General features: G+C 65.0%; 47 protein-coding genes and 1 pseudogene (1 of these 48 cut by a window edge). 21 read left to right on the top strand and 27 right to left on the bottom strand.

The annotated features are described in order from the left end of the window. Positions 1 to 202: 202 nt before the first annotated feature. From AKL29_RS30145 to AKL29_RS30135, 3 genes are read right to left on the bottom strand one after another with little or no spacing between them, the layout of a single operon-like run. Entirely contained in the window at positions 203 to 973 is a 771-nt protein-coding gene (locus AKL29_RS30145) for an exodeoxyribonuclease III (protein ID WP_050386651.1), read from the bottom strand. A 30-nt stretch (positions 974 to 1,003) separates the two neighbouring features. Beyond that, entirely contained in the window at positions 1,004 to 2,308 is a 1,305-nt protein-coding gene (gene alr / locus AKL29_RS30140; protein WP_050386650.1) for an alanine racemase, read from the bottom strand. 48 nt (positions 2,309 to 2,356) lie between these two features. Beyond that, positions 2,357 to 3,859 carry a replicative DNA helicase gene (locus tag AKL29_RS30135; protein WP_028335153.1) on the bottom strand — a complete coding sequence of 501 codons (1,503 nt, stop codon included), beginning with the start codon at positions 3,857 to 3,859 and terminating at the stop codon, positions 2,357 to 2,359. 598 nt (positions 3,860 to 4,457) lie between these two features. Here AKL29_RS30135 and AKL29_RS43480 point away from each other — a divergent pair. Then, positions 4,458 to 4,628 carry a hypothetical protein gene (locus AKL29_RS43480; RefSeq protein WP_167350434.1) on the top strand — a complete coding sequence of 57 codons (171 nt, stop codon included), beginning with the start codon at positions 4,458 to 4,460 and terminating at the stop codon, positions 4,626 to 4,628. Positions 4,629 to 4,648: 20 nt separating this feature from the next. Here AKL29_RS43480 and AKL29_RS30130 read toward each other — a convergent pair whose 3' ends face one another. Then, positions 4,649 to 5,902, bottom strand: a complete 1,254-nt coding sequence (locus AKL29_RS30130) for a cyclopropane fatty acid synthase (RefSeq protein WP_028335154.1) — start codon at positions 5,900 to 5,902, stop codon at positions 4,649 to 4,651. A 258-nt stretch (positions 5,903 to 6,160) separates the two neighbouring features. Here AKL29_RS30130 and AKL29_RS30125 point away from each other — a divergent pair, with 258 nt between their 5' ends. The 3 genes from AKL29_RS30125 (at position 6,161) to AKL29_RS30115 (ending at position 8,272) form a co-directional block, all read left to right on the top strand. Then, on the top strand, positions 6,161 to 7,117 hold the full coding sequence (locus AKL29_RS30125) for a hypothetical protein (protein ID WP_050386649.1): 957 nt from the start codon (positions 6,161 to 6,163) through the stop codon (positions 7,115 to 7,117). A 91-nt stretch (positions 7,118 to 7,208) separates the two neighbouring features. Then, a complete protein-coding gene (locus AKL29_RS30120) occupies positions 7,209 to 7,814 on the top strand; it encodes a TetR/AcrR family transcriptional regulator (RefSeq protein ID WP_050386648.1) in 606 nt (201 codons plus the stop codon). Then, complete coding sequence (locus tag AKL29_RS30115; RefSeq protein ID WP_050386647.1) at positions 7,811 to 8,272, top strand: PaaI family thioesterase; 462 nt, start codon at positions 7,811 to 7,813, stop codon at positions 8,270 to 8,272. Before AKL29_RS30120 ends, AKL29_RS30115 begins: the two co-directional genes overlap by 4 nt. A 49-nt stretch (positions 8,273 to 8,321) precedes the next feature. On the opposite strand, the gene rplI is transcribed toward AKL29_RS30115, so the two are convergent. From rplI to rpsF, 4 genes are all read right to left on the bottom strand, one after another. Next, complete coding sequence (gene rplI, locus AKL29_RS30110; RefSeq protein ID WP_016844289.1) at positions 8,322 to 8,924, bottom strand: 50S ribosomal protein L9; 603 nt, start codon at positions 8,922 to 8,924, stop codon at positions 8,322 to 8,324. 51 nt (positions 8,925 to 8,975) lie between these two features. After that, the gene (locus AKL29_RS30105) at positions 8,976 to 9,944 is read right to left on the bottom strand and encodes a hypothetical protein (protein ID WP_050386646.1); all 969 of its coding nucleotides are present in this window, start codon (positions 9,942 to 9,944) and stop codon (positions 8,976 to 8,978) included. A 126-nt stretch (positions 9,945 to 10,070) separates the two neighbouring features. Next, the gene (rpsR, locus tag AKL29_RS30100; RefSeq protein WP_016844287.1) at positions 10,071 to 10,310 is read right to left on the bottom strand and encodes a 30S ribosomal protein S18; all 240 of its coding nucleotides are present in this window, start codon (positions 10,308 to 10,310) and stop codon (positions 10,071 to 10,073) included. A 6-nt stretch (positions 10,311 to 10,316) separates the two neighbouring features. Next, the gene (rpsF, locus tag AKL29_RS30095) at positions 10,317 to 10,781 is read right to left on the bottom strand and encodes a 30S ribosomal protein S6 (protein ID WP_028335160.1); all 465 of its coding nucleotides are present in this window, start codon (positions 10,779 to 10,781) and stop codon (positions 10,317 to 10,319) included. Between the two features lie 338 nt (positions 10,782 to 11,119). Here rpsF and AKL29_RS30090 point away from each other — a divergent pair, with 338 nt between their 5' ends. The 9 genes and pseudogenes from AKL29_RS30090 (at position 11,120) to gmk (ending at position 19,861) form a co-directional block, all read left to right on the top strand. Further along, positions 11,120 to 11,836 (top strand): TetR/AcrR family transcriptional regulator C-terminal domain-containing protein, encoded by a 717-nt coding sequence (locus AKL29_RS30090; protein ID WP_050386645.1) that lies wholly within the window; start codon positions 11,120 to 11,122, stop codon positions 11,834 to 11,836. Then, a pseudogene (locus tag AKL29_RS30085) lies at positions 11,833 to 12,857 on the top strand (fatty acid desaturase family protein). Before AKL29_RS30090 ends, AKL29_RS30085 begins: the two are co-directional and overlap by 4 nt. A 265-nt stretch (positions 12,858 to 13,122) precedes the next feature. Beyond that, entirely contained in the window at positions 13,123 to 14,076 is a 954-nt protein-coding gene (gene fabD, locus AKL29_RS30080; protein WP_050386644.1) for an ACP S-malonyltransferase, read from the top strand. Positions 14,077 to 14,097: 21 nt separating this feature from the next. Next, positions 14,098 to 14,835: a 3-oxoacyl-[acyl-carrier-protein] reductase gene (gene fabG, locus AKL29_RS30075; RefSeq protein ID WP_028335164.1), complete on the top strand. Its 738-nt coding sequence runs from the start codon at positions 14,098 to 14,100 to the stop codon at positions 14,833 to 14,835. Positions 14,836 to 15,124: 289 nt separating this feature from the next. Then, the gene (locus AKL29_RS30070) at positions 15,125 to 15,364 is read left to right on the top strand and encodes an acyl carrier protein (RefSeq protein WP_002716125.1); all 240 of its coding nucleotides are present in this window, start codon (positions 15,125 to 15,127) and stop codon (positions 15,362 to 15,364) included. A gap of 96 nt (positions 15,365 to 15,460) precedes the next feature. After that, positions 15,461 to 16,726: a beta-ketoacyl-ACP synthase II gene (fabF, locus tag AKL29_RS30065; RefSeq protein ID WP_050386643.1), complete on the top strand. Its 1,266-nt coding sequence runs from the start codon at positions 15,461 to 15,463 to the stop codon at positions 16,724 to 16,726. 127 nt (positions 16,727 to 16,853) lie between these two features. Continuing rightward, positions 16,854 to 18,104 carry an endolytic transglycosylase MltG gene (gene mltG / locus AKL29_RS30060; protein ID WP_016844279.1) on the top strand — a complete coding sequence of 417 codons (1,251 nt, stop codon included), beginning with the start codon at positions 16,854 to 16,856 and terminating at the stop codon, positions 18,102 to 18,104. Positions 18,105 to 18,316: 212 nt separating this feature from the next. After that, positions 18,317 to 19,204, top strand: coding sequence for a YicC/YloC family endoribonuclease (locus tag AKL29_RS30055; protein ID WP_050386642.1), 888 nt, complete (start codon positions 18,317 to 18,319; stop codon positions 19,202 to 19,204). 3 nt (positions 19,205 to 19,207) lie between these two features. Then, positions 19,208 to 19,861 carry a guanylate kinase gene (gene gmk / locus AKL29_RS30050; protein WP_028335167.1) on the top strand — a complete coding sequence of 218 codons (654 nt, stop codon included), beginning with the start codon at positions 19,208 to 19,210 and terminating at the stop codon, positions 19,859 to 19,861. Positions 19,862 to 19,920: 59 nt separating this feature from the next. Here the strand turns inward: gmk and AKL29_RS30045 are convergent, their stop codons facing one another. From AKL29_RS30045 to lptF, 8 genes are all read right to left on the bottom strand, one after another. After that, complete coding sequence (locus tag AKL29_RS30045; RefSeq protein ID WP_050386641.1) at positions 19,921 to 20,988, bottom strand: hypothetical protein; 1,068 nt, start codon at positions 20,986 to 20,988, stop codon at positions 19,921 to 19,923. A 291-nt stretch (positions 20,989 to 21,279) separates the two neighbouring features. Further along, positions 21,280 to 22,338 (bottom strand): alcohol dehydrogenase, encoded by a 1,059-nt coding sequence (locus AKL29_RS30040; RefSeq protein WP_050386640.1) that lies wholly within the window; start codon positions 22,336 to 22,338, stop codon positions 21,280 to 21,282. A gap of 19 nt (positions 22,339 to 22,357) precedes the next feature. Further along, on the bottom strand, positions 22,358 to 23,212 hold the full coding sequence (rsmA, locus tag AKL29_RS30035) for a 16S rRNA (adenine(1518)-N(6)/adenine(1519)-N(6))-dimethyltransferase RsmA (RefSeq protein ID WP_050386639.1): 855 nt from the start codon (positions 23,210 to 23,212) through the stop codon (positions 22,358 to 22,360). Then, a complete protein-coding gene (gene pdxA, locus AKL29_RS30030) occupies positions 23,213 to 24,214 on the bottom strand; it encodes a 4-hydroxythreonine-4-phosphate dehydrogenase PdxA (protein ID WP_050386638.1) in 1,002 nt (333 codons plus the stop codon). Between the two features lie 17 nt (positions 24,215 to 24,231). Further along, positions 24,232 to 25,179, bottom strand: coding sequence for a SurA N-terminal domain-containing protein (locus AKL29_RS30025; protein WP_038377610.1), 948 nt, complete (start codon positions 25,177 to 25,179; stop codon positions 24,232 to 24,234). 82 nt (positions 25,180 to 25,261) lie between these two features. Further along, positions 25,262 to 27,685: an LPS-assembly protein LptD gene (locus AKL29_RS30020; RefSeq protein WP_244482497.1), complete on the bottom strand. Its 2,424-nt coding sequence runs from the start codon at positions 27,683 to 27,685 to the stop codon at positions 25,262 to 25,264. A 77-nt stretch (positions 27,686 to 27,762) separates the two neighbouring features. Then, positions 27,763 to 28,860 (bottom strand): LPS export ABC transporter permease LptG, encoded by a 1,098-nt coding sequence (lptG, locus tag AKL29_RS30015; RefSeq protein WP_028335173.1) that lies wholly within the window; start codon positions 28,858 to 28,860, stop codon positions 27,763 to 27,765. Beyond that, positions 28,857 to 30,023, bottom strand: coding sequence for an LPS export ABC transporter permease LptF (gene lptF, locus AKL29_RS30010; RefSeq protein WP_028335174.1), 1,167 nt, complete (start codon positions 30,021 to 30,023; stop codon positions 28,857 to 28,859). The genes lptG and lptF overlap by 4 nt, the downstream gene beginning before the upstream one ends. A 370-nt stretch (positions 30,024 to 30,393) precedes the next feature. Here lptF and AKL29_RS30005 point away from each other — a divergent pair, with 370 nt between their 5' ends. From AKL29_RS30005 to AKL29_RS29995, 3 genes are all read left to right on the top strand, one after another. Then, a complete protein-coding gene (locus AKL29_RS30005) occupies positions 30,394 to 31,896 on the top strand; it encodes a leucyl aminopeptidase (protein ID WP_050386636.1) in 1,503 nt (500 codons plus the stop codon). Positions 31,897 to 31,911: 15 nt separating this feature from the next. Further along, positions 31,912 to 32,364: a DNA polymerase III subunit chi gene (locus tag AKL29_RS30000; protein ID WP_028335176.1), complete on the top strand. Its 453-nt coding sequence runs from the start codon at positions 31,912 to 31,914 to the stop codon at positions 32,362 to 32,364. Between the two features lie 101 nt (positions 32,365 to 32,465). Next, entirely contained in the window at positions 32,466 to 33,020 is a 555-nt protein-coding gene (locus AKL29_RS29995; protein WP_050386635.1) for a hypothetical protein, read from the top strand. 134 nt (positions 33,021 to 33,154) lie between these two features. Here AKL29_RS29995 and AKL29_RS29990 read toward each other — a convergent pair whose 3' ends face one another. The 3 genes from AKL29_RS29990 to AKL29_RS29980 all read right to left on the bottom strand — a co-directional run bounded on the left by AKL29_RS29990 (position 33,155) and on the right by AKL29_RS29980 (position 35,782). After that, a complete protein-coding gene (locus tag AKL29_RS29990) occupies positions 33,155 to 35,017 on the bottom strand; it encodes an ABC-F family ATP-binding cassette domain-containing protein (protein WP_050386634.1) in 1,863 nt (620 codons plus the stop codon). A 107-nt stretch (positions 35,018 to 35,124) separates the two neighbouring features. Then, on the bottom strand, positions 35,125 to 35,295 hold the full coding sequence (locus AKL29_RS29985; RefSeq protein ID WP_167350433.1) for a hypothetical protein: 171 nt from the start codon (positions 35,293 to 35,295) through the stop codon (positions 35,125 to 35,127). A gap of 223 nt (positions 35,296 to 35,518) precedes the next feature. Continuing rightward, positions 35,519 to 35,782 (bottom strand): hypothetical protein, encoded by a 264-nt coding sequence (locus AKL29_RS29980; protein ID WP_018271306.1) that lies wholly within the window; start codon positions 35,780 to 35,782, stop codon positions 35,519 to 35,521. Between the two features lie 346 nt (positions 35,783 to 36,128). Here AKL29_RS29980 and ndk point away from each other — a divergent pair, with 346 nt between their 5' ends. Beyond that, positions 36,129 to 36,551 carry a nucleoside-diphosphate kinase gene (gene ndk, locus AKL29_RS29975; protein WP_016847423.1) on the top strand — a complete coding sequence of 141 codons (423 nt, stop codon included), beginning with the start codon at positions 36,129 to 36,131 and terminating at the stop codon, positions 36,549 to 36,551. Positions 36,552 to 36,663: 112 nt separating this feature from the next. Then, positions 36,664 to 37,503, top strand: a complete 840-nt coding sequence (locus tag AKL29_RS29970) for a TerC family protein (protein WP_050386633.1) — start codon at positions 36,664 to 36,666, stop codon at positions 37,501 to 37,503. An 87-nt stretch (positions 37,504 to 37,590) separates the two neighbouring features. Here the strand turns inward: AKL29_RS29970 and ppx are convergent, their stop codons facing one another. The 4 genes from ppx to AKL29_RS29950 all read right to left on the bottom strand — a co-directional run bounded on the left by ppx (position 37,591) and on the right by AKL29_RS29950 (position 42,751). Continuing rightward, on the bottom strand, positions 37,591 to 39,093 hold the full coding sequence (gene ppx / locus AKL29_RS29965; protein ID WP_050386632.1) for an exopolyphosphatase: 1,503 nt from the start codon (positions 39,091 to 39,093) through the stop codon (positions 37,591 to 37,593). Positions 39,094 to 39,105: 12 nt separating this feature from the next. Further along, positions 39,106 to 41,310 carry an RNA degradosome polyphosphate kinase gene (locus AKL29_RS29960; protein ID WP_050386631.1) on the bottom strand — a complete coding sequence of 735 codons (2,205 nt, stop codon included), beginning with the start codon at positions 41,308 to 41,310 and terminating at the stop codon, positions 39,106 to 39,108. A gap of 132 nt (positions 41,311 to 41,442) precedes the next feature. Then, the gene (locus tag AKL29_RS29955; RefSeq protein WP_050386630.1) at positions 41,443 to 42,120 is read right to left on the bottom strand and encodes a P-loop NTPase family protein; all 678 of its coding nucleotides are present in this window, start codon (positions 42,118 to 42,120) and stop codon (positions 41,443 to 41,445) included. A gap of 88 nt (positions 42,121 to 42,208) precedes the next feature. Further along, positions 42,209 to 42,751 (bottom strand): CDP-alcohol phosphatidyltransferase family protein, encoded by a 543-nt coding sequence (locus AKL29_RS29950; RefSeq protein WP_028332358.1) that lies wholly within the window; start codon positions 42,749 to 42,751, stop codon positions 42,209 to 42,211. A 160-nt stretch (positions 42,752 to 42,911) separates the two neighbouring features. Between AKL29_RS29950 and purM the strand changes: the two genes are divergently transcribed. Together purM and purN are read left to right on the top strand one after the other, a co-directional pair. Next, positions 42,912 to 43,985 (top strand): phosphoribosylformylglycinamidine cyclo-ligase, encoded by a 1,074-nt coding sequence (gene purM / locus AKL29_RS29945; protein ID WP_050386629.1) that lies wholly within the window; start codon positions 42,912 to 42,914, stop codon positions 43,983 to 43,985. Beyond that, entirely contained in the window at positions 43,982 to 44,632 is a 651-nt protein-coding gene (purN, locus tag AKL29_RS29940; protein WP_050386628.1) for a phosphoribosylglycinamide formyltransferase, read from the top strand. The genes purM and purN overlap by 4 nt, the downstream gene beginning before the upstream one ends. A gap of 77 nt (positions 44,633 to 44,709) precedes the next feature. Here purN and AKL29_RS29935 read toward each other — a convergent pair whose 3' ends face one another. Both AKL29_RS29935 and rnd read right to left on the bottom strand, forming a co-directional pair. Next, a complete protein-coding gene (locus tag AKL29_RS29935; RefSeq protein ID WP_016847412.1) occupies positions 44,710 to 44,913 on the bottom strand; it encodes a cold-shock protein in 204 nt (67 codons plus the stop codon). A 354-nt stretch (positions 44,914 to 45,267) separates the two neighbouring features. After that, positions 45,268 to 46,416 carry a ribonuclease D gene (gene rnd, locus AKL29_RS29930; protein ID WP_028332355.1) on the bottom strand — a complete coding sequence of 383 codons (1,149 nt, stop codon included), beginning with the start codon at positions 46,414 to 46,416 and terminating at the stop codon, positions 45,268 to 45,270. 828 nt (positions 46,417 to 47,244) lie between these two features. Here rnd and AKL29_RS29925 point away from each other — a divergent pair. Beyond that, positions 47,245 to 50,712, top strand: coding sequence for an adenylate/guanylate cyclase domain-containing protein (locus AKL29_RS29925; protein WP_050386627.1), 3,468 nt, complete (start codon positions 47,245 to 47,247; stop codon positions 50,710 to 50,712). Positions 50,713 to 50,856: 144 nt separating this feature from the next. Here the strand turns inward: AKL29_RS29925 and AKL29_RS29920 are convergent, their stop codons facing one another. Together AKL29_RS29920 and chrA are read right to left on the bottom strand one after the other, a co-directional pair. Continuing rightward, positions 50,857 to 51,969, bottom strand: a complete 1,113-nt coding sequence (locus AKL29_RS29920) for an acyltransferase family protein (RefSeq protein WP_050386626.1) — start codon at positions 51,967 to 51,969, stop codon at positions 50,857 to 50,859. Positions 51,970 to 52,081: 112 nt separating this feature from the next. Then, a protein-coding gene (gene chrA / locus AKL29_RS29915) for a chromate efflux transporter (RefSeq protein ID WP_202814564.1) crosses the window boundary here: on the bottom strand, positions 52,082 to 52,451 show its 3' portion. It continues 854 nt past the right edge of the window; the window shows 370 of its 1,224 coding nt (coding positions 855-1,224); its start codon lies off the right edge, out of view; its stop codon occupies positions 52,082 to 52,084.

The following is a 52,451-nucleotide window of genomic DNA, read 5'->3' as shown; positions in this document are numbered from 1 at the left end:
GATGTCGTCCCGGCGCAGGCCGGGACCCATAGCCACCGAAGGCGATTGTTGCACGACGCTGGGGCCACAGCTTTCCCTACCAAGCCAATTCTGTGGTTATGGGTCCCGGCCTGCGCCGGGACGACGGCGGTGTGTGCGGCATCATCCGATCCACGTCGCGACCACCATCATGCCGATTGTCACGAGGCGTGATGCCGGTGCATCACCTCAGCACCACCCACGCCGGCGCGTGATCGCTGGCGCCGTCTTCGCCGCGGATGGCGCGGTCGACGCCGGCTTTCACGAGCCGTGGCGCCACTGCGGGGCTGAGCAGGAGATGATCGAGCCGCAGGCCTGCATCGCGTGGCCAGCGCTGGCGCTTGTAGTCCCAGAAGGTGAACATCTGATCGTCCGGATGCAGGGTGCGGATCGCATCGCACCAGCCCTGATCGACCAGCGCCTTGAAGGCGGCGCGACTCTTCGGCTGGATCAGCGCATCCTTGTCCCAGGAGCGCGTCGGGTAGATGTCGAACGGCGTCGGCGCGACATTGTAGTCGCCGGCGAGCACCACCGGGACGTCCTCTTTGAGCAGCTTGGCGGCATGGGCGCGCAGTCGCTTGAACCAGGCGAGCTTGTAATCGAATTTCGGCCCGGGCTGCGGATTGCCGTTCGGCAGATAGAGGCTGGTGACGACGATGCCGCGCACCGCGGCTTCGATGTAGCGTGCTTCGTGATCGCCGGCATCGCCGGGCAGGGCGGTGCGGATCAGCACCGGCTCGGCCTTGCGCGCGAGGATGGCGACGCCGTTCCAGGTCTTCTGTCCCTGCCACACCGCGCCGTAGCCGGCCTGCTCGAGCGCGGCCGCGGGAAATTCGGCGTCGCTGGCCTTCAGCTCCTGCAGGCTGACGATGTCGGGCTTGGCGGTCTTGAGCCAGCGCAACAGGTTGGGCAGGCGGCGGTTGACGTTGTTGATGTTGAAGGTCGCGATCTTCATGCGCACCGGCAATCGCGAACCTTGATCATGTCAGGTGGACGTCGCTGTTGGCTCGGCGGCCGGCAGTGGCGGCGGCGCAGCGGGCGCTGCTGTTGGCAAGGCTGGCGGCGCAGCGGGCGTGGCAGCCGGCTCGCTCGTCTCGGTGACCGCGTCGCTTCTCGCGGCGACGGCATCGCCGCCCTTGTAGATGCGCGCGAAGCGGCGGCCGAGGCTGGTCAGCACCTCGTAGCCGATGGTGCCGAAATGATGCGCGACCTCGTCGACCGTGATGCCTTCGCCGATTAGCGTCACCATGTGGCCGCGCCGCACGGCATTCTTGTCGAGGTCGGTGACATCGACCGCGATCAGGTCCATCGAGACGCGGCCGGCGATCGGGCAGCGCTTGCCGGCGACCACGACCTCGGCGCCGCGGGTGCCGTCATTGGCGCTGGCGGCGCGGAAATAGCCGTCGGCATAGCCGGCGGCGACGATCGCAAGCCGGGTCGGCCGGCGCGCGGTCCAGGTGCCGCCATAGCCGACGGTCTCGCCGCGGTCGATGTTGCGGATCTGCACGATGCGCGCCTTGAGGTCGACCACCTGCTGCATAGGGTTGTCGGCCTCCGGCGTCGGATTGACGCCATAGAGCGCACAGCCCGGCCGCACCATCTCGAACTGGAATTGCGCGCCGAGAAACACGCCGGAAGAATTCGCCAGCGAGGCCGGCACGCCGGTGAACAGGCTCGCGATCTCGCGGAAGCTCGCGAGCTGCTTGGCGTTGGCAGGATTGTTGAGCAATTCGGCGGAGGCGAGGTGGCTCATGACCAGCGTGATGCCGTGGTCGCCGGCGTTGATCCGCGGGATGATGCCCTGCGCCTCGCTGACCGTGAGCCCCAGCCGGTTCATGCCGGTGTCGATATGGATGGCGGCGCCGCCGGACCAGCCGGAGCGGCGGCAGAACACGTCCCATTCGGCGAGCTCGTTGAGATCGCCGATCACCGGCTTGCAGTCGATCCTGGCGTAGGCGTCGCCGGTGTTCTGGAAGAAGCCGCCGAGCGAATACACCGTCGCCTCGGGAGCGGCCGCGCGCACCGCGGCGGCCTCCTCGACGCTGGCGACGAAGAAGGTCTTGCAGCCGGCCTTGGCCAGCGCCCGCGCAACCTGCTCGGCGCCGCAGCCATAGGCGTTGGCCTTGACCACGGCGGCGCACTCGGCCGGCACCGCGGTCTTCTCGAGCTTGCGCCAGTTGGCGATGATGGCGTCGAGGTCGATGGTGAGGATACCGCTGGCGGTCGGGTGGGCCGCCAGCAAACTGGCCTCGGGTGTCAGCTGCGATTTCGCGTCAGTCACGATGTTCATGGCTCAGTTTTACGCGGGTGCCTTGCGTCGTTCAACCGAGTCCGGATCTCAGTGGCCGTGATCCGGAACCTGACCGTCGGGTGCGAGGTCGCCGAAGCGCGTGACGCTGGCCTCGAAGTGCAGATCGACCGTGCCGGTCGGGCCATGGCGCTGCTTGCCGATGATGACTTCGGCCTTGCCGTGGGCGAGGTCCATGTCCATCTGCCACTTCTCATATTCCGGCGTGCCCGCGCGCGGCTCCTTGTTGGCGAGGTAGTATTCCTCGCGATAGACGAAGATCACGACGTCGGCGTCCTGCTCGATCGAGCCGGATTCACGCAGGTCGGACAGCTGCGGCCGCTTGTCGTCGCGGTTTTCGACCTGACGCGACAGCTGCGACAGCGCGATGATCGGAACGTTCAGTTCCTTGGCCAGCGCCTTCAGGTTGGTGGTGATCTCGGTGATTTCCTGCACGCGGTTGTCGTTGCCGCGTTTGCCCGAGCCCTGCAGCAGCTGGATGTAGTCGATCACGATCAGGTCGAGACCCTTCTGGCGCTTGAGCCGTCGCGCCCGCGCGGTGAGCTGCGAGATCGAGAGACCGCCGGTCTCGTCGACGTAGAAGGGCAGCGATTGCAGCTCGATCGAACAGTCGCGGATCTTCTCGAAATCGAGCTCGGAGATGCCGCCGCGACGGATCGAGCTCGAGGGAATGCCGGTGCGCTCGGCGAGAATACGCGTGGCGAGCTGTTCGCCGCTCATTTCGCAGGAGAAGAAGCCGACACAGCCGCCATTGACTGCCTTGGTGGTGCCGTCCGCCTGGACTTCCGGCACATAGGCTTTGGCGATGTTGTAGGCGATGTTGGTGGCGAGCGATGTCTTGCCCATGCCGGGACGGCCGGCGAGGATGATGAGGTCGGACGGCTGCAGGCCGCCCATCTTGGCGTCGAGGTCGCGCAGACCCGTCGAGATGCCCGACAGCTTGCCGTCGCGCTGGAATGCCTTCGCCGCCATGTCGACGGCGATCGTCAGTGCCTGTGCGAAGCGCTGGAAGCCGCCGTCATAGCGGCCGGTTTCAGCAAGGCTGTAGAGCTGCCGCTCGGCATCCTCGATCTGGGCGCGCGGCGCGAAGTCGACCGGCGCGTCGTAGGCGACGTTGACGATGTCCTCGCCAATCTGGATCAGGTTGCGGCGCAGGCTGAGATCGTAAACGGTGCGTCCGTAGTCCTGGGCGTTGATGATGGTGGTCGCTTCGGCGGCAAGCCGGGCGAGGTATTGACCGACCGTCATGCCGCCGATGTCGAGCTCGGCCGGCAGGAACGTCTTCAAGGTCACGGGGTTCGCGACCTTGCCCATCCGGATCAGGCTTCCGGCGGTTTCATAGATTTGCTGATGGATGGTTTCGAAGAAGTGCTTCGGCTCCAGGAAATCGGAGACCCGGTAGAAGGCGTCGTTGTTGACCAGGATCGCACCCAGCAGGCCCTGTTCCGCTTCGATGTTGTGCGGCGCACTTCGGTAGGCCGGGGATGCGGCGTCGGGCGCGAGCTTGTGGACGTTCGAATCAATCAAGGCCATGGACGAGCTTAGTCTTCTGATTTCGTCGTTACTGAGATTTTCGGCTGTGGGGCGGCGATGAAGCGCCAGCCCGGCACGAAGCGAAAGGACGGATGTTTCTTATGCACGATTCACACAACGCGAGGTGTGAATCCGAAACAGCCGGATGCATTCCGCTTGACTGGGGTTTTGTCCGAAACCGGGCGGGAGCCGGCCGATCAGCACGGTCTTGGCAAAAATTGGACGCAGCCTGAACCTTTTGCCAGGCGAGCGGACCCATGGAGAGGCGAGGCGGCTGTTGGCGTCGATTTCTCAGACCAGGATGAGGAAGGCCAGCGCGATCAATGCGGCCACCACGCCAGTGGCGATCAGGGCGTAGTCGGTCGCGATATCGCGCTGCGGGTCCAACATCGTCTGGTGTGTTTCTCGGGTCATTCCGGACCACTACGACAGCCCGGGACAGACCTCTGTGAAGTAGATCACATGCGCCGCACTTTCTTTGCGGCAGGTTCGCGGGAACGACCCGGCGGATTCCGGGTTGTCTTCGCTCAGGCAAGATACGGCGGCGATGGCTCGAGAGTTTCAAACTGTGCGATCAAGGCTTGGCCGGGCAGATGGCATGGACCGCCGCTGGCTGGTGGCGCTTGTCGATGCCATGGAGCAGGCGGCGCGTCCCGAAGTCCGCACTGTTCCCTGCGATGCCAGCTTGATTTCGGCCGCCGCGGCGCATCTGGCGCGTCCGGCGCCGACCTTTGGCCATTGCGGATCGGCCTATAGCCTGCGCAACTAGCAGCACCTGTTCCTTCGGGCCTATTCGCCGGCCAGTTGCAGCCGGGGCTTGGCCGCGCCGGCCTCCTTCAGCCGCAGGCGGGCTTCTTCGCCGCCGATATAGTCGCGCGTTATCGGGACGATGCCCTGGCGCTTGGTGAGCTGCAGCTGGAAGTTCATCATGTTCTGCACGCGGAACGACATCTCCGAGGCGGCCAGGTAGAATTCCCACATTCGGGCAAAGGTCTCGTCGTAGAGCCGCACGGCCTCCTCGCGTCGCGCCATGAAGCGCTCGCGCCACGCCTTCAGCGTCTCGGCATAGTGCAGGCGCAGGATCTCCATGTCGCAGATCAGTAATCCGGCCTTCTCGATCGCCGGCATGACCTCGGACAGGGCGGGAATGTAGCCGCCGGGGAAGATGTATTTCCGGATCCAGGGGCTGGTGACGTCGGGGCCGGTGGAGCGGCCGATCGAATGCAGCACCATGACACCGTCGTCGCTGAGCAGTTCGGCGCAGCGCGCGAAGAAGGTTTCATAGTAGGCGACCCCGACATGCTCGAACATGCCGACCGAGACGATGCGGTCGAACGGCCCGGGAATGTCGCGGTAGTCCTGCAGCAGGAAGCGCGCCGATTGCGCGAGGTTCCGCTCCGCCGCCCGGGCGTTGGAAATTTGCAGCTGCTCGGTCGACAGCGTGACGCCGGTGACGTCGGCGCCGCTCATCTCGGCGAGATAGAGCCCAAGGCCACCCCAGCCGGAACCGATGTCGAGGATGCGGTGCCCGGGCTTGATCAGGAGTTTTGCGGCGAGGTGACGCTTCTTGGCGAGTTGGGCATCGTCCAGCGTCGCGTCCGGCGTCTCGAAATAGGCGCAGCTGTATTGCTTGTCCGCGTCGAGGAAGAGGGAATAGAGGCGGCCGTCGAGATCGTAATGACGGGCGACGTTGCTTTTGGACCGGCCGCGTACATTGATCTGCTGGGCGCGGCGTCCGAGGAAGCGTACCCAGGCTTGCAGCCTGGCAAAGTTCGGCAGCATGGCTGCCTGACCCATCAGGACCGCGAGCACGTCGGCGATGGTGCCTTGCTCCACCACGAACGTGCCGTCCATGAAGGCTTCGCCGAGATAAAGTTCGGGATCGACCAGGATGCGGAGTTCCGCTCCTCGCGTCATGAAGCGCACGGCGACCGGTACGCCCGTGCCGTCACCGCAGGTGAACTGAGCGCCGCTTGCGGTCGTGAACGTGATCGAACCGCGGCGGATGAAGCGCCCCAAGAAGTATCGCAACAATCGGTCCATCGAAACACCAACGGAACGGCAAGCTGCACACCGACACCACCGGAGTTGATCACTCCAATGTGTCCCCAACCTCAAGATAGGCAGGGAATTAGATCGCGCTATTGCGTTGTGGTCAAAGCCGATATTCCAAAATGTGACAATTGCGTGGATGCGTCATGGCTGCGCTTCCATTCGCGCGATAATCGGCTAAAAGGTGACCGCCGCGGCCGATCCATCAGGCGCCGGCGGCGATTTTTCCGGAATCTGGAGACTTAAGGAATGTTGAGCCGAGCCCTCAGTCTGGCGACGGTGGCGCTTCTGACTGGCTGCCTGTCAGCCGTATCGGCGCAAGCGCAAAACCTCGAGGCCGGCAAGAGCCCCTCCCAGATCTTCGCAAGCACCTGCACTGCTTGCCACAAGAGCCCGCGCGGCCTGCTGAAGTCGGTTCCGGCCGGTTCGCTGCCGGGATTCCTGCGCCAGCACTACACGACGTCCAGCGACATGGCCGGCGTGCTTGCGTCCTATCTGATTTCGAACGGCGCCAACGACCCGCGCTACCAGGCCAAGGATCAACCCAAGGGCGCCAAGGGCCGGGAAGGCAGGCAGGAGGCCAACCAGTCTCCGGAACAGCCGTCCGAGCGTCCAGCCCGGCGACGGCACCAGGATGCAGCGCCGCAGGAAGGTGCCAAGGAAGGGGCCAAGCCTGACACCGACGGTTTGAATCCCGAAGGACGTCCAGTTCACCGCGGCAAGCGGATGGCCCGCCCGAGCGAGGCGCCGGAGGGCGCGAAGCCGGACGACGGCCAGACGCCGCAGGCCTTGGGCGAGGGCAAGCCGTCGCGTCAGAAGCACGGCCGTCGCGGCAAGCCCGTCGAGGAGCCGAAGTCCGAGGAGACACCCAAGGGCGTGGCGACCAGCGACGATTCCAAGACATCCACCAGGCATGATGACAAGGGTGAAGCCGAGAAGACGGCGAAGCCTGCCGCCGAGCCCGACACGGCAAAGGTCGACGCGCCGAAGAGCAATGGCGGCGGTGAACCGCCTGCCGTGCGATCCGATCCGGTTCCGCAGGTCACACCGGCACCTGCGGCGGCTGCGCCTGCCGCATCCGAGCCGGCCGCAGCCGCATCCCCCGCTCCGGCGCCAGCCGCGCCGCCGGTGACTGCGACGGCGCCGCCGCCACCTCCGCCCACGACGCCAGGCTCCGGCCCGCCGGAAGCCCCGACCTCGAAGTAATCGCCAACGCCGGGCCCCAAGGTCCGGCGTATTCGATTGACCATCATTAGAGCAATACTCTAGAGTGTTAATCTAGTCAGGAGAGGACGACTTGAGCACGGCACGCGAAGATCTGCTGGCGGCAGGACTGGCGGTGTTCGACCGCGACGGGTTTGAGGGCGCGACGGTGGCCGAAATCCGCTCCCGCGCGCGCGCGTCCAACGGCAGCTTCTTCCACTTCTTCACCTCGAAGAAGGAGCTCGCAGGCACCCTGTTCCTGGAAATCCTGCAGGCCTATCACGCCGCCATCATCAGCTCGGTCGACGCCAGCTGCGGGGCGGGCGAGGGCGTTGCGCGGCTGATCCACGCCCATCTCGATTGGGTCGTGAGCAACCGGCGCGAGGCGCGCTTCCTGTTCGAGATTTCGCGCAGCGAGTGGGGCGAGGAGGTGCGCGGCGCGCAGCGCACCGAGAATTCGCGGCTCACCGATGGCATCGAGCGCTGGCGCGCGCCGCTGCTTGCGCGCGGCGAATTGCTGCCGATGAGCGCTGTGCTGTTCTTCAGCCAGATCATCGGGCCGGCGCAGATCTTCTGCCGCGCCTGGCTGTCGGGCCGCCATACCGGCGATCCGCGCGAACAGATCGAGACGCTGATCGCCTGCGCGGATCGCGCAGTGGTGGCGTCGGGTGCGCCGGAGCGAACAGGAGGGACTTCATGAGCGAGACCGATCCCGACTTTGCACCGATCGCGACGCGAATTCGCGACAATGTCGGCCGGCAGGGCTTCATGGGTCTTGTCGGTGCCGAACTGGCCGAGCTGTCGCGCGGCACCTGCACGCTCGCGGTCGACCGCCGGCCGGAGCTGTTGCAGCAGCACGGCCTGTTTCACGGCGGGGTGACGGCGTTCCTGGTCGACAACGCCACCACGATCGCAGCGGCGACGTCGCGCGGGCAGCCGGCGCTGACGGCGGAGTACAAGCTGAACCTGCTGTCGCCGGCGTCGGGCGATCGTCTGATCTGCCGGGCGCGCGTGATCAAGCCGGGACGTCAGGTCGCCGTCGTTGCAGCCGACGTGTTCTGCGTGATCGACGGCAAGGAGAAGCACACCGCGACCGCATTGGCCTCGATCGCCATGCTCGACGACAAGACGGCGGCACGAATCCAAAGCCCGGCCTGATCGAGGCCGGGCTTCGTAGCGTTTAGTCGGTTGGACGATGGCGAGAAGCTTACTTCTCTTCGGCGGCCGGAGCCGGCGCGGCTTCCTCGTCGTGCTGGGCTTCCGGATCGAAGAACTCGCCGGCGGCGGCGAGCGCCTCGGCAGCCGCGTCCTGGTCTTCCTGGCGGGTCGAGATGTCCTCGCCGCGCTTGATCCGCTCGGCCTCTTCAGCGGAGCGAGCGACCGTCACGGTGACGCTGGTCTCGACCTCGGGGTGGACGGCGATCGTCACCTTCTGCGCGCCGATTACCTTGATCGGCGAGTCGAGCCAGACCTGCGGGCGCGAAACCGTCACGCCGTCGGTCGCCAGCGCGGCGACGATGTCGCGCACCGTGACCGAGCCGAACAGCTGGCCGGACTCGGAGGCCTGGCGGATGATGACGATGTCGCGGCCGTCGATCTTCTCGGCAACCTTGGCGGCTTCGCCCTTGGCCTTGATGTTGTTGGCCTCGAGCTCGGCCTTCATGCCGTCATACTTGGCGCGGTTCGCCTCGGTGGCGCGCAGCGCCTTGCCGCGCTTCAGCAAGAAGTTGCGGGCGAACCCGTCCTTGACGCGCACGACTTCGCCCATCTGGCCAAGCTTGGCAACGCGTTCGAGCAGAATGACTTCCATTTTCGTTCTCCTTTAGATGCTAAGTACGGGTTTAAGCGGTTGGATCGAATCTCAAGCCGCGGGCAAAGGCGGCGGTCTTGTCTGCAGATAGCGCTGGCGCAGCCCGAACACGGCGTCGGCGATGCCGAGCGCGAACATCGCCACGATCGGCCAGCCGAACATGACGACGACCGCATAGATGCCACCGAGCCAGAAGCCGCGATTGGTGAGCGACAGCGTCAAGGTGTGCAGAACGGCGAAGCCGACGAGCGCATAGGCGATTACGAGTGCCGCAGTGATGATCTGCGCCAGCAGCGCAAGCATGCCGCCGATGAAGCTGACGCCGACCGCCGCCAGCAGCGCGACCAGCGTCACGGCCGGAAGCGCCGTGGTGCGGAAATCCGGCCACGGCCGATTCAACCGCCCCGAGGTTTGCGCAATCTTGCCGGCGAGCCACAGGCTCAGCGTCAGCGTGACCATCGCGAGGATCGTTGCAGCGAGGGGCGCGAGGATCACCAGCACGTCGACCAATCGTTCGATCTCACCGCTGGGCAACCCTTCGCCGGTGCCGAGCACCTTAAGCAGGCCGCGCCGCAAAGCACCGGTGACTGTGTCGGCATCCGAGCCGAGCGTGAGCAGCGCTGCGGTCGTGGTGATGATGGCGAAGGCTGCGATCCAGAGCAGGATACGGCCGACGGGGTACCATTCGAGCGCTGGCGGCTGCTGGGTGGCGCTGTCGCCGGCGGAGCTCTCGATCGGCCGTCCGAGCAGCGCAAGGTGGCCGAGCCACCAGCCGGGCACGGCGACGATCATGGCAAACGCGATGCAATAGGGAAGTCCGAAGATCGCGCCGAGAACGGATGCAGCAGCGACGCCGCCGATGGCCGCGGCAAGCGGTCCCCAAGCGAGTGCCGACACCATCAGCGGCAGCGGCGCAAGAAAGTACAGCAGCAACGAGATCAGCGCGCCCGAACTGATCGAGGCGAACATCAGCGCCGACGCGGCGCCGGCGGCAAGTGCAACAATGAGTATCCCGATCATCAGCTGTCCCGCCCCCTTCGAGCGGTTAGGGGTCCTGCTTCGAGAACCCCAACCATCGGCGACCGGACGACCCGGAAGCCTTATGAGAATGAGCGGCCGGCGACGTAAGCCGCCGGCCGGAAACGATTACCTGATCACGTAGGGCAGCAAGCCGAGGAAGCGCGCGCGCTTGATGGCGCGGGCGAGCTCACGCTGCTTCTTGGCGGACACGGCCGTGATGCGGCTCGGCACGATCTTGCCGCGCTCGGAGACGTAACGCATCAGCAGCTTGGAATCCTTGTAGTCGATCTTCGGCGCATTCGCGCCCGTGAACGGGCAGGACTTGCGACGACGGAAAAACGGACGGCGGGCACCAGCATCAGCCATGATTCTTTACTCCTCGGTCGCAGCTTCTTCGTCGCGCGGACGGCGCGGACCACGGTCGCCACGGAAGCCACCCTCGCGGTCACCACGGAAACCGCCTTCGCGGTCGCCACGGAAGCCACCACCACGGTCATCGCGCTCGCGATCGCGGTCGGCCTTGCGCATCATCGCGGACGGGCCTTCCTCGTGCTCTTCGACGCGCACGGTGAGGTAACGGATGACGTCTTCGTTGATCCGCTCCTGGCGCTCGATCTCGGTGACGACGGCCGACGGTGCGTCGATGTTCATCAGCACGAAATGCGCCTTGCGGTTCTTGTTCATGCGGTAGGTGAGGGAGCGTACGCCCCAGCTCTCGGTCTTGGTGACCTTGCCGCCGCCCTGTTCGACGATCCCCGTCATCTGGGCCGTCAGTTCATCCACCTGCTGGGTGCTCGCATCCTGACGCGCGAGAAAAACATGCTCGTAAAGAGGCATGGTTGTCCTTTCCTGTGTTGGCGTGGTTTCCGGCGACAAGCCCTTCGAGACCTTCGGAAAGGACTCGAGCTGCTCAAGAAGGCGGGAGCACGGGACGACGGGCCGACTGGCCCTGCCACATCAAAATCAACGGGTGAATTTGCTGAGACCGTCCGTTCAGCTCCCGGCCGGAGCCCACGAATGCCGCGCTTATACGGATTTTGGGTACGAAAGCAAGGGTTCTCGGCCTCCGGATGCGCGAGGCGTCGTAGCCCTCCGGGCCGTTTGACGCAACCTCGGGCGTTTTCCCGTTGATTTCTTTGTTTGTATGTCATACAAATATCTTGGGAGGACGAGATATGGGTTCGGAGACCGCCAGCGGCATGTCTGCGCCCGATCCGAAGCACGCGGTTCGCGCGACGCGGTCGGCGGGGCGCAAGATGCGCTCGCTGCTGCTCGATGCCGCCAGCCGCCTGTTCAAGGAGCGCGGGCTCTCGGGCACATCGATCTCCGATATCGCCGCGGCCGCCGACGCCTTTCCGAGCCAGATCACCTATTACTTCCGCACCAAGGAAGCGCTGTTCGTCGAAGCCGCCAGCCGCGACATGCTCTATCTCGCGCGCGCGACCGAGCAGGTCGCCCTGAATGCGCACACCCCGCGGGACTACACCCACGCTTTGGCCGAGACCGTGACCGCGACCGACACGGTCGCCTTCTTCGCGGAGGCCTTGACCCTCACGCGACGCCGGCAGGACCTTGCGCCCCTGGTCGAGCGCACCATCGAACGCCTGCACAGCGAGGGCGCGCGCGCCTATGCGGGCCAGGTCGAGCGGCATGGCTGGCGCTCGCTGCGCGCGCCCGAGGAGAGCTCGCGGCGGTTCTGGGCGATCGCGATCGGCGTGATCGTCGAAGGTTTTGCGATGGGCCGCGGCTCCGAGGAAATGTGCCGCGAATTGCTGCGCGCGCTCGGCGAGCAGGCGACATCAACTTCAACGTCGGCCAATGACGGGACGCGTCTGCGGCTGGTCGGCGATCACAGCACTTCATCCTCAACGGACGGGGAGACAAGCACATGACCGCGCTTCGCATGCGAGCCCGTGATTCCTCACCGAGGACGAACTGGTCGCGGTGCGCGAGCGCACCACGTGGAAGGGCGCAGCCCTGATCGTGCACGCCTGGGCGCTGATCCTGGGCGCGATCGCGCTGGTCGCGTGGTGGCCCAATCCGCTGACCTATCTGCTCGCGGTCGCGATCATCGGCTCGCGCCAGCTCGGGCTCGCGATCCTGATGCATGACGGGGCGCACGGCTGCCTGTCGGCGGACGAGAGGACCAATCTGACGCTGAGCCAGTGGTTCTGCGCCTATCCGATCTTCGCGGAGACCCGCGGCTATCGCCGCTATCATCTGCAGCATCATGCGCGGACGCAGCAGGAGGATGATCCCGATCTCGTGCTGTCGGCGCCGTTTCCGATCACGAAGCTGAGCTACCGCCGCAAGTTCTTCCGCGATATCACCGGGCAGACCGGCTACCAGCAGCGCAAGGCGCAATTGCTCAATGCGATCGGGCCGAAGGAGTGGCCGTTGTCGCGGCGCGCCGCCAACTTCTGGCAGAAGCTCGGGCCGCAATGCGTCACCAATGCGCTGCTGTTCGCGGGCCTCGCCGCCGCCGGCGTGTGGTGGGCCTATCCGCTGTTGTGGCTGGTGCCTCTGCTGACCTGGATGATGGTGATCACGCGTATCCGCAACATTGCCGAACACGCCGTCGTGCCCGACAGCTCCGATCCCCTGCGCAATACCCGCACCACACGGGCCAACGTCCTCGAGCGTCTCTTCATCGCGCCGTATTACGTGAACTATCACCTCGAGCATCATCTGCTGTTCTACGTGCCCTGCTACAACCTGCCGCGCGTCCATCGCATCCTGAGCGAAAGCCGCTATGCCGGCCGGATGGAGGTGCAGCCGGGCTACGCCGCGGTGCTGCGGATGGCGACCGCCAGGCCCGCCAGCGAGGATCGTCCGGGGCAGCTGGTCAACAGCGCACGCCGGGCGAGGGCTGGCGCCGAAGTTAACGCCGACCAGAATGCCGGCGGGTTCTAGCCTGGAGCCGGACCGGCATCCCCAGGGTTCCTCCGGCGCGGCTTGACAGCACCGCCTCCATCAGTGTCTTACGGCCCGGTCCGGGGCCGGTTGCAAGGCTTGGTTGTCAAGGCTTGGTTGCCAAGGCCTTATTGCCAAGGCTTGGTTGCAAGGGATTGGCCCGGACCCGCTGTGGCGCGTTTTGCGCGACGCGGATACCGTTTTCCCCTGCGGCGGGCGTAAAGCGCCTGCGCGGAGATCACGCTCAACAAGGTAGGGATCGCCGATGACGGCAGCATTTACGTTTCCCGGGCAGGGCTCGCAGGCGGTCGGCATGGGCAAGGCCATGGCCGACGCCTTTCCGGCGGCCAGGGCGGTGTTCGACGAGGTCGATTCCGCGCTGGGCGAAAAGCTGACCGCGATCATCTGGGATGGTCCCGGCGAGACATTGCAACTCACCGAAAATGCCCAGCCCGCGCTGATGGCGGTGTCGATCGCCACATTGCGCGTGCTCGAGGGCGAAGCCGGCTTTTCGGTCGGCCGCAACGCGGCCTTCGTTGCCGGGCACTCGCTCGGCGAGTATTCGGCGCTGGCCGCCGCCGGAAGCCTCTCCGTCAGCGACACCGCGCGGCTGCTCCGCACCCGCGGGCTCGCGATGCAGAAGGCGGTGCCGGTCGGCGTCGGTGCGATGGCCGCATTGCTCGGTCTCGACTACGAAACCGCCGTGGCGGTCGCCAACGAGGCGGCGCAGGGACAGGTCTGCCAGGCCGCCAACGACAATGGCGGCGGCCAGGTGGTGGTCTCCGGCGACAAGGCCGCCGTCGATCGCGCGGTCGAAATCGCCAAGACCAAGGGCGCCAAGCGCGCCATGCTGCTGCCGGTGTCGGCGCCGTTCCATTGCAAGCTGATGCAACCGGCGGCCGATGCGATGGCAGAGGCGCTGTCGGGCGTGACCATCAAGGCGCCCGCGGCGCCGCTCGTCAGCAACGTGCTGGCTTCCGCCATCACCGATCCCGACGAGATCCGCCGCCGCCTGATCGAGCAGGTCACGGGCACCGTGCGCTGGCGCGAGTCGGTTGCCTATATGGCAGGGCAGGGCGTGACGCGGTTCTTCGAGATCGGCGCCGGCAAGGTGCTGAGCGGCCTCGTCAAGCGCATTGCCGACGGCGCGGTCGGCGTGTCCGTCGGCGGTCCGAACGATATCGCTGCGGCCAAGGACGCGCTCGCAGCTTCGGCTTGAAGCAGCCGGAAGGAGAATTCGATGTTTGATCTGACTGGCAAGACGGCGCTCGTCACGGGCGCAACCGGCGGCATCGGCGGCGCGATCGCGCAGGCGCTGCATGCGCAGGGCGCGACGGTGGCGATCTCGGGGACGCGGCGTGAGGTGCTGGACAGCTTCGCGGCCAAGCTCGGCGAGCGCGTGCACGTGCTGCCGTGCAATCTCTCGAGCAAGGATGATGTCGAGGCGCTGGTGCCGGCAGCGGAAGCTGCGATGGGGCAGGTCGACATCCTGATCGCCAACGCCGGCATCACCCGCGACAACCTGTTCGTGCAGCTGCGCGACGAAGATTGGGACGACGTGATCGCGGTCAACCTGACCGCGACGTTCCGCCTGGCGCGCGCCGCGACCAAACTGATGATGCGCAAGCGCTTCGGCCGCATCATCGCGATCACCTCGATCGTCGGCGTCACCGGCAATCCGGGGCAGGGCAACTACACCGCGTCGAAGGCCGGCATCATCGGCCTGATCAAGACGCTGGGCGCCGAATACGCCAAGCGCGGCGTGACCGCCAATTGCATCGCGCCGGGTTTCATCAAGACGCCGATGACCGATGCGCTGAACGACAAGCAGCGCGAATCCATCCTGGCGAAGGTTCCTGCGGCTCGGCTCGGAACGCCCGAGGATATCGCTGCTGCGGCGGTCTATCTGGCCTCGAACGAGGCCGCCTACGTCACCGGACAGACGATCCACGTCAACGGCGGGATGGCTATGATTTGAGCTACTGGCCGGCTCTCGCAATGCGGCGAAAAGCCGTTTTCGGGAGCCGGTTCAGGCGTGTAGTCAAGGCTTTGGAAGTATGGTAGCTGAAGCCCCCGTGGATGGGCGAAGAACGCCATTGCAGGATTTTGAAACCCTGTATATTGGCGTGGCGACGCCTGCCGTTCGCCGGGGCTTTAGTCGGCTACGACCGGGCCGAATCAAGACTATGCGCGACTGAGTAATCGAGACGACCACGATGGCTCGTATCGTCTTGGGGTCGGGTCCAATGGAACAACGAGGTTGAACGATGAGTGAGATTGGCGAGCGGGTTAAGAAGATTGTGGTCGAGCACCTTGGTGTCGAACCCGAGAAGGTGGTCGATAGCGCGAGCTTCATCGATGACCTCGGCGCCGACAGCCTCGACACCGTCGAGCTCGTGATGGCATTCGAAGAAGAATTCGGTTGCGAGATTCCCGACGACGCGGCGGAGACGATTCTGACCGTTGGCGACGCGACCAAGTTTCTTGAGAAGAACGCGAAGAGCTGACGCCGATCGCGAAGTTGACGGGGCCGGACGGACCGTGATCGAGCGGTCCCCCGGCTTCTTATTATCAGCCGCGCATTGCTGGCCGGAGACGTGGAAATGAGACGAGTTGTCGTCACGGGGCTGGGCATGCTTACACCGCTCGGCTGCGGCGTTGACGCAACTTGGGCGCGCATCCTCGCCGGAGACAGCGGCGGCAAGAAGATCGACACGTTCGACGTGTCCGACCTGCCGAGCCAGGTCGCCTGCTACATTCCGCGCGGCGACGGCACTGGCGGCACCTTCAATCCCGATCAGTGGATGGAGCCGAAAGACCAGCGCAAGGTCGACGACTTCATCGTCTATGCGATGTGCGCGGCCAAGCAGGCGCTGGACGATGCCGACTGGCATCCGAAGTCGGACGAGGACCAGTTCGCCACCGGCACGATGATCGGCTCCGGCATCGGCGGCCTCACCGGCATTGCCGAGACTGCGGTGCTGCTGAAGGAGCGCGGACCGCGCAGGGTCTCTCCGTTCTTCATTCCGGGCCGTCTGATCAATCTGGCCTCCGGCTATGTCTCGATCGAGCACGGCCTGAAGGGACCCAATCATGCGGTGGTCACGGCGTGCTCGACCGGCGCGCATGCGGTCGGCGACGCAGCGCGGCTGATCGCGCTCGGCGACGCCGAGGTGATGGTCGCGGGCGGCGCCGAATCGCCGATCTCCCGCATCGGCATCGCCGGCTTCTGCGCGGCGCGTGCGCTGTCCACCGGCTTCAACGAGACCCCGGAAAAGGCATCGCGGCCGTACGACAAGGATCGCGACGGCTTCGTGATGGGCGAGGGCGCCGGCGTCCTCGTGCTCGAGGAATACGAGCACGCGAAGCGCCGCGGCGCGAAGATCTATGCCGAGGTCACCGGCTATGGCCTGTCGGGCGATGCCTTCCACATCACCTCGCCGCCGCCGGACGGCAATGGCGGCTTCCGCAGCATGAGCATGGCGCTGAAGCGCGCCGGCCTCGTGGCATCCGACCTCGACTACATCAATGCGCACGGTACCTCGACGCAGGTCGGCGACGAGATCGAGCTCGGCGCGGTCGAGCGTCTGCTCGGCAATGCGGCCTCGAAGGTTTCGATGTCGTCGACCAAGTCCGCGACCGGACATCTGCTGGGTGCGGCCGGCGCGATCGAGGCGATCTTCGCGATCCTGGCGATTCGCGATAACGTGGTGCCGCCGACCATCAATCTCGACAACCCGTCGGTGCAAACGGCGATCGATCTCGTGCCGCATACGTCGCGCAAGCGTGACGTCAATGTGGCGCTGTCCAATTCCTTCGGTTTCGGCGGCACAAACGCTTCCGTGATCGTGCAGCGCGTGACCAATTAGTAGGTCTTTAGAACTAGTCCACCGTTTTGCCGTATTCCGCGGTGACTCCTAATAGCGGGCGTATGCTATTGGCAGGGCAGGGGTTTGTCCGGCCACGATTCAACCGGCAGGATATTGGTTTGCATCGATGAGTGAGAGGCCGCCCATTTCACCGAGGAGTCCACGCGCCGCGCTGGAGCCCGAACAGCTTCCGCCGCCGCCCAAGCGCTCGGATCGCGCCCGCAATCCCTTCGTGATCGTCGGCAATGCCATCTTCACCATCCTGATCATCCTGATGATCGGCGCCGGAGCGACGTACTACTACGGCAAGCAGGCACTGGAATCGCCGGGACCGCTGCAGGAAGACAAGATCGTCAACATCCCGGCGCGCGCCGGCAAGCGTGACATCGCCGACGTGCTCTCGCGTGAGGGCGTGATCAACGTCAATCCGTGGGTCTTCATCGGCGGCGTGTTCGCGCTGAAGGCAAGCTCCGATCTCAAGCCCGGCGAATATTCGTTCCAGAAGAATGCCAGCCTGCGCGACGTCATCGCCACCATCGTCGACGGCAAGGTGGTGCAGCACGCCATCACGATACCGGAAGGCCTGACTTCCGAGCAGATCGTGACGCGGCTCTCCGACAACGACATCTTCACCGGCTCGGTGCGCGAGATCCCACGCGAGGGCACGCTGCTGCCGGAGACCTACAAGTTCCCGCGCGGCACCACGCGCGACCAGGTGATCCAGCGCCTGCAGCAGGCGCAGAAGCGCGTGCTCGCCGAAATCTGGGAACGCCGCAACACCGACACGCCGCTGAAATCGCCGGACCAACTGGTGACGCTGGCCTCGATCGTCGAGAAGGAAACCGGCCGCGCCGACGAGCGCAGCCGCGTCGCCGCCGTGTTCGTCAACCGCCTGCGCCAGCGGATGAAGCTGCAGTCCGATCCGACCATCATCTACGGACTGGTGGGCGGCAAGGGAACGCTGGGCCGTCCGATCAAGCGCAGCGAGATCACGCAGCCGTCGCCCTACAACACCTATGTGATCGACGGCCTGCCGCCCGGACCGATCGCCAATCCGGGCCGCGCCTCGCTGGAGGCGACCGCCAACCCGGCGCGCACCCGCGACCTGTTCTTCGTCGCCGATGGAACCGGCGGCCACGCCTTCACCGAAACCTACGACCAGCACGCGAAGAACGTCGCCAAACTGCGCGCGTCGGAAAAGCAGATCCAGAACGACACCGTCGAGCCCGCGGATGATCCGGCGCCCGCCGCCGCGGCGCCCGGCGCCGACACCAATCCCACGGCGACGACGCCGAAGCCCACCAATCAAAAGAAGCCGCCGCGCGGTCGGCAGGGCGCAGCCCAGCAGACCAATTCGCCGCCGGTGGTGCAGCGCTAAAGCGCGATCGTCATCGAGCTTTAGCTTCTTGTTTGAGCATGATCTTTCGGAAAACCGCCACACACTTTTCCGGATCATGCTGTAGCTCTGCGTTTCCGGCGGTGGAACGTAATTCCACTTTCACGGAATCCGTTTTAAGGTCGCGCCGGCTCCCCACGAGTCTCGCAGGCTCCGGGTGAGTCCCATATCCTTCTGTTGGAGAGTTTCACGCGATGGCGCTGTCGAGCATGACTGGCTTTGCCCGAAGCCATGGCGCAAGCGGTCCCTATACGTTCGAGTGGGAGCTGAAATCGGTCAATGCCAAGGGCTTTGACCTGCGGTTGCGGCTTCCGCCGGGCTGGGACAAACTGGAAGCGCTTGCCAAGAAGCGGGCGGGCGAGCTGCTGTCGCGCGGCACGGTCTACGCCAATCTCATCGTCAAGCGCACCGACGCGGCGCAGACGATCCGCATCAATGAGGACGTGCTTGCCGCCGTGGTGAAGGTCGCCGGCACGCTCGCGCAGCGGATCGACGCGGTGGCACCGAGCATCGACGGACTGCTCGGCATCAAGGGCGTCATCGAGGTGGTCGAGCCCGAGAGCAACGAGGACGAGGACAAGGCGGCGCGCGAGGCGGCGGCGATGGCCTTCGAGCAGGCGCTCGGCAGCCTTGTCGAGATGCGCCGCCGCGAGGGCGATGCGCTGGGGCAGATCCTGATGCAGCGGATGGACGAGATCGAGCGGCTTGCCAAGCGTGCCGAGACCGCTCCCGGCCGCAAGCCCGAGGCGATCAAGGCGCGGCTTGCCGAGCAGATCGCGGCCCTGCTCGAGACGTCCGACCGCTTCGATGCCGACCGCCTCAATCAGGAGGCGATCCTGATCGCCACCAAGGCCGACATCCGCGAGGAACTCGACCGCATCGCCTCGCACATTGCCCAGGCGCGCGAGATAATCGGCAAGGGCGGTCCGGTCGGGCGCCGGCTTGACTTCCTCGCCCAGGAGTTCAATCGCGAGGTGAACACCTGCTGCTCGAAGTCGAACGACGTCGAACTGACCAACACCGGGCTTGAAATGAAGAACGTGGTCGAGCAGTTCCGCGAACAGGTCCAGAATCTGGAGTGAATGATGACGGCGCAGGGTTTTGACGGCGTAGAGCGGCGCGGACTGATGTTCGTCCTGTCGTCGCCGTCGGGCGCCGGCAAGACCACGCTGTCGCGCATGCTGCTGGAGCGCGAGCCGGGCCTGAAGATGTCGGTGTCGGCGACCACGCGGCCGATGCGGCCGGGCGAGGTCGCGGGCCGCGACTACTTCTTCGTCGACAAGAAGAAGTTCGAGAAGATGGTCGAGCACGGTGAACTACTCGAATGGGCCACCGTATTCGACAACCGCTACGGCACGCCGCGCGCGCCGGTCGAGGCCGCGCTAGCGGTGGGGCAGGATGTTCTGTTCGATATCGACTGGCAGGGCACGCAACAGCTCCACCAGAAAGCCAGCGCCGATGTGGTGCGGGTGTTCATCCTGCCGCCGTCGGCCGCCGATCTCGAGAGGCGGCTGCATACCCGGGCGCAGGATTCGGAAGAGGTCATCCGCGGACGGATGAGCCGCGCCAGTCATGAGCTGAGCCATTGGGCGGAATACGACTACATCGTCGTCAACCAGAACGTCGACGATGCCTTTGCCGAGGTGCAGTCGATCCTGAAGGCCGAGCGCCTCAAGCGCGAGCGCCGCACCGGCCTCACCGAATTCGTGCGCGGCCTGCAGCGTCAGCTCGAGAAGTAGCGCGTTGCGGACGTGATGCGACCGCATCACGTCCGTTAGCATTTTTTCCTAAGCGGACCTTAATTCGTCGCGCTGCGCGCAAGCCGCTGCAGCATTGCGGCGATCTGCTTGTTGTCTTGCTCCCTTTGATCCCGATCACGCGTAGTCTCGCGACGTGGTGCTGGCTTCTCGGCGCGGCGTGGAGCGGGCGTCTCCGCACGGCGCGGAACGGGTGTCTCGGCGCGGCGCGGCGCAGCCTCGGACAGCCGCAGCGGACGGTCCCGGCTGACAACTGCCATCGGGGGCGCCGGCTCGGTGTGCAGCGAATCCCATGGCGCCTGCCACTCATCCTTGGTCTCGTAAGGCGGCGTACGCGTGCGGGTCAGCCGGAACACCAGCGTGCTGACCAGGCCGGCCAGCGCCAGGGCTCCAACCATCACGATCAGCAGCATCTGTGTCGACGACGGTGACTTCTCCACGGATGCCTCGGCCGAGGCGGGCGCGGCAGGCGCCGGCGCGGCCGCTTGTTGCGGTGTCGCATCTGCTTGCGCGGCCACGGTCGGCTGATCCGCGGCGCGCCGGGTTCCGTTGGTTCCGGCCATGCTCGATGCATCCAGCCATCGGGCGTTCACGTCGGACGACTGCGCGTTGGTACCGGCGGGCGTGGCTGCCGGGTCGGGCGTCGCTGCCGTCCCGCCGGCCTGGCCGGCGTCGGCGCTTGGCGCAGGTACGGCTGCGACCTGCGGCGAGGGCCATTCGGCATGGGCATCAGCGACTGATTTGCGGATCGCCGGCTGCTGCGGCGCGGGCTGGCTCTGCGGCGTCGGCTGGCTCTGTGGCGGCATCGCGTCGGCCGTTGTGGTATCGGGCGCGGCTGCCGCTGGCGGTTGCTGCGTGCTCGTGGTCGCCGTCTTGGCGGCCTTGTTCTTGGCCTCGCCGAGATACCAGCACTTCTTCTTGCTGCGATCGAGATGGTAGAACCAGTGGCTGCCCGCAGGCGCGGTTCCCTTGGGCGCGGACAGACAGGTGTCCGCGGTGTTGGTGCTATTGGCCGTATTGGCGGCGGTCTGGGCCATGGCGCTGCAACTGGCGCCGGCCAGGATGCTGGCGGCAAGCGCCGCAGCGAATTTCGCTGAACGATTTGACATACGCGTCCCCGGTATCTCTTTTTTTACGCAAACGCTGGAGATCTTAATCTCGGCAAAGAGTTGGGTCGCAATGCGCCGCAAATCCGGAACGGGTAGGGCTTAATTGGGGCTCGCGGCGTGCCGCAATTGCGGCGGGCCCGAGGCCGCGGAACATGAACCGAACGATGGCTTGGTTCGACTGTCAGGTTCCGTCGGAGCGGCTGTGTCCCGCCGGCGGTAGCAGCACCGACGGGACGTCATGTCTCAGCATGATCTTTCGGAAAGCCGCGTCACACTGTTCCGGATCATACTCTAGTTCTTCAGGACGATGCGTCCGACGACCTTGCCGGCGCGCAGCTCGTCGATCCATTTCTGGACGTCGGCCATCGGCTCTTCCTTCATCGGCGTCGGCTTGATCTTGCCGGCGCGGGCGAGCGCCATCAATTCCTGACCTTCGGCCAGCGTGCCGACCATGAAGCCTTCGATGGTCATGCGCTTGTACACCCACTGCACCATCGGCAGCGTGAACTGGCCGCCCATCAGGCCGGACACCACGATCTTGCCGCCGCGCGCGACCGTCGACACCGCAAACGCCATCGACTTCTCGTTGCCGGCAAAGTCGACGACGCCGTCGAAGCCGCCGTCGCTCTCCTTCAGCATGCGCTTGACGACATCGGGCTCTGCCGGGTCATAGGCGGCCGCCGCGCCGTTCTTCAGAGCGGTCTCACGCGCCGCGGGGCTGAGATCGGCAACCGTGATCGGCTGCTTGAACATCGCCTGCGCGAATGACAGGCCCATCATGCCGACGCCGCCGAGGCCGATCAGCAGCAGATTGCGCTGCCGCGGACGATCGACCAGGCGCTTCAGCGCGCCATAGGCGGTGACGCCGGAGCACATCAGGGTGGCGGCCTGGTTGACCGGCAGTGGATCGTAGTCGAGCAGGTATTTCGCGTCGGGCACCAGCACGTGGGTGGCGAAGCCGCCGTCGATCGAGACGCCGAGGAAGCGCTGCTTGACGCACAGGTTCTCGTCGCCGGCGAGGCAGTCGCGGCACTGGCCGCAGCCGATCCAGGGGAAGACGGCCTTCTTCGTCCCGATCAGGTCCTTCGGCGCATCGGGGCCGACCTCGTCGACCACGCCCGCGATCTCATGGCCGAGCGTGAAGGGCAGGGTCATGCCGCGGGTGGTGTCGAGCTTCTTGCCGCCGCCGAGATCGGCATAGCCGTCCTGGATGTGGAGATCGGAATGGCACAGGCCGCAGCGCTCGATGCGCACCAGCACTTCGCGTCCCTGGGGCTGCGGCGTGTCGACAATGGTTTCGCACAGCGGTGCATCGAATTTGACGAGGGATTGGCGAACCATACGCGCCATTACGTTTTCTCCTGTTGTTCTATTTTGTGGCCCGTATATCGGCCAATTCCCGGGCCATGGCAACAAAGCCCGCGACCGGAATGGTTTCGGCGCGCTGTGTCGCGTCGATACCGGCTGCGGCAGCAAGCCGCGCCGGATCGGCCGACAGCGATTTCAGGCTTTGGCGCAGCATCTTGCGGCGCTGGCCGAAGGCGGCGGCCGCGACCTGCTCGAGCATGCGGCGGTCGCACGGCTCGGGCGCGGCGCGCGGTATCAATCGTACCACCGAGGACGTGACCTTCGGTTGCGGCACGAAGGCCGCGGGCGAGATGTCGAACAGGATCTTGGTCTCGGCGCGCCAGTTGGCGAGCACCGCGAGCCGGCCATACGCCTCCTCGTCCTCATGGGCGACGATGCGCTCGGCGACCTCGCGCTGGAACATCAGGACCATCATGTCATACCAGGGCGGCCACGGCTCGATCGACAGCCAGTCGACCAGCAGCTGGGTCGCGATGTTGTAGGGCAGGTTGGCGACGATCTTGGCCTTGGCGCCATCGAGCAAGGGACGCGGGTCAAAGCGCTGCGCGTCGCCATGCACGATCTCGATGCGGCCGGGATAGCGCTTGGCGATGTAGTCGAGCGCGGCCAGCGCCCGCTCGTCGCGCTCGATGGCGATCACGCGCTTGGCGCCCAGCGCAAGCAGCGCGCGCGTCAAGCCGCCGGGACCGGGCCCGACCTCGATCACGGTGGAGTCTTCCAGCGGGCCCGCGGCGCGGGCAATGCGCGCGGTGAGGTTGAGATCGAGCAGAAAATTCTGGCCGAGCGATTTGCGCGCCGACAGCGAATGCTCGCGAATGACGTCGCGCAGCGGCGGCAGATCGTCGATCGCGCTCACTTAGCTTGATGCCGCGGCCATGCGCGCGGCGAGCCGGAGGGCCGCGATCAGGCTCGATGGATTGGCCTTGCCGGTGCCGGCGATATCGAATGCGGTGCCGTGATCGGGCGACGTCCGGATGAAGGGCAGCCCCAGCGTGACGTTGACGGCGTCCTCGAACGCCACGGTCTTGATCGGGATCAGCGCCTGATCGTGATACATGCAGATCGCGCAGTCATAGGTCTTGCGCGCGGCTGCGTGGAACATGGTGTCGGCCGGCAGCGGGCCCCGGACGGCAATGCCGTCGCGGCGCAGGATCTCGACCGCGGGCGCGACGATCTCGACGTCTTCCATGCCGAGCGTGCCGTCTTCGCCGGCATGGGGATTGAGGCCGGCAATGGCGAACCGCGGCGCCGCGAGACCGAACCGCGCCTTCATGTCCGCGACCACTATCCGCGCGGTCGACACGATCAGGTCGGCCGACAATTGCGCCAGCGCCTCGCGGACCGACACATGGATCGTCACCGGGACGACGGCGAGGGCCGGCGACCACAGCATCATCACCGGCTGCGGCGCATGCCCGCCGCTTGCGGCAAGCTCGGCCAAGAACTCTGTGTGGCCGGGATGCCGGAAGCCGGCGCGGTACAGCACGTTCTTGGCGATCGGATTGGTGACGACGGCGCTGGCCTTGCCGGCGGCGACATCGGCGACGGCCTGCCGGATCGATGCCAGCGCCGCATCGGCGCTCGTACCGTCGGGCTGGCCCGGTCGCGCCGTCGCCGCCTTGCCGGTCGCAACCACGGGGAGGGCGCGTTCGAACGTCGCGGATGCCTCCTCGGCGCTGACCTCGGCCAACTCGACGGCAAGTCCGAGCGCCTTGGCGCGTTCGCCAAGCGAGGCGCGGTCGCCGAGCAGATAGAACGGCGGGAGATCGAGTTCGCGGCGTCGCAGCCATGCGGCGAGCGTGATGTCGGGGCCGATGCCTGCGGGCTCGCCGGATGTCAGTGCGAGAGGTTGAGCCATGCGTCAACGATAGTCGATCATCGCCCGCCTGGATATTCGATCATCGCGGCTTTTCGGACTTCCTGCAGGTAGGCCTTCGACTTCGCCTCGTACTTCTGCACGTACATCTTGTCGCGCATCTCACGCTTCTTCGGCGTGTCGACGGTGGTTGCCTTCCTGCCGCAGAGGGCGACCATTTCAACGCCCTGCTTGGTGACCTCGGGAGGGGTGAGGTGGCCGACCGGGGTCTTGTCCAGGATGTCGCGCAGCGACTGCGGCAGGTCAGCCGAGGTCTTCACGACTATCTCGCGGATCGCGGCGTTGCGCATCGACTTGAAGAAGGTGTTGGCTTCCTCGCAACTGGTGACGCGCTCACGCAGGCTGTCCGCTTCCTTGCGGCGCCCCTCGAACTCCGACTGCGGCGCGCCGCGGGGCACGATCAGAACGACGGGCTGCATCCTGTATTCGAACGCCTCGGCCTCAGCCGCCCCTCCGGTCTCCTTGACCGCGTTGGCCACGTCCTTTTCGCCAACCTGCAGGCTTTCCTTGAAGCGGCCGCGGACCAGGCTGGTCCAGACCATGTCGGCCCTGATGCGTTGCTTCAGCGTGTCCGGGCGGATGCCCTTGCCCTCGAGCACCTTGGTGAGCTGGTCGCCGGAAAGCCGCATCCGCTGCGCCATGCCGCCGAAGGACTGGTCGATATCGCCGGCGGAGGGATCGACGCCGAATTTCTTGGCTTCCTTGATCTTCAGCTTCTCATCGATCAGCTCGTCGAGGACGGTCTTCCGATCAGGCGTCTTGCCGCCGGTCAGGGCGTTCAGCTTGGCACGCTGCTCGATGTCGTAATTGGTGATAGGCTCGCCATTGACCATCACGGCGATGGCCTGGGCATGCAGTCGCGCACCGCCTCCGAGCAGGAGGAAAAGAGCCAGCAGGGAACTCAACACTAGCTGATGGCGGCGCGTTGGCAGGCTAGCGGTCGTCATTATCGTCATGTCAGCCGTTTAAACCAATTCAAGCCAGAGCCCCAGGCCCGCAGGCAATCCAAGCCCCCCGCCAGACCGCTCGCTACTGCATGCCAGCCGAACTGCTGGACGTGGAGGTCTGCGCGATCGTCCGCAGCCCGATCTGGAACATGAACGCGTGGCTGAGGACGGGCGGCGTCGAGCCGGCCTGATAGGTATAGGACGTGACATAGTTGGCGGCCAGCACGAAGCAGTCGTCCACATAGCCCGCGCCGAACGCGTACTGGTTGATTTTGTTCGCTTCAAGGTCCCAGCGCGCCGCGCCCTGAACCACCCAGTTCGCGGCCACCTTGACCGATCCGCTGGCGAGGATGCCTTCGCGGCGCGTCAAATAGCCAAGCTCCGGCTGCGCGGCATAGTCGCCGTACATCAGGCTGACCGACCAGCGGTCGAAGTTCGCGCTGGCCTGGGCCTCGAATCGGTTGATGTTCCAGGTCGCCTCGTCCATCCGCGAGCGGACGCTGAACGTGTAGGTGCGGTTGGGCGAGTAGGCGAGGCTCGCGACATAGTCCGAGCGCGGATTCTGCAGGCCGGAGTCGAGGCCGGTGTTGGTGACGTCCGCGACCGCGAACGAGTTCAACCCGAACATCTGGTAGGACTGTCCGAACATCGCCTTGACGCTGCCGCCGCGATCGAACTGCGTGGTGGCCTGCACGCCGACATTGGCGCGGCTGCCGCCCTCGACGCGGTCGTAGCCGGAGAATTTGTCGACCGCGAACAGGTTCGAGGTATCGAACACCAGGCTCTGCGCGTCCTCGTTCGGAAGCCTGCCGGCGTCGGGCTCGTTGGGCCGGATGATGACCTGCGCGATCGGCTCGACGGTCGTCGTGCCCCACGGCTGCACGTTGATGAAGGGGTAGCGGTATTCGAAGCCGACGGTCGGCATCAGGCGAACCGTCTGGGTGTCGCCGACCGGCAGGAAGTTGGAAACGCCGGGCTGGTTCGAGATGTCGGCGTTGATGGCATCGGCGCGGACGCTGGCGAACGGCGTCCAGATCTGGCCGAGCGGGTCGGTATAGGATTTGCGCCACTGCGCCTCGGCGGTCAGCCTCGTGTAGGTGCCGGGCATGCCGCGCAGCAGGCACTGCGACGGCGTCCGCGCCATCGGATCAGCGGACGTGGTCGTGCACAACGGGTTAAGGGGGTCGGCGGCCTGTGCCGTGATCGGGTCGAACACCGCGGTTTCGCGGGTCAGGTTGGTGAAGTTCACCTTGTAGCTGAACTCGCCACCGAAGATCGGGCTGTTGATCACGTTGTTGTAGTCGATAACAGGCGCGACCACCGGAACCTGGTTCTGGTTGCCGGAGTAGCTGAGATAATAGATCGCGCGCGCGTCGAAGAAGCTGCGGTTGCCGACGCCGGTCAGATAGAGCTGCGAGATCGCCTCGGTCGGCAGCGACAGGAACGATCCGAACGGGTCCTTGTACTGGGCCAGCCGGTAATCGGACATGAAGTAGTAGTCGGACAGCAGCACGCCGTCCCAGCCCCAGGTCCATTTGTCGTTCAGCGCGAACTGACCCTTGGTCTCGACGCCGCCGCGGAACTGGCGGTCGCCGGGCTGGCCGGCGAAGGCGCCTTGATCAAGCTGGTCGATGCCGTAGAGCCGGATCTGATAGGCGCCGTTCGACAGGCGCTGCCGGAATTCGCCCTGGAACAGCACGCCCTGCTTCGAGGTGATGCGCGGATTGAACGTCGCGTCGAAGTCCGGCGCGAGCGCGAAGTAATAGGGGATTTCGACGCCGACGCCGAACGCCGAATACGTGGTGAAGCCCGGCATCAGGAAGCCGCTCTTGCGCTTCACGGTCGGATCGGGCGTCGAGAAGTAGGGCAGATACGCCATCGGAACGCCGAAGAACTCGAGCTGGGCGTTCTCGAAATAGAGCATCTTCTCGGTCTGGTTATGGATGATGCGCGCGCCCTTGACCTGCCAGAGCGGCGGCTTCTTCGGATCATCCTTACAGGGCGCACAGGCAGTATAAACGCCGTTGTCGAACACCGTGTAATTGCCGCTGGACCGATCGGCGCGGGTCGCCGCCATGCGCGTCTGGTCTTCAGTGTCGACGCGCAGCGAATCGACGAAGCCGTCGCGGTAGTCGTCGCTGAGATCAACGATGTTGGCGTAGGTGATCTTGCCTTCCGCATCGGTCATGCGGATGTTGCCTTCGGCATGAAGACGCTTGGTCTTCTGGTCGTAGATGACCTTGTCGGCCTCGACGCTGGTGCCGTTGTAGAACATCTGGACGTTGCCAACGGCCGAGATGCGCTGGTTGTTGTAGTCGTAATCGACCTCGGTCGCCTGAACCAGCATCTGCCCGTCATTCTTGGCCGGCGGGCGGGGCGGCTTCGGCGGGCGCGGATTATAGGTGAAGGCCTGCGCGGCAGCCGGCGTCGACGCGACAACGTCGAGCGCGCTGACCACGACGAACGCGGCGAGGAGAGCTGAGATCGAAACGCCAAACGCGGCCATGCGGCTCCGTTGACGGCGCAGGACACTGCGCCGCCCGAGAGCAGGCGACCTCAACTGGCGGGCGGCGACGATAGCCACTACCCGTCCTCCTGGTACAGCAAGGCTAAGAAACCGGTGAGGCTGCCCACAACGACAGGCAACCACGCCGCAGCGATGGGATGCATCAACTCAGCCTTGCTCAAATCTTCAGTTACTTTCGACAGCACGTAGAGCAGAAAGCCTGCGCCCACGCCACTCAAAACCATCTTCTGCACGCCGCCCATCCGAAAGAAGCGGAGGCTCACAGAAGCCGCCAACATCACCATCGCAGCCAGCAAAAACGGCTGTGCGATGAGCTTGTGATACTGCAAGCGATAGCCAGCCGTCGCGAACCCTGAGCTCTCCGACGAACGGATGTAGTTCGGCAGTTGCCAAAAGGACACAGTTTCCGGGGTGGAGAAACTGTTGCGCACCTGTGCCGGTGTAAGGGTGGTGGTCAGGTAGAAGGTGTCCTGATCCACCGGAGGCTTGTCGAGGGTGAATCGGCGCACTCCCTTGAACACCCAACGGCCGTCTTCGAGCGCCGCTTCGCGCGCTTCGATTCGCTCCTTGAACTGGAGTGCCGTATCGAATCGGAACACGGTGAGGCCGGTCAGCCGCACGCCCTGCTGTTCGCTGCGGGCCGCATTGATGATCGCCTGACCCTCGTCGTTGATCTGGTTCAGCCAGAAGCCGGACGCGTCCTGTATGCCGCCGCCGGGCGCCGAGCCGAATAGCTCGGCCTCCATCCGTTTGGAGAGCTCACGCAGATTGGCCGATACCGGATTGTAGGCGGTGGTCGCGAAGATGCCGAGCATGATCGCACTGGCGAGCGCCGGCGAGATGAATTGCCAGGCCGAGACGCCGGCGGCGCGGGCGACGACGAGCTCCAGCCGCCGCGACAAGGCGAGGTAGCAAGTCATGGCGCCGATCAGCACGCAGAACGGCATCAGCTTCTCGAGCAGCTGCGGCACCCGGAACAGGGAAGTCTCCGCGACCGTGATCGCGGAGGCCGAGACGAGGCCCGACGTCTTGCGCACCATCTCGATGTAATCGACCAGCACGAGCAGCACGAAGATGCCCGCGAACACCCCCACCGCCGCGACCACGAAGCGGCCGGCGAAATAACGCCCGAGCGTGTTTGTGACCATACTCATGCGGTTGCCGGCCTCCGGAAGAGGCGCGCAATGCGCTCGTTGTTCCTGTTGATCGCTTCCATCAGCCGCGGCGGCGGTTCGACGACCACGCCGCCGACGATCATCCAGATGCCGACGCCGATGCCGCCGAACAGCATCAGATATTGCACCAGCGCCGCGAGCGGCGTCTTCACCGCCATGACCGAGCAGGCGAACCCGACCATGCGCAGGCCGAACACCGCGAATACCGAGCCGCCGATCGAGAAATTGCGGCTCTGGCGCGTGGTGCGCGGCGCGCCGAGGAAGGCGAAGGTGAGGGCAGCGAACGCAAACGGATAGATCGGCGCCATGAAGCGATCATGCAGCTCCGCGAAGAACTGGCCCGACAGCTGCTGATAGGTCTTGTCTTCCTCGTCCGGCCACATCAACTCCCAAAGATAGCGCTCGCGAATCCCGAGCGTGACGTCGCGCCCCTGCGAGAATTTCGACATGTCAAAGGCGTAACGGGCGAACGCGACCAGCGCCGGATCGCGCTTGCCAACCTCGAACCGCTGCAGATTGCCGTCATAGAGCACGAGGTATGAACCTCGATCAGTCTTCTGCACGGTGCCGTGGTCGGCGATGATGGTGACGCGCTCCTGCGGATCGCGGCGATCGTCGACGAAGACGCCGCCGAGCACGCCGCCGGGCAGGCGCTCGCGGATCCGGATCGTCAAGTTCTGGTCGAGCTGGGCGAAGCGGCCGGGCTGCAGGATGTTGGTCAGCACGTCGGCGGTGATCTCGGCGTCCCACTGCTTGATTCGGCGCATGCCGTCGGGGGCGAGATAGGCGCCGATGAAGGCGACCAGCGCCGCCACCACGCAGGTGGCAAGGAAGAACGGCCGGAACAGCCGGATCGGCGAGAAGCCCGCCGCGTTCATGACGATGATTTCGGAATCGGTCGCGAGCTTGTTCAGCGTGTGGGAGATCGCGATCATCAGCGCGATCGGAGCGATGATCAGCACCAGGGCGGGAATCACGAGACCGGTGATGCCAAGGAAGGTGAGGATGGTCTGACCCTGGCTGGTCATCAGGTCGATGCCGCGCAGCGCTTGCGTAATCCAGATCACGCCGGTGAGGCTGACCAGGACAAGCGCAAACGACGCCAGCGTCGTTTTAAAGATGTACTTGTCGATCGACCCCATCGCTACCGCACGACCCCCAAGGCCCCCTGCACGCAACCAAACGCACGGCTTTCGACCATCCCCGTCAACCCGGGTTCCCCTATGGTCGAGCCGCGGATCCGTCCGGCTCACTCTCTAGTCACTCTCTCACTACCATCCCTTTGATCCGTCAACAAAATGGCCGGGCCAAGGCGCGCTTAATTTATGGTTAATTAATCGCTTTTGTGGCCTTCCGGCCACTCCGGCGCTTGGCAGCGGCGCAGCCGGCGGGTCATAGTGTACGACAAGCCCGGTCCGGGCCGGTTCCGGACCGCCATCGCAATGCTCACCCCGCGTGCCGGAAGGACCGCCTCAGGTCCGAGCAACACCCTGAGTTCTGGAGGATTTTCCTATGTCCGACGCCGTCAAGGTCGGCTTTGTCCCGTTCTCCGCGTCCGTTCGCGGTATTCTGGTGGTCTTTTGCGACGACCAATTGAAGCTGGGAGCCGCCGCCCGGAAGGCGCTGGGAGCCGCCGCCGAGACGGTCAAGCGGGCTGCGGCCGCCAACCAGTTCAAGGGCAAGAGCGGGGCGGTCCTCGACATCCTGGCGCCGGAGGGAATCAAGGTCGAGCGGCTAATCGTGATCGGCACCGGCAAGGCGGCCGACCTCAAGGAGAAGGATTTTCTCAAGTTTGGCGGCGTGGCGGCCGGCAAGCTCAATGCCGGCAGCGGTTCGATGACCGTGCTCGCGGAACTGCCCGAAGCCGCGATGGCCGCCGGCCAGGCTGCCGCGATCGCCACCGGCATCCGTCTGCGCGCCTACAAGTTCGACCGCTACAAGACCAAGAAGAAGGACGGCGAGGACGGTGCCGTGCGGGCCGACGTCTCGATCGCCGTCGACGATGTTGCCGCCGCCAAGAAGGCCTATGCGCCTGAAGCGTCTGTCGTCGACGGTGTGAATCTGGCGCGTGAGCTCGTCAACGAGCCGCCGAACGTGCTGTATCCCGAGGAATTCGCACGCCGCGCCAGCCAGCTTCGCAAACTCGGCGTCAGCGTCGAGGTGCTCGACGTCAAGGCGATGACCAAGCTCGGCATGGGCGCGCTGCTCGGCGTCGCGCAGGGATCGGCGCGACCCGGCCGCACCGTGATCATGCGCTGGAACGGCGGCAAGAAGAGCGAGGCGCCGGTCGCGTTCGTCGGCAAGGGCGTCTGCTTCGACACCGGCGGTATCTCCATCAAGTCGGCCGGTGGCATGGAGGATATGAAGGGTGACATGGGCGGTGCGGCCTGCGTGGTCGGGCTCATGCACGCGCTGGCGGCGCGCAAGGCCCGCGTCAATGCGGTCGGTGCCATCGGCCTTGTCGAGAACATGCCCGACGGCAATGCGCAGCGTCCGGGCGACATCGTCACCTCGATGTCCGGCCAGACCATCGAAATCATCAACACCGACGCCGAGGGACGCCTCGTGCTCGCCGACGTGCTCTGGTACGTCGCCAAGAAGTTCAAGCCGAAATTCATGGTCGATCTGGCCACGCTGACCGGCGCGATCATGGTCGCGCTCGGCACCGATCACGCCGGCATGTTCTCCAACAACGACGAGCTCGCCGAGCGCCTGGCCAAGGTCGGCCTCGAGACCGGTGAGAAGGTGTGGCGCATGCCGCTCGGTCCCGAATACGACAAGCAGATCGATTCGCAATTCGCCGACATGAAGAACACCGGCGGGCGCAACGGCGGCTCGATCACGGCAGCGCAGTTCCTGCAGCGTTTCGTCGACGGCACGCCGTGGGCGCATCTCGACATCGCCGGCACCGCGATGGGCGCGCCGAAGACCGAGATCAATCAGAGCTGGGGTTCGGGTTATGGCGTCCGGCTGCTCGAGCGGCTGGTCTCCGACTATTATGAAGCCGGGAAATAGAGTGTCGGCTGGCGCATGACCGAGGTTCTGTTCTACCACCTGCAGAACATGACGCTGGAAAGCGTGCTGCCGCCGCTGCTCGAGAAGTCGCTCGAGCGCGGCTGGCGCGTGGTCGTGCAATCGACGTCGCAGGAGCGTGCCGAGACGCTCGACGCGCATCTGTGGACCTACAGCGACGATTCATTCCTGCCGCACGCGACCTCGCGGGTTGCCGACGCGCAGGACCAGCCGATCATCCTGTCGATCGAGGAAGGCAATCCGAATCGGGCCAATGTCCGCTTCCTGGTCGACAATGCGGCGCTGCCGGCCGACTGCGACAGCTACGAGCGGGTGGTCCTCGTGTTCAACGGCGACGACCCCGACGCGGTTGCCTCGGCCAGGGAAAGCTGGACTGCTTGCAAGGCGCGCGGCTTCGAGGTCACCTATTGGCAGACCGACGAGCGGGGACGCTGGCAGCGGCGCCAATAGCGATAGCTACTAATTAATGATAATTCGACGTTTCTTGGGGCGGGCCACGGTCATGCCGCAAAGTGATGTTCGGACAAGCCCTTAGGTAAGGGGTAGGAGCTTTGTCGATCGTGCGGGACGGAACATTCAGTCGGAAGTCGCTGCTGGCCTTGCTGGTGCTTGCACCGGGACTTGCCGGCTGTTCGGGCGCCGGATCCGATTTGTTTTCGCGCGATGCGGAATGGTTCTCGCGTCCCGGGCGGGTGTTCATCCGCAACATCTCGATCGAATCGCCGCCACTGACGCCGGACAAGCCGGTGACGAACGACGATCTCGTTAGTGCCGACGGCAGTTGTCCAGGCATGGCACCGCCGCCGGGCGCCACCGATGCCAACGCGCAGGCCGGCGGTGCACCGCCGCCGCAGCCAACGGGCGGCAGCGTTGCACTCGGCCACACTGAATGCGATGTCGTGCGCGGTATCGGCGCTCCCGACAGCGTCAACCTGTCCAGTGCTCCGGGCGGCGGGCGCGTTGCGGTCGTGACCTGGTCGCGCGGCCCGCGCGCCGGCATCTACACCTTTACCTCGGGGCGCCTGTCGTCCGTCGAGCGCGGCCCGGACGCTGTGCCGGAGCCGAAGCAGGCGAAGCCGAAGAAGAAAAAGACCTCGCAGGGCTAGTGCGTTTTCGCCGCAGCCGCAGGTCGATGCCTCCATTCGCGGGCATGACACCGGAAAGAATGAGAGCCCAGGCTCCCTCCACACGTCGTCCCTGCTTTCGCAGGGACGACACCGCTCCGCCCGGTGGGTCAAATCTAATTCGCCGCTTCGTCGAGTTCGGCGCTGGCTTCCAGCCAGTCTTCCTCGGCGCGCTGTAACGCGCTCTCGGCGCTGGCGCGCGCCTTGGTCAGTTGCGCGGCCTGCTTGGGGTCGCGGGTAAAAATATCAGGCAATGCGAGCGCGGTATCGATCTTGGCGATGATGCCGTTGATGCGTTCGATCTCGGCCTCGGCTTGCGCGACCCGCTGCCTGGGTGAAGCACGCTTTTCATTGCGGGCGCGCTCCAGCTTGGCGGGCTCCTTGACGCGCTCGCGCGAAGCCGGCCGGCCGTCATTGGCCGACAGGATCATGCGTCGATACTCGTCGAGATCGCCGTCATAGGCCGTCACGGTCTGGTTCGCCACGACCCACAGGCGGTCGGCGCAGGCCTCGATCAGATAACGATCGTGCGAGACCATCATGACGGCGCCGGGAAATTCGTTGATCGCCTCCGCCAGCGCCGCACGGCTGTCGATATCGAGATGGTTGGTCGGCTCGTCCAGGATGATCATGTTGGGGCCGTAGAACGTCGCAAGCCCGAGCAGCAGCCGCGCCTTCTCGCCGCCCGACAGGCTCCTCACCAGCGTGTCGCCGGCCTTGCCGGAGAAGCCGATCGCACCAACGCGGCCGCGCACCTTGCTCTCCGGCGCCTCCGGCATCAGCTTGCGGATGTGATCATAGGGCGAGCCGTCGAGATTGAGCTCGTCAACCTGGTGCTGGGCGAAATAGCCGACCGACAGCTTGTCGGCCCTCGTGACCCTGCCGGCAAACGGCGCGAGCTTGCCCGCCAGCAGCTTGACCAGCGTCGACTTGCCGTTGCCGTTGGCTCCTAACAGCGCGATGCGGTCGTCGGTGTCGACGCGCAGCGTCACGCGATTGAGCACCGGCTTGCCGGGTTCGTAGCCGACCGAGACGTCGTCGACCGCGATGATCGGCGGCGACAGCAGCTTCTCCGGCGCCGGGAACGAGATCTCATGAACATCCTGGGTCACCAGCGCGGTGATCGGCTTCATCCGCTCCAGCATCTTCACGCGCGACTGCGCCTGCCGCGCCTTCGAGGCCTTGGCCTTGAAGCGGTCGACGAAATCCTGCAGGCGCTTGCGCTCATCGGCCTGCCGCTTGGCGTGCTTGGCGTCGAGCAATTCGCGCGCGGCGCGCTGTTCCTCGAACGAGGAATAGGTGCCCTTGTAGAGCGTCAGTCCGCCGCGATCGAGGTGCAGGATCTGATCGACCGAGGTGTCCAGCAGGTCGCGATCGTGGCTGATCACGATCACGGTGCGCGGATAGTTGGCGAGGTGGTTCTCGAGCCACAACGTGCCTTCGAGATCGAGATAGTTGGTCGGCTCGTCCAGCAGCAGGAGGTCGGGCGCGGAGAACAGCGTCGCCGCAAGCGCGACACGCATGCGCCAGCCGCCGGAAAATTCCGCACACGGCCGCGCCTGGTCTGATGTCGAGAAGCCGAGGCCGGAGAGGATCGCCGCGGCGCGGGCGGGCGCGGAATGGGCGTCGATATCGACCAGCCGGGTCTGGATTTCGGCAATCCGGTGCGGATCGTGCGCCGTCTCGGCCTCGCGCAGCAGCGCGTCGCGCTCGAGATCGGCCTTCAGCACGACGTTGATCAGGCTTTCGGGCCCATCTGGCGCTTCCTGCGCGAGGCTGCCGATACGCCAGCGCGGCGGAAGCGCGATGCTGCCGCTCTCGGTCGGGATGTCGCCCCGGATGGCGTGAAACAGCGTCGATTTGCCGACGCCGTTGCGGCCGACAAATCCGACGCGGGCTCCGGGTACAATTTGCACCGAACTGTGATCGATCAACAGCCGTCCGGCGATCCGGACCGAGATGTCAGTGATGGAGAGCATGCAGCGTTGTCACCGGACCCGCCGCCAAACGCAACCCCGTCTGTTCGTAAAATCTCTCCCGGGGCTGTTGCAAAAACGCAATTGGGCTGCTGTTCAGCCCTCAACATCTAATGGCGATCGCCTTCCCGTCGTTGCATCTCGTCGAGGAGTTGCTGGAGGCGAGACGAAAGTGCGGGCTCTGGCCGCATGCTTTGCTGAAGCCGTTCGCCTACGGCATCGCAGATGTAACGGCAGGTCTTGTGATCAATCTGATCGGCGTCCTTGTCGATCTTGCTCATTGTCATCGTCATGGCATGTCTCTTGGCGAGTTCCACCTCGCATGTTCGAGTAGCTCCTCGCCATGACAAGTCGCGACCCCGAATTTGGTTTCCGCGCCTCACTCTCGCCTTGAGGTAGTGAGCCCCATCATATGCCCGGGTTCCCCGGCGGACCCGAAAAAAAGCCCCGGCGCGAGGGCCGGGGCGAGAAGCAAGTCAGGGGAGCAGTCCTAGATTCGATGGATCAGTAGCAGCGGTTGACCAGGCGCCAGCGGGGGCCCCACGGGGTCGGCACCACGCGGCGTACGTAGCAGCCGCCGCCGTAGCCATAACCGCCGTAATAGGCCGGGCCGCCGACGATGACGCGCGGACCGCCCCACCAGCCGTGGTGCCATCCACCGTGCCAGCCGCCATGCCAACCACCCCACGCAGAAGCGGAGGTCGGGGCGAGCGCGGCGGCACCGAGCGAAACCGCGGCGACGGCGGCAAGCGAGAGTTTGCGTAACATGATCGTCTCCTCGAGGTATGGGCGCGCGCGACGCGCCCGCGGTGACATTTCCCGAGACGTCCTGTGAGGCTTGCGGATGGGGGGCCAGCAAGGCGTCCGATCGCTGCAGAGCCTATGTGGCTTGAGCTGAACGGCAGCGGCACGGCGCTGACAGAATGGGTTCACGTAGGTGAAATCGCGGTAAGTTGGCCGAGCCGGCCGCTGTCCGGAGGGCGCCCAAACGACGGCTTTCGTCGTGAAAATGCGTCAAAACTAAAGGCTAACGCGTCACAGGGTCGCTTGCCGTTACCCCATCGCGCCGATATAAGCCCCGGCAACTCCCAGCCACGTTTACAAGGACGAAATCATGGCGATTGAACGCACCTTTTCGATCATCAAGCCCGACGCCACCGAGCGCAACCTGACCGGCGCGGTCAATGCGGTGATCGAGAAGGCGGGCCTGCGGGTCGTGGCGCAGAAGCGCATCCGCATGACCCGTGGCCAGGCCGAGACCTTCTACGCCGTCCACAAGGCGCGTCCGTTCTTCGGCGAGCTGGTCGACTTCATGACCTCGGGCCCGGTCGTGGTCCAGGTGCTGGAAGGCGAGGGCGCCATCCTGAAATATCGCGACGTGATGGGCGCGACCGACCCGTCGAAGGCCGCCGAAGGCACCATCCGCAAGCTCTATGCGAAGTCGATCGGCGAGAATTCGGTGCACGGTTCGGATGCGCCGGAGACCGCGGTGATCGAGATCGCGCAGTTCTTCGCCGGCAACGAGATCGTCGGCTGACGCCGTATTGCTGAAAGTGGCGCGGTCTCCCGAGGAGACCGCGTCGAAGTAGAACCGGGGAGCGGCGGACGACCGCCGCCAGGGGCGGCCGCAAGGCCGAATAGGACTCGCTGTGGACTGGCTGTGGCAGATCTTTGATCCGGCGTACATCGGCGCGTTCTTCACCGAATTCAAGAACGAGATGGCGACGCCGACGTTCTGGGTCGCCGTCGGCAAGATCATCTGGATCAACGTCCTGCTGTCGGGCGACAACGCGCTCGTGATCGCGCTCGCCTGCCGCGGGCTCGCGCCGCGCCAGCGCCTGTGGGGCATGATTCTCGGCGCCGCCGCGGCAGTGCTGCTGCGCGTCATCTTCACCGGCATCGTCGCCAGCCTGATGGAGCTTCCCTATTTGAAGCTGGTCGGCGGACTGGCGCTGATCGTGATTGCCGCCAAGCTGCTGGTGCCGGAGCAGGAGGACGAGGACAGCGTGCACGCGGCCGCGCATTTGTGGGCCGCGGTTCAGATCGTCGTCGTCGCCGACATCGTGATGAGCCTCGACAATGTGATCGCGGTGGCCGCCGCCGCCAACGGCAGCGTGCCGCTGCTGGTGCTCGGACTTGCGATCAGCGTTCCCCTGATCGTTGCCGGCGCGGCGCTGATCATGGCGCTGCTCACCAAGCTGCCGGTCCTGGTCTGGGCCGGTGCCGCGCTGCTCGGCTGGATCGCGGGCGACGTCATCGCGACCGATCCCGCCGTGCATCCGAAGCTGGACGCGCTGTTCGCCGGACCGCTCGGTGCCAGGCTCGATTCCTGGCTGACGTCGGTCGGGATGTCGCCGCAATTCGCCCATGGCGGCAATGGCGGCGAGATCGCGCTCGCGGTGCTCGGCATCATCGTGGTGCTGGTCGTGGGGTCGATCTGGCGCCGCCGCGCGCTCCGCAAGGCCAAGCACGCGGCCAAGGCGGCGTGAGCCCTAAATCGCGATGCGATTGGGTCGAGCTCGTTGTTTGAGCATGATCTTTCCGGAAAACCGCTTCGCACTTCTCCGGATCATGCTCTAGCGCCGCACGATCGAGCCGGCGCGCCCAACCAGCCGCGCCAATTGCTTGAAGCGGCTGCCGACGCGGTCGGCGACCAGATCCACCATCCGGTGCTCGAACACCAGCATCAGCTTGCGGCCCTGGGTGCGGAAATGGGTTGCCGGCAGCACGCCGGTGCGTGCCGCCGTGATCAGATGCGCGACGCGGAATGCGGCGCCGAGCACGCGGGCGCGCTCGTCCATCGCCGGCGTCACCAGCGCGCGGATCTGCGGCGGCGGTTCGTTTTCCTCGCTGAGCCCGGCGTAGCGATAGAACACCGAGAGCGCGACGAAGGCGCGGCCCTGATGCGTGATCGAGCCGAAATTGCCGTTCATGATCAGGCTGAGGGTTTCCTCGCCGCGATGATCGGGATGCACCCGCCAGCCGATGTCGGAGAGCAGGCACGCGACGTGCCGCAGCCTGCGGTCTTCCTCGGTCTCGCGCAGCCTGACGACGCGCACCAGCCGGTCGGTCCACGCCGTCAGCTCCTGGGCGTGACGGGCCGAGCGCGACAGCAATTCGTTGAGGTTCTGCGCGGCGCAGAGCAGTCCGTCCTTGGCGCGTTCGGCCTGCGGCAGCATCTCGTAGAGCAGGCCCTCGCGTACGCCGAAGGTCGAGAACACGATGGTCTTCGGCTGGGCCACGCGGATGATGTATTCGAGCACGAGCGCGGCATAGGCCAATAGCGGCCGCCGCGCGTCGGCGACCGACTCGATATTGGCCAGCATGTTGGTGGCCGCCAGCCGTCGCAGCCGCTGCGCGAAGTCGAGTGCGTCGGCCGCCGGGATCGAATAGCCGTGCATCACCTTGAGCGGGTAGCCGCTCTGTATGATGTGAATGCGCGCCAGCGCACGCCAGGTGCCGCCGACGGCATAGAAGGTACGGCCACGCCCGGTCTTGAGTTGGGCGACGCCGAGCAGCTCATTCTTGACGATGCGTTCGGCGCGCTTGAGCGATTTGTTGGAGAGGTCCTGCAGCGCGAGGCTGCCGAGCGGCAACGTCACGCCGCTGCGCACGCGGCTGCCCTTGACATCGATCAGTTCAAGCGAGCCGCCGCCGAGATCACCGACGATGCCGTTCGGATTGTGCACCCCCGAGACGACGCCGAGCGCGGACAGCTTCGCTTCACGCGGTCCGGTGAGGATCTCGATCTTGGCGCCGCAGATGCGCTCGGCCTTGGCGATGAAGTCCGGACCGTTCTTGGCGTCGCGGCAGGCCGCGGTCGCGATCGCGTAGACGCGGCCGACCTGCTGGATCCTGCACAGCGCGCGAAAACGGCGCAGCGCGGTGAGCGCCTTGTTGACGGCATCGGTTGCGAGCAGGCCGGTGCTCTGCACCTCGCGCCCGAGCCCGCACAGCGCCTTCTCGTTGAAGATGGTGATGAGGCTGCGCGCCGTCGCCTCGTAAACCACGAGACGAACCGAGTTCGAGCCGATATCGATGACAGCGACGCTGGAAGCGCGCTTCCGCGGCCGCTTCACCGTAAGGCCCCCTTAAGACGATGGCTGCTGACGCTCGTTGCGACGCGTGAGACGGCGCGGTGAAGATTCCTTGAGAGACTTACCACGGCCGGACAGACTCGGATTTGTCATGAAGTAGTCATGCAGATTGAAGGGCTCTTCGCCTTTCGCGGCCTTCATACGCGTTGACGACCCATCCGGCAACAATTGCCAGCTTTGCTCGGTGTCCTTCAGGTTCGCGACCATGATCTGTTCGAGAACCTGCTGATGCACCGTGGGATTTTGCAGCGGACAGAGAACCTCGACGCGGCGGTCGAGGTTCCGCGGCATCATGTCGGCGGACGAGATATACACAGCAGCTTTTGTGCTCGGCAGGCCCTGGCCCATGCCGAAGCAATAGATTCGGCCGTGTTCCAGGAACCGGCCGATCACCGATTTGACGCGGATGTTCTCCGACAGTCCCGGCAGCCCCGGCCGCAGGCAGCAGATGCCGCGCACCACGAGCTCGACCGAGACGCCGGCCTGCGAGGCCTCGTACAGCGCGTCGATGATGTCGGGATCGACCAGTGCATTCATCTTCATCCAGACCGCGCCGGGGCGGCCGTGCTTGACGTGCGCGATCTCGCCGTGGATGTGCTCGATGATCCGCTTGCGTAGCGTCAGCGGCGACACCGCCATCTTCTCGATGTCGCTCGGCTCGGCATAGCCGGTGATGTAGTTGAAGACCCGCGCGACGTCGCGGCCGATGATCGGATCCGAGGTGAAGTAGGAGAGGTCGGTGTAGATCCGCGCGGTGACCGGGTGATAGTTGCCGGTGCCGGTGTGCACATAGGTCGTGAGATTGCCGCCCTCGCGGCGTACCACCATTGACAGCTTGGCATGCGTCTTCAATTCGATGAAGCCGTAGACCACCTGCACGCCGGCGCGTTCGAGGTCGCGGGCCCAGCGGATGTTGGCTTCCTCGTCGAAGCGCGCCTTCAGCTCGATCAGCGCGGTCACCGACTTGCCGGCCTCGGCGGCTTCCGCCAGCGCGCGCACGATCGGCGAATTGTTCGAGGTGCGATACAGCGTCTGCTTGATCGCGACCACGTCGGGATCGCGTGCCGCCTGCTGCAGGAACTGCACCACGACGTCGAAGGATTCGTAGGGGTGATGGACCACGAGGTCCTTCTGGCGGATGGCGGCGAAGATATCGCCGCCATGATCGCGTACCCGCTCGGGATGGCGCGGCACGTAGGGTGGGAATTCGAGGTCGGGGCGATTGAGGCGGGTGAGCTGCGACAGCTCGTTCATCGCCAGCACACCGTCGACCAGGATCACTTCGTCATCTGCGGCCGACAAGGCGTGCTGCACGAAGATGCGCAGCTCTTCGGGCATCGTGGCCTCGATCTCGAGCCGGATCACCGACCCGCGGCGGCGGCGCTTGAGCGCGGTCTCGAACAGGCGAACGAGGTCTTCGGCCTCTTCCTCGATTTCGAGTTCGGAGTCCCTGATGATGCGGAATGCGCCCTGGCCCTTGACGGTGTAGCCGGGGAACAGTCGGCCGATGAACAGGCCGGTAGCCTGCTCGAGCGTGATCAGCCGCGCCGGCGCGCCTTCCTTGGTGGAGGGGATGCGGATGAAGCGGTCGATCTTGCCGGGCATGCGGATCAGCGCGTTCATCGCCTTGCCGTCGGAAATCCGGGACAATTGCAGCGCCACCGTGAAGCCGAGATTCGGGATGAACGGGAACGGATGCGCCGGGTCGATCGCCAGCGGGGTCAGCAGCGGGAAGATGTTGTGAAGGAAATGATCCTCGATCCAGCTGCGTTCGGGCTTGGTGACGTCGCGGCCGTCGACCAGCTGGATGCCGACCTTGGCCAGGATATCCCGCAGGTCGCTCCAGATCGCCTGCTGGTCGGAGGCGAGCTGCGAGACGGTCTTGTTGATCATCACGAGCTGATCGGCCGGCAGCAGGCCGTCCGGGCTGCGCTCGGTAATGCCCTCGCGGACCTGCGCCTTGATGCCGGCGACACGGACCATGAAGAACTCGTCGAGGTTATTCGCCGAAATCGACAGGAAGCGGACCCGCTCCAGCACGGGATGGCCGAGATTGACCGATTCCTCGAGCACCCGCCGGTTGAAGTGCAGCCAGGAGAGCTCCCGGTTAATGAAGCGCTCGGGGCTGGACGCGATTGCGGGAATGGCGGGAAAATCCGCCTCTTTTTCTTTGATTTCAGTAGCTTGTGCCGAGTCCATCAAGTGCTGGTCCAATTCAGGGCAGGGGCCGGGGCGGTCTAGCCGAGAGCCGCAGAGACCATGTGATATTGCGATGACGTTTCGATGACATTGATGTTCCGCTCGCCTGCGCCGTCAAGCCGCGGGGATGGATCAGGCATCGCGCAACAGCTCCGCCGCCAGCGCCCGCGTGACGGGACGGCCGAGCCGGAGTGCCTCGGTATCCAGGAGCTCGACCGCCTGCCGGACGGCAACGTAGGAACGCTCGATCCGGTTGCTCAGATAGCTGACCAGCGGTTCGTCCACGCTCATCTGGCGGTCGGCGCAGAACTTGACGATCAGGCCGCGGAACAGCTGGTCGTCCGGTGGCAGCAGCGTCACGGTCGGCACCGCGCGGAGCCGCGACCGCAGGTCGCGCAATTCGATATCGAACGCCGACGGCGGGACGCGCGCCGTGATCAGCACGTAGGCATCGTCCTGGCGCGCCAGATTCATCAGATGAAACATCGCGCGCTCGTCGAAATCCGACGGCCTCAGGTCCTCGACCACCAGCGCACCGGTCGCAAGCGCGGTCGGCACCGTGTCGGCGGTCAGCGCATGCGCCGCGGTCGAGCGCGCGCCGGCGCTCTCGGCCCAGATCGCGGCGAGGTGGCTTTTGCCGGAGCCGTCAGGCCCGACCAGCAGCATGATTCGGTTCGGCCAGTCCGGCCAGCCGTCGATCAGCGCCAGCGCCGCCTCATTGGCAGGGCCCTCGAGGAAATCGTCGCGGGTCAGCTTCTCCTCGTGCGGCAGGGCCAAGGCCAATTGACGAGGTTGAACGCTACCGGCCACACAAGTCTCCAAACTACGTCATTTTAGCCATGCACAAACGCGTCGCGTTTGTCGCGGGAAAACCGGCTTCCACTTTTCCGGATCCCGCCTACCGAGCTTCGATCGTGCTCATGTGCCGCACCCACTCCACGAGATAGAGGGACACCGAACCCAAAGTAAAGATCGTGACCAGGCCCATCAGGATCAGGTCGTAAGGGTGCGGCTGAAAGCCGAAGCCGAGCGAGGCCAGCACCAGTGCCGCGAACGCGACCTGCGCTACCGTGTTCAGCTTCGACACCATCAGCGGCTTCATCTCGACCGGCTTGTCGAACAACCATGACACAATCACCGCGGAGACGATCATGATGTCGCGCGACACCACGAGAATCACGATCCAGCGCGGCACCGCGCCCCAGATTCCGAGCGCGACATAGATCGACACCAGGAGCGCCTTGTCGGCGAGCGGATCGAGCAGGGCGCCGAGTTCGCTCGTCATGTTGAAGCGCTTGGCGAGGAAACCGTCGACCGCGTCCGAGACGCCGGCGATCACGAAGATCGCGAACGCGATCTCCATCTGGCTGGACACGATGGCCCAGACGATCACCGGCACCAGGATGATGCGGCCGAGGGTGATGATGTTCGGAATGCTCAACTTGGGTCGCTTCCCGGCTAGAAGCCTGATTTTACTCGATATCCGGCTCTTTTGCGCAGCCGCCTTATGTTATCTACATAGTATCGCGGCAGCAGCGCCGCGAGCCATTGCGCGGGGGCGGAATTCCTCGTAACCAGCCCCTGATCATCTGGAATTGGGCATGACCGAGCGCAAAAACGGGCTCACTTACGCGGATTCGGGTGTCGATATCGACGCCGGCAATCGATTGGTCGATCTGATCAAGCCGATGGTGCGGGCCACCGCGCGGCCTGGCGCGGACGCCGAGATCGGCGGTTTCGGCGGGCTGTTCGACCTCAAGGCCGCCGGCTTCAAGGATCCGGTCCTGGTGGCGGCGACCGATGGCGTCGGCACCAAGCTGAAGATCGCGATCGAGACCGGCATACATGGCGGCATCGGCATCGATCTGGTCGCGATGTCGGTCAACGACCTCGTCGTGCAGGGCGCGGAACCGCTGTTCTTCCTCGACTATTTCGCCTGCGGCAAGCTCCATCCGGAGGCCACCGCGCAGATCGTCGCTGGCATCGCCGAGGGCTGCCGGGAATCCGGCTGCGCGCTGATCGGCGGCGAAACCGCCGAGATGCCCGGCCTCTACAAGGATAGCGATTACGACCTCGGCGGCTTCGCGGTCGGCGCGGCCGAGCGCGGCACGCTGCTGCCGACCCCGGATATCGCGGCGGGCGATGCCGTGATTGGGCTGGCTTCCTCCGGCGTGCACTCCAACGGCTATTCGCTGGTGCGCAAGATCGTCGAGCAGTCCGGCGTTGCCTATGACGCGCCGGCACCGTTCGCGCCGGTGATGACGCTTGGCGCGGCGCTGCTGACGCCGACCAGGCTCTATGTGAAATCCTGCCTGAGCGCGATCCGTGACACCGGCGCGGTGAAGGGCCTCGCCCACATCACCGGCGGCGGCTTCACCGACAACATTCCGCGCGTCTTGCCGAAGCATCTCGGCGTCGGCATCGATCTGGCGCGGCTGCCGGTGCTGCCGGTGTTCAAATGGCTGGCCGAGCAGGGCGGCATCGCCGAGCTCGAGCTGCTGCGCACCTTCAACTGCGGCATCGGCATGATCGCGATCGTCAAGGCTGATGCGGTCGACGCCGTGACCGAGGCGTTCACCGCCGGCGGCGAGACCGCGACGCTGCTCGGCGAGGTGATCGAGGCCAAGGGTGAGCATCGCGTGGTCTATAACGGTCATCTCGATCTCTCGCGATGAAGCGCCGCGTCGCCATCCTGATCTCCGGCCGCGGCTCCAACATGGCCGCGCTGATCGAGGCTGCGAAGGCTGCGGATTTCCCAGCTGAGATCGTCGCCGTGATCTCGAACCGCGCCGATGCTGCCGGGCTCGAGAAGGCGGCCGCGAGCGGCATTGCGACCATCGTCATCGAGAGCAAGCCGTTCGGCAAGGACCGCGCCGGCTTCGAGGCCGTGCTGCAGCGCGCGCTCGATGACAGGCAGGTCGAGCTGATCTGCCTCGGCGGCTTCATGCGGCTGTTCACCGCCGAGTTCGTGCGACACTGGTACGGGCGGATGCTCAACATCCATCCCTCGCTGCTGCCCTGTTTTCCGGGCCTCGATCCGCACGGCCAGGCGTTGCGTGCCGGGGTCAAGCTGTCCGGAGCGACGGTGCATTTCGTGATCCCGGAGACCGACGCCGGACCGATCGTGATGCAGGGCGCGGTCACGGTCGCTGACGACGACACCGCCGAGACGCTCGCCGCGCGCGTGATCACCATCGAGCATCGCATCTATCCGGAGGCGCTGCGGCTGCTGGCAAGCGGCCGGCTCAAGCTCGAAGGCGATCTCTGCAAGACCGTGGGCAGCGGCGCAACCGACGATACGCTGATCGCGCCGGCGCCTTAGCGCGCGGTTGCAGGAGACATCCCCCGGGGTGATGCGGCCGGGGGAGGCATCAGGATGAATTCCGCTGGCAGCGGCGTTCAGTGAACCTTGAGGTTCTCTGCCGACGCCTTGCCGCGGTTCTCCACCAGCTCGTACTCGACGGACTGGTTCTCGTTCAATGTGCTGAGGCCCGCGCGCTCGACCGCCGAGATGTGGACGAACACGTCCTTGTCGCCGACGGCTGGCTTGATGAACCCGTAACCTTTGGTCGGGTTGAACCATTTGACGGTACCCTTCGGCATCGTCTCTCTCCCAGTTTAGACATAAAAAAGACGCGGCCACGTTTTCCACGTGCCACGCCACAAGCGGACTTTGCGCTGTCTGTTCACTTTCCGGGTCGTCAGATCCAAAGTCTTCAAGTCCGAAGTTTCGCCTCTCGAAGCCTGTACATCGAAGCCTTGGATATCAACGTCGCGAAACGCACAGTCGAACGGCCGCAATCCGATTGTGAAGGGATTGCAACACGAAAATTGCGCCTTAGCAAGCGCGGTGGTTTTGCGTGACGCAACCTCAGCCTGTGCCGGTCGAACTCCGGGGCAACGCGTTCGGCCACTGGCCGACTGCCGGCGGAACCCGGCGCGCACCAGGCGAACGCGCTAACTCCGGTCCACCCGCACCACGCGGCCCTTGTCGATCGCCAGCGCGAGCTGGCCGTGCTTGAGCTTGAGCGCGGCCTCGCCGAACAGTTCGCGACGCCAGCCGTGCAGGGCGCCGACCTCGGCCTGATCGCTGGCCGCGATCTGCTCGAGGTCGTCGACGGTGGCGATCACCTTGCTGGCGACGCCGTGCCGCTCCGAGGTCATGCGCAGCAGCACCTTCAACAGTTCGACGGTCGCCGCACCGTTGGAATTGTTTCTCGGCTTTTCCAGCTTGGGCAGCGTCGCCTGGTCGCGGGCGAGCCCGCGCTGCACGGCGGCAATGATGTCGGCGCCCCATTTCGAGCGCTCAAAGCCCTTCGGCAGCGAGCGCAGATTGCCGAGCTTCTCCAGCGAGGTCGGCGCATGGGTGGCGATATCGCCGACCGCATCGTCCTTGAGCACGCGCGAACGCGGCACGTCGCGGCTCTGCGCCTCCTGCTCGCGCCAGGCCGCGACCTCGATCAGCACTGCGAGCTCGCGCGGCTTGCGCACGCGGGTCTTGAGCCGCTCCCAGGCGCGCTCCGGATGGAAGTCGTAGGTCTTCGGCGAGGTCAGGACCTCCATCTCCTCGCTGACCCAGTCGCTGCGGTCGCGCTTCTTCAGATCGGCATCGAGCGCTGCGAACACTTCGCGCAGATGGGTCACGTCGGAGACGGCGTAGTGGAGCTGCTCGTCGGTCAGCGGGCGGCGCGACCAGTCGGTGAAGCGATGGGTCTTGTCGGGGCGGTGGCCGGTGACGCGGTCGACGAGCTGGTCATAGGCGATGCTGTCGCCATAGCCGAGCACCATGGCGGCGACCTGGGTATCGAAGATCGGATGTGGAATCGTGCCGGAGAGGTGCCAGACGATTTCGATGTCCTGCCGCGCGGCGTGGAATACCTTGAGCACGGCCTCGTTCGACATCAGGTCGAAGAACGGCTTGAGGTCGATGCCGGGTGCCAGCGCGTCGACCACGACCGCTTCGTCCGCGCTCGCCATCTGCACGACGCAGAGCAGCGGATAGTAGGTCGTCTCCCGCAGGAACTCGGTGTCGACAGTGATGACCTTGTGTTTGGCGAGCCGGTCGCAGGCGGCGGCGAGGTCGGAGGTCGTGCTAATCAAATCCATGAAGTGTCCATAACGGCTTGACCCCACGCGTTCTGCCGAAAGGGCAGCTATGTCAAGGGTCTTGCAGGGATTTTGGCCCTGCGCGGGGCGAGGGACAGGGCATTTTTGAATTGATTGGGCGTGATTCGAGGGTGTTTTCGGCCTGGTCGTGCCGACAATTCGTCGGTCGTGCGGGCGAAAGGCGGGACCCGTAGCCGCCGGAATTCGTAGGTCGGGCGATCGCGGCCCCAGTCGCGCGCGGCAATGGGCATTGGGGGGATGGGTCGTGGCTCCGTGCGCAATTGCGCACCAGGCCAGGACGACACCGAATGTATCGCACGGACGACATCCGCAATCCTCGTCCCTGCCTAGTGCGCAATGCGCACGGGAGCAGGGACCCATAACCACAGGGATCTGTTGTTGAAGAGGGCCCTGGCCCAGCGCCGCGCAACAAACTTGCATTTGTGGTTACGGGTCCCGGGTCAAGCCCGGGACGACACTGAGTTTGCTGCGCCTCTTGTGAGTCATGTTTCCGCATTCTCGCGGCATGAGTTGCCCGAGTCTTGCTGTTCGTTTCGCGCTCTCTCAGAGGGCGCAGGGAAAGCCGGGTGCCGATCGCACCCATGGGCCCCGAGCAATGGGTAGCAAGCTCGGGGCTAGGACCACGGCCAAAATACCGGCGCGTGCGCCATCTCGAATATCTGAGCGACCGAGGGCAGAGTGCGTCTTCGATCGGCCTGCTCCTTGTTTTCGCACTTTGTGAACGCGTCCAGTCTGGGGTAAACAAACCCCTTGGCATCGTCGAACGAGGCCCATTGTCGCCAATGGCCCGCAGTCGGACGGATCACAATGCCGGAGAAACAGCCAAGCGCCGATATCGAGGCTGCTCTCAAGCACTGGCTCGAAACCGTTGATCTCGGCCAGTACAGCGACCTCTTTGTACTGCATCGCATCGACTTGGACATCCTGCCCGATTTGACCGAGCAGGATCTGGTCGAGCTTGGACTTCCGCTGGGAGACCGCAAGCGCTTGCAGCGCGCGGTTGCTTCCCTGACCCGTTCGGCAGAAGGTCCCGCCGGCGGTAGGAGCGTCGCGGAAGGCGCGGCGGTGAGCGCCGAGCGGCGCCAGCTGACCGTGATGTTCTGCGACATGGTCGGTTCGACCTCGCTGTCCGAACAGTTCGATCCCGAAGACGTCCGCGACATGATCGCGAGCTTCAGGGAAAAGTGCGTCAGCGTGGTCAAGCGGTATGAAGGCTTCGCGGCCCGCTACCTCGGGGACGGCATTCTGGTCTATTTTGGCTATCCGAATGCCCATGAGGATGACGCCGAGCGGTCGGTGCGTGCGGCGCTCGAAATTGTACGGAGCCTGTCGTCGGCGAGAGCGAGTGACGCCCGCGACGTTGCAAATCATGGGCCCAGTGTGCGCATCGGGATTGCGACCGGCCTTGTTGTCGTCGGAGACCTGGTTGGACAGGACACCGAGGAGCACGATTCCGCAGTCGGCGAGACGCCAAATCTGGCTGCCCGTCTGCAGGCCTTGGCGCCTCCGGACGGCGTCGTCATTGCGTCTTCGACGCAATCCCTGCTGAGAGGAAAGTTCGACTACCAGGACTTCGGATTTCACGCGCTGAAGGGGATATCCGCGAAGGCCCAGGCCTGGCTCGTGGTTCGGCCCTGCCGCGCCGAGACGCGATTTGCCGCAGCCATGGGCTCCAGATTGACGCCGCTGGTCAACCGCACCGAAGAGGTGGCGTTGCTGCTCACGCGTTGGCAGCAAGCGAAAGCCCATGAGGGGCAGGTCGTGGTGCTGACGGGCGAGCCGGGAATTGGAAAGTCCAGGATCGTTCAGGAATTGCGGGAGCGGATCGCAGGTGATCAGCACGGACAGGTTTCGTTCCAGTGCTCTCCCTATTACAGCAGCACCGCTTTTCATCCCTTCATCGAGCATCTCAAATTCGCGCTCGGCCTTGACGGCGAGAACGCGTCTGCGCTTTGGCTGACAAAGCTTGAAGCCGGTGTCGCCGCCTCGAACGGCGAGGCGGACACAGTGGTCCCGATCCTTGCGGCGTTGCTTTCAATTCCCACCGGGGACCGCTACGCGGCCCTGGATCTCTCGCCGCAGCAGCTGAAGGATGCGACGATTTCCACGCTCGTCAACCATCTGCTCGCGCAAGCACGCGGGCAGACGCTCCTGATCGATTTTGAGGACGTACATTGGATCGATCCCACCTCGCGGGCCGTGCTCGATCTGCTGGTGGAGAACGTTCGCAACACGTCGATCCTCGTCGTGATCACCTGTCGTCCGGAGTTTCAGCCGGGCTGGAAGGATCACGCGCACACCATCAGTGCGAACCTCAAGCGTCTCGGCCGACAGGTCCGCACGATATTGGTTGAACGTGTGGCTGGAGAAAAGGAGCTTCCCAAAGAGGTGATTGAGGACATCATTGTCAAAACCGATGGTGTGCCGCTCTTCCTTGAAGAGCTGACCAAGGCCGTTCTCGAATCCGACGTCTTGACTGAACAACATGGACGTTACGTCTTGTCCGGTCCGTGGCATCAGCTCGCTATTCCCGCGACATTGAACGATTCCCTGATGGCCCGCCTCGACCGGATGGGATCATTCAAGAAAATCGCGCAGATCGGCGCCACCATCGGCCGCGAGTTCTCCTATGAGATCCTTCGCGAGGTTGCCGAGGCGCCGGCGGACCAGATCGAAGCCGCCCTGAACCATCTGGAGGCAGCCGGATTGATCGTCCGCTTCGGCTTTCTGCCGGAGGCGCTGTACTCGTTCAAGCACGTGATGATCCAGAATGCGGCGCATGAAAGCTTGTTGCACAGGGAAAGAAGGACGCTGCACTCCAAGATCGCACGCGTGCTCGCCGAAAAATATCCGGAAAAGATCGAACGCGAACCGGAGCTTCTCGCCTACCATCTGACCGAGTCTGGCCAAAGCGAGCCGGCTGCGGGTTTCTGGCTCAAGGCCGGAAAGCAGGCCGCGATGAAGGGTGCGACTCTGGAGGCGATCGGTCATTTGCGTCGTGGGCTCGGGGTTCTGCAAGCCTCACCCGGCATGCTGGGCCGAAACGAGTCCGAGCTTGAGCTTCGCATCGCCCTGGGCACCGCCCTGATCGCGGCAAAGGGATACGCCGTGCAGGAAGTCGAGGAGAACTATGTTCGCGCGCTCGAACTCGGCCGGAATCTTGGCAACATGGCGAAGGTCTTTGCGGCGACGCGCGGACTTTGGGTGTGCCATTTTATCCGCGGCGATCTCGCGCGGGCGCATGAGCTGAGCGCGGAGCTCCTGCAGTTCGCAAGGCGCGAGGCATCGAACCAAAGTTCGTCCGCGACGCAACAGACGGGATATCTGATCGAGGCGCATCGGGCGATCGCGATGACCATGCTGTACCGCGGGCGGTTTGTCGCCGCCGAACATCACCTTCATCGCTTCAGGAATCTGTATCGTCCCGATCTACACGGCGCCCTGACGGCAACGCATGGCATCCATCCTGGGATCGTCTCGCTCTCGTATCTCGGGTACGTGTCGTGGTTTCTGGGCCGCCCTGACGCGGCGCGCCGATATAGCCAGCAGGCTATTTCGGAAGCGGAAGACCTTCGCCACCCCTTCACGCTGTCGTTTGCACTGACATTCGGCGCTTACGTTTGCCAGCATCTACGCGATGTCGAAGGGACCCACGACTACACCAACAGGGCACTGGCTCTCTCATCGGAACACGGCTTCCTGCATTGGAAGCATCAGACAACCATCCTGCGAGGATGGGCGATGACCGAGCTTGGGAATGTCGATGAGGGATTGAACCAGATGCGAATGGCTATCGACGGTTACGAGGGCATGAGCGCCCGGCTCGCCAGTTGCTGGTTCAGGAGCCTGCTCGCGAAGGCCTATGCAAGTGCCGGCTTGCCGGATGCTGCCTTGCACGAACTCGACAGTGCATCGGCGATCGGGAGAAGAACGGGAGAGCATTTTTACGAAGCCGAGATCTATCGTCTGCAGGGTGAGATAACGCTCAATGACTCGAAACCATCGTCCGTCGAATCCGCCGAGCGAATGTTCCTCGCCGCGATCGAGCTGGCGCGCAGGCAAAGCGCGCGGTCCTTTGAATTGCGGTCAGCTGTCAGCCTGGCGCGCCTATGGCGACATTCCGGCAAACAGGCGCGAGCGGCTGAGCTGTTGCTACCCGTCGTTCGAACGTTCACGGAAGGTCTGTCTACGCCTGACGTCAAGGAAGCGCTCGAGCTGGCGAATGAACTGACAATGGAAATGCCCGGAGATCATGAATGGAGCGGGCGGGTCTGAGCATACCGAGGCGCCCCGGGCGCTATCCGCCCGCTTACGCCTGACCGTCGCATCGCAGATGAATGATGGTGTTCGCTTCCGCCCACGGTTCGCGGCGGCGGCAACGTTGGGTGGATGCTGTTCCGGCGATGTGCGCCGGACTGATCAGCGGTTGGCGATGCTCCTGGCCTCGATTGGCGGGGCAACGTCGTCCCGATCAATCCGCGCTTCGTTCGCGCGAATGCGCGACGGCCATCCGTGCCGTGAGGCCAGCATCGTCAGCCTGTCCCTGACTAGATAATGCGCCGGGCCTTCGAGGAAGCGCCAGACGAACCATGCCAGCAGCACCATGCCCGTCACGACCAGCACGGTCGAGAGCGCGTTCGGCGTTGGTGCGATCAAGAGCAGGATGACGTAGCCGAGCTGCAGATGCAGCAGATAGAGCGGATAGGTGATGCCGCCGACGGCCCTGACGAGGCCTGCCGGCAGGGCTACCGACTTGATGCGGGTGGCAGCGAACACGATGCCGAGCGAGACGATGCAGATCACCGTCACAACGCCGGGATCGAAGCTGCCATGGGTGTGGACGCCGAGCCGCTCCAGCTTGTGCACGGCCTGGAACGTCGCCGTGCCTGTCGCCAGCGTCAGCAGGCTGTACAGCCTGGTGTCGCGCCGTCCCCGGTAATGCTCATAGATCAGGAGCCCGACGGCGAAGAAGCCGCTGTCGTCGGCCATGAACAGCTTCTCGAACAGGGGAACGTCGAGGGTCAGCTCGTTGGCGAAGGTGATTGCGATCCACGCTACGATGATCGTGTCGATGCGCCGCGGAAAGATGCCCCAGGCCAGGAACAGCGCGATCCAGGCGTAGAACACGACCTCGATCACCAGCGACCAGTAGGCGTCGTCCATGTAGGGCTGACCGAGCATCGGGGCTGCGATGAACAGGTTTGCCAGCCATTGCCCCCACGTCACGTGGAAGTACGCGTGGCCCAACAGCAGCGTCGCGAGGAAGGTCAGCGTCATGCAGATGACGAAGGTCGGATAGATCCGGCTGAAGCGGGCGATCGCGAAGCCAATCGGCGTGCGGCCTTCGGCGGAATAGGCAATGACGAAGCCAGAGATCGCGAAGAACACGGGGACGCCGAGGAAGCCGTATTGCGCGACCGGGGCGAGGTACGGCATCGCCACCTTTTGCACGCCGTTCGATGCCACGCCCCAGAAGCCGTAATGGTACAGGATCACGGCCCCGACCGCGGCGAGCCGCAGCAGGTCCAGCATGGGAACCCGGGTCGGATCCGGTTGTTTAGAAGCGCTCGGCATATATCCGCTATCGTGGCGGCGAGGCATGAAGGCGTTCTTAATCCGCCCGGCGAAACGACCGCGCGATCGTTCACGATTGCAGGAGCCCCGTGGCGATGCCGGCGGCCGCGCTGAGCACGACCACCACGAGCGGCGGCGCGCGCCATGCCGTGAGCAGGACGAAGCCGGCCAGCGCGATGCCGAAATCGAGCGGACGGTGGACGCTGCTGGTCCACACCGGATTGTAGAGCGCGGCCCCCAGAAGGCCGACGACCGCGGCGTTGACGCCGCGCATCATCGCCTGCGCCGCCGGCCGTTTGCGAAAGCTATCCCAGAACGGCAGTGCCGCGAGCAGGACGAGAATTCCTGGCAGGAAGATACCGACGAGGCCGACGATCGCGCCCGGCAGGCCGCCGATCACGGCGCCGAGATAGGCGGCAAAGGTGAATAGCGGGCCCGGC

Origin of the sequence: Bradyrhizobium pachyrhizi, from assembly GCF_001189245.1 — a bacterium.
Classification (GTDB): Bacteria; Pseudomonadota; Alphaproteobacteria; order Rhizobiales; family Xanthobacteraceae; genus Bradyrhizobium; species Bradyrhizobium pachyrhizi.
This window is presented reverse-complemented; position numbering and strand designations above follow the sequence as displayed.

What these genes read in the sequence shown, in the direction of transcription:
- AKL29_RS30145 (WP_050386651.1), bottom strand. Translation starts at nt 973, where the DNA reads ATGAAGATCGCGACCTTCAACATCAACAACGTCAACCGCCGCCTGCCC.
- alr (WP_050386650.1), bottom strand. Translation starts at nt 2,308, where the DNA reads ATGAACATCGTGACTGACGCGAAATCGCAGCTGACACCCGAGGCCAGT.
- AKL29_RS30135 (WP_028335153.1), bottom strand. Translation starts at nt 3,859, where the DNA reads ATGGCCTTGATTGATTCGAACGTCCACAAGCTCGCGCCCGACGCCGCA.
- AKL29_RS43480 (WP_167350434.1), top strand. Translation starts at nt 4,458, where the DNA reads ATGGACCGCCGCTGGCTGGTGGCGCTTGTCGATGCCATGGAGCAGGCG.
- AKL29_RS30130 (WP_028335154.1), bottom strand. Translation starts at nt 5,902, where the DNA reads ATGGACCGATTGTTGCGATACTTCTTGGGGCGCTTCATCCGCCGCGGT.
- AKL29_RS30125 (WP_050386649.1), top strand. Translation starts at nt 6,161, where the DNA reads ATGTTGAGCCGAGCCCTCAGTCTGGCGACGGTGGCGCTTCTGACTGGC.
- AKL29_RS30115 (WP_050386647.1), top strand. Translation starts at nt 7,811, where the DNA reads ATGAGCGAGACCGATCCCGACTTTGCACCGATCGCGACGCGAATTCGC.
- rplI (WP_016844289.1), bottom strand. Translation starts at nt 8,924, where the DNA reads ATGGAAGTCATTCTGCTCGAACGCGTTGCCAAGCTTGGCCAGATGGGC.
- AKL29_RS30105 (WP_050386646.1), bottom strand. Translation starts at nt 9,944, where the DNA reads ATGATCGGGATACTCATTGTTGCACTTGCCGCCGGCGCCGCGTCGGCG.
- rpsR (WP_016844287.1), bottom strand. Translation starts at nt 10,310, where the DNA reads ATGGCTGATGCTGGTGCCCGCCGTCCGTTTTTCCGTCGTCGCAAGTCC.
- rpsF (WP_028335160.1), bottom strand. Translation starts at nt 10,781, where the DNA reads ATGCCTCTTTACGAGCATGTTTTTCTCGCGCGTCAGGATGCGAGCACC.
- AKL29_RS30090 (WP_050386645.1), top strand. Translation starts at nt 11,120, where the DNA reads ATGGGTTCGGAGACCGCCAGCGGCATGTCTGCGCCCGATCCGAAGCAC.
- fabD (WP_050386644.1), top strand. Translation starts at nt 13,123, where the DNA reads ATGACGGCAGCATTTACGTTTCCCGGGCAGGGCTCGCAGGCGGTCGGC.
- fabG (WP_028335164.1), top strand. Translation starts at nt 14,098, where the DNA reads ATGTTTGATCTGACTGGCAAGACGGCGCTCGTCACGGGCGCAACCGGC.
- AKL29_RS30070 (WP_002716125.1), top strand. Translation starts at nt 15,125, where the DNA reads ATGAGTGAGATTGGCGAGCGGGTTAAGAAGATTGTGGTCGAGCACCTT.
- fabF (WP_050386643.1), top strand. Translation starts at nt 15,461, where the DNA reads ATGAGACGAGTTGTCGTCACGGGGCTGGGCATGCTTACACCGCTCGGC.
- mltG (WP_016844279.1), top strand. Translation starts at nt 16,854, where the DNA reads ATGAGTGAGAGGCCGCCCATTTCACCGAGGAGTCCACGCGCCGCGCTG.
- AKL29_RS30055 (WP_050386642.1), top strand. Translation starts at nt 18,317, where the DNA reads ATGGCGCTGTCGAGCATGACTGGCTTTGCCCGAAGCCATGGCGCAAGC.
- gmk (WP_028335167.1), top strand. Translation starts at nt 19,208, where the DNA reads ATGACGGCGCAGGGTTTTGACGGCGTAGAGCGGCGCGGACTGATGTTC.
- AKL29_RS30045 (WP_050386641.1), bottom strand. Translation starts at nt 20,988, where the DNA reads ATGTCAAATCGTTCAGCGAAATTCGCTGCGGCGCTTGCCGCCAGCATC.
- AKL29_RS30040 (WP_050386640.1), bottom strand. Translation starts at nt 22,338, where the DNA reads ATGGCGCGTATGGTTCGCCAATCCCTCGTCAAATTCGATGCACCGCTG.
- pdxA (WP_050386638.1), bottom strand. Translation starts at nt 24,214, where the DNA reads ATGGCTCAACCTCTCGCACTGACATCCGGCGAGCCCGCAGGCATCGGC.
- AKL29_RS30025 (WP_038377610.1), bottom strand. Translation starts at nt 25,179, where the DNA reads ATGACGACCGCTAGCCTGCCAACGCGCCGCCATCAGCTAGTGTTGAGT.
- AKL29_RS30020 (WP_244482497.1), bottom strand. Translation starts at nt 27,685, where the DNA reads ATGGCCGCGTTTGGCGTTTCGATCTCAGCTCTCCTCGCCGCGTTCGTC.
- lptG (WP_028335173.1), bottom strand. Translation starts at nt 28,860, where the DNA reads ATGAGTATGGTCACAAACACGCTCGGGCGTTATTTCGCCGGCCGCTTC.
- lptF (WP_028335174.1), bottom strand. Translation starts at nt 30,023, where the DNA reads ATGGGGTCGATCGACAAGTACATCTTTAAAACGACGCTGGCGTCGTTT.
- AKL29_RS30005 (WP_050386636.1), top strand. Translation starts at nt 30,394, where the DNA reads ATGTCCGACGCCGTCAAGGTCGGCTTTGTCCCGTTCTCCGCGTCCGTT.
- AKL29_RS30000 (WP_028335176.1), top strand. Translation starts at nt 31,912, where the DNA reads ATGACCGAGGTTCTGTTCTACCACCTGCAGAACATGACGCTGGAAAGC.
- AKL29_RS29990 (WP_050386634.1), bottom strand. Translation starts at nt 35,017, where the DNA reads ATGCTCTCCATCACTGACATCTCGGTCCGGATCGCCGGACGGCTGTTG.
- AKL29_RS29985 (WP_167350433.1), bottom strand. Translation starts at nt 35,295, where the DNA reads ATGAGCAAGATCGACAAGGACGCCGATCAGATTGATCACAAGACCTGC.
- AKL29_RS29980 (WP_018271306.1), bottom strand. Translation starts at nt 35,782, where the DNA reads ATGTTACGCAAACTCTCGCTTGCCGCCGTCGCCGCGGTTTCGCTCGGT.
- ndk (WP_016847423.1), top strand. Translation starts at nt 36,129, where the DNA reads ATGGCGATTGAACGCACCTTTTCGATCATCAAGCCCGACGCCACCGAG.
- AKL29_RS29960 (WP_050386631.1), bottom strand. Translation starts at nt 41,310, where the DNA reads ATGGACTCGGCACAAGCTACTGAAATCAAAGAAAAAGAGGCGGATTTT.
- purM (WP_050386629.1), top strand. Translation starts at nt 42,912, where the DNA reads ATGACCGAGCGCAAAAACGGGCTCACTTACGCGGATTCGGGTGTCGAT.
- purN (WP_050386628.1), top strand. Translation starts at nt 43,982, where the DNA reads ATGAAGCGCCGCGTCGCCATCCTGATCTCCGGCCGCGGCTCCAACATG.
- AKL29_RS29935 (WP_016847412.1), bottom strand. Translation starts at nt 44,913, where the DNA reads ATGCCGAAGGGTACCGTCAAATGGTTCAACCCGACCAAAGGTTACGGG.
- rnd (WP_028332355.1), bottom strand. Translation starts at nt 46,416, where the DNA reads ATGGATTTGATTAGCACGACCTCCGACCTCGCCGCCGCCTGCGACCGG.
- AKL29_RS29925 (WP_050386627.1), top strand. Translation starts at nt 47,245, where the DNA reads ATGCCGGAGAAACAGCCAAGCGCCGATATCGAGGCTGCTCTCAAGCAC.
- AKL29_RS29920 (WP_050386626.1), bottom strand. Translation starts at nt 51,969, where the DNA reads ATGCTGGACCTGCTGCGGCTCGCCGCGGTCGGGGCCGTGATCCTGTAC.